This window comes from Pseudoxanthomonas sp. UTMC 1351 (assembly GCF_040948865.1).
GTDB lineage: Bacteria > Pseudomonadota > Gammaproteobacteria > Xanthomonadales > Xanthomonadaceae > Pseudoxanthomonas_A.
Genome location: NZ_JAVGJT010000004.1, coordinates 1 through 57,671, shown reverse-complemented (window position 1 = coordinate 57,671; position 57,671 = coordinate 1). Strand labels below are relative to the sequence as shown.

Here is a 57,671-nt window from a genome sequence, read left to right as displayed (position 1 = left end):
CCAGCGGGTAAGCGAACTCAACGGGGTAGCGACATACAGCCCGTAGTCGAAAGAAACGTGGACGCCGGCGGGAGTTTCGACGGGCAGATCCAATGCAACCAACTGCCGGCGATCCGTGGGTTCAAGTTCGATCTGGTAGTCCCACCGAAGATCGCCCGTGGTAATCGCCTCGGCCGGAAGATTGCGCATCCAAAGCGGCTGGGTCCAGGTGCGTCCATCGAAATCCCACAACACCGGTCCGCGCCAGTACATTTCTTCGCTCTTCGGTGAGGCGCCGAAAAATTGCGCCCGTAGGGCCGGCGAGTCGTCCGCCATCAAGTCCAGCCATCCGCCCGGGCTCATGCTGTCGCTCAGGCCGGGCCGGCTCAATGCACGCTCGGGAACCCCCCATAGCGGCGATGAGAAGCGCGGAAACAGCCAGAAAGCCGCCAGCATCAGCGGTAGACCGATCACTACCAATTTTCCGACTTGCTCCAGCCTGCGCAGCGGAGACGAGGAAGCGGACAGTACGAACGCTTCGACATCGGCCAGCCGCTGCAGGGTCACCAGGCCCGCCAAGGCACCCAGCAGCGCCAGCACCATCATCAGCGGCCCCTGGTCCAACAGGAAAGCGGCGAATGGCGCGAACATGGCAAAACCCAACAGGCTGCGCGAGTCGCGCAGGCTGAAGGTCTCGGCCGGCTTGATCGCCAGCATCGCCGCCAGCATCGCGCACCCAGTATCGCGGCCGAAGCGCAGTCCCATCACCGACAGCACCGCGGCCAACATGGCCAGCGCCATCAATATGCGCAGCGCCGCCGGTATCGGCTTGCGCCACGACGCAGCGGCGACTGCCAGCGCGGCGGCACCAATTCCTGTTGCCAACGAGGCAGGCAATTGCAGCAGCAGCGCCAACAGGCACAGTCCAGTAGTCGCCAGCGTCCATAGCCGGCTGCCGGTGTCTATCGCCGGGAGAGAAAGATCAGCGGCTTTCGGCATATGGCAACAAAGCGAGTGCGCGCAGACAGAGATGGCGGTGGGCCGTGCCTTGGGCCGGGCCGAGCGTAGGCTGGCCGGGTAGCGTCAGTCGATAGCGGCGGCCTTCGCGCTCGGCCAGATCGACCCAGCGCGCCAGGCGCCGGATGCGCTGTTCGTACGGCACATCGGACAAGCTGCTCCATTCCAGTGCGACTTCTATGCCCAGCGGCTGTTCGTATTCGCGTACCAGCAGGCTATTGCGGCGCGCGGAGGGTTTCCACGCGATGGCCCGTCGCGGGTCGCCGGCCCGATAGGCACGCAGGTGATGGACATCGTCGCCCGCAGGATGCAGCCGCGTCTGCAACCCCTCGCCCTTGCCACTGGGTAGTGGCGGTCCGTGCAATTCCGGTGCTGGATACACCAGCATGGGTGAGGCGGGCCATACCCATGACCAGGCATGCGCCAATCCCAGCGGTTGAGTGGTGGACATGCGGATGCGGCCCAGATCCAACCAACCGCGGTGCTCGGTCGGCAAGGTCAGCATGGCGACGACAGGCTCATTGGCGAACGGCGGCGCGAAGGTCGTTGCCTTCAGTGCTTCCAATCGCAGCCCGCGGCGGAGGCGGCCATCTTGCGCGGACAAGGCGATGTGCAACGACAGTGATGAGCCCGCGGCGACGGGTTCAGCAGACACCGCTTCGATGCGTAGCCCGGACAACTGCAGGTGCGCGGCGATAAGGCTGGCCAAGGCAGTGGCGCCCAGCAGCAAGGCCAGCAGCAGTGCGGGATTGTTGTTGTAGTTCAGCGCACCAAGGGCCATGGTGAACAGCAGCGCCGCGAAGAACAAACCGAATTTGGTCGGCAGCACATAGACCCTTCGCCGGTCCAATCGCACGGGCAGCGCTTCGGCATGACGGGGACGCGCCAGCAGGACGACATGGCTGGCCAATCGTTCGCGCAAGCTGGCGAGCATTGTCGAAACTATCCTCTATGCCGAATGGAGCGACCCGAACGCAGCAACGTTGCCTCAGTCCACCGGAACCGCATGCAAGATGGCTTTGGCCAGCGCTGGCGCCGATGAGGCTTCTGCTTCGGCTACCAGCCGGTGCGCAGCCACGGCGGAGAACAGCGCCTGCACGTCCTCGGGCAGCACGTGGTTGCGGCCCAGCAACAGCGCATAGGCGCGCGCCGCCCGTAGCAATGCGATGCCGGCACGCGGCGACAAGCCTACGCGCGTGCCTGGGTGCTGGCGGCTGCGCACCAGCAAAGCCTGCACATAACTGATCAGCGCATCGCTGGCGCGTACTTCACCGACAGCGTGCCGTAAGGCCAACACATCGTCGGACGAAAGTATCGGCACGGCCTGGGCGATAAGCGTGCGGCGATCGCTGCCGGCCAGCAACGCGCGCTCGGATTCGGCGTTCGGATAACCCAATGCCAATCGCAGCAGGAAGCGATCCAATTGCGAATCCGGCAGGGGATACGTGCCGGAGAGATCGACAGGATTCTGCGTGGCGATTACGAAGAACGGATCAGGCAGCGCATGGGTGGTGCCGTCCAGTGTGACCTGATGTTCGGCCATGGCTTCCAGCAGCGCGCTTTGCGTGCGCGGCGGCGCGCGGTTGATTTCGTCGGCCAGCAAGACGTTGGTGAATACCGGGCCGGGATGGAACTGGAACTCACGCGATTGCGCGTCGTATACGGAGACGCCAAGCACATCCGCCGGCAGCAGGTCGGAGGTGAACTGCACGCGCTGGAATCCTAGTCCCAGCGTGGCCGCCATGGCGTGGGCGAGGGTGGTCTTGCCAAGGCCGGGCAGATCTTCGATCAGCAGATGCCCATCGGACAGCAGCGCCACGAAGGCAAGCCTGACTTCGTGCGCCTTGCCCAGCACCAATGAATTGACCTGTTGTTGCGCGCGCTTCAGTGCGTCCGTCAAGGCTTCGGATAGCATAGGACGAGGGCTTGGAATAGCGGACATCGCGCGTTCGGTCCTTAATTGTGATTCTCCAGGGAAGTGTAGCGGGATGCAGGACGAACGACGCGCAAAACAAGTTTTCCTGGCGCTGTGGGCCGTGACGACTGTGATCAAGGTCGTGATTGCCGCGCGCCTGCCACTGTTTGTGGACGAGGCGTTCTACTGGCAGGAAGGCAGGCACCTGGCCGCGGCGTATTCCGATCTGCCGGGCCTGACGGCATGGATGACCCGGCTGGGTACGGAGATCGGTGGCCAGCATGTGTTGGCCTTGCGGGCTCCTTTCCTGTTGCTTGCCGCGCTAATGCCCTGGCTGGTCGTGCACATCGCCACGCGCTGGTTTGGCGCCGCGGCCGGCTGGCGTGCCGGCAGCATCCTGGTGTTGATGCCGTTGTCGGGCACGCTGGGGCTGATGGCGTTGCCGGATGTGCCGATGGCCTTCGCCACTGTCCTGTGCCTGGATGCGGGCGCACGGTTGTTGCGAGAGGTGGATGCGACTTCTGCGGCGGAGCTGGCACTGGGTTTGGCGATAGGCGCGTTGAGCCATTACCGTTTCCTTGGCGTGATCGGCGTGGGTCTCATCGCGTTGTTGATGTTGCCGGAAGGGCGGCGCCTGTTGCGCGATGCGCGCGTGTGGGTCGCGTTGGCAGTCGGGATTGCGGCGTGGGTTCCTCTGATCGTGTGGAATCTGGAATACGCCGACGCGGGCCTGCGGTTCCAGTTGCTTGATCGCCATCCGTGGTCGTTCCAACCGGTCGGTGGCTGGTTCGTGCTGATTCAAGCGGCCATGGTGACGCCACTGCTGTTCTTCGCCCTGTTGCAGCTGAGCGTGCGCGCGTTTCGTAAAAATGCCGGGATGCCGGCGCAGTGGCGTTACTTCGGCATGCTGGGTGGCGTGTCCACGTTGGGCTTTTTCCTGCTGGGCTTTTTCGCCGACGTGGAACGGGTGAGCTTCCATTGGACGCTGCCGGGTTACCTGGCGCTTATCGTGGCGGTGCCCACGGTATTAGGCGAATGGCCGCGAGTGCTGCGTTGGCTCGCCTGGGGATTGGCGGCGGTCGGTACGACACTGATGCTGGGCTATTACCTGGTGGTGTCGGTACCCGCGTGGCGGGAGGAGTTCGCCGCGGAAAAGTTCTATCCCGCCAATTTTGCGGGCTGGGGCGTACTGGCGCAGGCGGTACGCGCGGAGCGCATCAGACTTCCAGCGGGAACGGGGCTGCTGGCGGACAACTTCAAAGTTGGCGCGGAACTGGGTTTCGCGCTGGGCGATCCCAATATTCCGGTGCTGGACCACCCGCTCAACCGCAAGCACGGGCGTGCGCCGCAGTTGCGCTTGTGGGAACTGGAAAGCGATGGTGGTCGCAGCGGGCCGGTATTGCTGGTCGTGGCGGCTAGCGAAGTTCCATATAAAGACCTGTTGAAGCACTACCACTCGCTGTGCGAGCGGGTCGGGCCCTTGCCCGCGCCTCGGGTGGTCAGCGTCGATCACGGCCGCCAGCGTTTTTTGCTTTTCGCCTTGGGCAAGGAAAAGCAAAAAGGCCCTTGCACGGCGCCTGCGATGGCGTGGTTCGACGTACCTGTAAGCGGCGCGAAGATAGGAAAAGCTTTCACCGCATCCGGGTGGGCATTCAAGGACGGAGTCGGCCTGAAGCGCGTGGAGGTGCTGCTCGACGGCAAGGCCGTTGCGGAGGCCGCGTACGGGCTGCCCAGTCCCGGGACAGCAAGCTTTTGGCGCATTTCAACGGATCCCAACCATCCCAGCGTGGGATTCTCCGCACGGATCGATGCCAGCGCTCTCGCGCCTGGCCGCCACTGGCTGGGTCTGCGGCTACACGGCCTGGATGGCAGTGTAGAGCCGTGGGAAGAGCAGCCGGTCGAGATAGGCGCCAAATGAAAGCCTGTCTGGCGCTTTTCAATTCATCGGCAGCTCATAAAAAAGAGGCCATTGCGCTTTTCGTAGAGCCAAGCTTGCTCGGCTGAGTGTCTCCGGGCAGGAAAAGCAGCGGAGCAAGCCCCGCTCTACGACAAGCGCCTTCAAACGGCCATTCGCTATCGCCTGTCCGTTGCGACGGTCTTATTGCTACGGCAACTCGAAGCCCGCGTCGCGGAGCATGCCGGCGAGAGCAATCAGCGGCAGGCCGACCAAGGCGGTGGGATCACGGGACTCGATGGCCTCGAACAAGACGATGCCCAGCCCTTCCGCCTTGAAGCTGCCGGCGCAGTCGAATGGCTGTTCGGCATCCACGTAGCGTTCGATCTCCGCCTGCGTCAGTGCACGGAACCGCACGGTGGTGGTGTCCAGCGTTTCGAGTGCCTGGTCGCCACGGAGCAGGCAGACGGCAGTGCGGAACTGCACCTGGCGGCCGGACATGGCGGTGAGCTGGGCGATGGCACCAGCCCGGTGGCCGGGCTTGCCCAGCGGCTGGCCATCGAGCTCGGCCGCCTGATCCGCGCCGATCACCCAGCTTCCCGGGTGCTGCGAGGCGATCGCCTCGGCCTTGGCTCGGGCCAGGCGTTGCGTCAGAATGGCGGTTGATTCGCCCGGCAGTGCGGTTTCATTCACATCCGGACGCGCGATATGGAAAGGCAGGCGCAGGCGCTCCAGCAGTTCGCGGCGGTAGCGGGAGGTGGAGGCGAGCAGAAGCGGCATGGAGTGGGCCTGACAGGGCGGGGAAGTCTGCCGGGATTGGGGTCCTGCAGGCAATCCCATCTTTCGTGGTTCTCCAGGTTTGACAGCTCGGCTCGCAGTCCTTAACATTCAGCGGCTTATGTCCGCGAATACGCCCGAGATGTTGGACGCTTGGCGCATGGTCGCGGCACGGCGCAGTTTTGAAGGTCGCCTGCCGTTGTCTGCCATGACGCGCCTGCGAGACCTTCTGGTCGATACCGAGGGCGAAGCGCGTTTCCAGATCGAATTCGATCACGATTCGCTGCAAGTGCCTTACGTGGAGCTGCGGATCGATGCCGAGTTGCCGCTGACCTGTCAGCGCAGCCTGCAGCGTTTCCTGCTTCCCGTCAGTATCGTGCAACGACTGGGCTTGGTGCGTGACGAAGCCGATGAGGCTGCGTTGCCGCCGGAATACGAGGCGTTGCTGGTGCCGGAGGACGGCATGCTGCGCCTGGCGGAGCTGGTGGAGGACGAACTGGTCCTTTCCGTGCCCGTGGTACCGATGTCGCCCGGCTCTGAAGCGGTGGAACGCGAATGGCCGGCGCAGGAAGAAGAATTAGCCAAGGCCAGCCCGTTCGCGGCGCTGTCCTCGCTGAAGAAGAACTAGCCGCTCAGGCGGTCTGGCAAGACGAACCGCAAGGTTCATTACAAGTTTAGAGCTGGAGCAATCCCATGGCTGTGCAGAAATCCCGTGTCACCCCGTCCCGCCGTGGTCAGCGTCGTTCGCATGACGCACTGACCGCCAAGCAGCTGTCCACCGATCCCACCAGCGGTGAGATCCATCTGCGTCACCACGTCACTGCCGATGGTTACTACCGTGGCAAGAAGGTGATCGCCACCAAGACCTCGACGGTTGAAGAAGATTGATTCGCGCGGCGCGCCTTCCGGTGTGCCAGCAACGATCAACCATGATGTTCAGGGCCCCGTAGCGGGCCCACAACGGGGGCGTGCATGAGCGAGCCGGGTTCCAAGGGGCGCATTTTTGCGCGTATCGCTGGCACTGGCAGTTATCTGCCGGAAAAAGTGCTGACCAACGAGGATCTCGCCAAGCTGGTCGATACCAGCGACGAGTGGATCCAGTCCCGTACCGGTATCCGTGAACGCCACATCGCTGCCGCCGGCGAAACCGCCGGCGACCTGGGCTACAACGCCGCCGTGCGCGCGCTGGAAGCCGCGGGCGTGGACGCTTCCGAAATCGACATGATCGTGGTCGGCACCACTACGCCCGACCTGATCTTTCCGTCCACCGCCTGTTTGATCCAGGCGCGCCTGGGCGCTAACGGCTGCGCGGCGATGGACGTCAACGCGGCGTGTTCCGGCTTCCTCTACGCGCTCAGCGTGGCGGATAAATTCATTCGCTGCGGCGACGTCAAGACCGTACTGGTTATCGGCACTGAAACGCTGAGCCGTATCGTCGACTGGACCGAACGCACCACTTGTGTGCTGTTCGGCGATGGCGCGGGCGCCGTCGTACTGAAAGCCGATACCGAGACGGGCATCCTCAGCACTCATCTGCATGCCGATGGCAGCAAGAAGGAATTGCTGTGGAATCCTGTCGGTGTTTCGGCCGGTTTCAAGCCGGACGAACCCAACAGTGGCGCGCGCATCAACATGAAGGGCAATGACGTGTTCAAGTACGCCGTCAAGGCGCTGGACTCGGTTGTCGACGAAACCTTGGAAGCCAACGGCCTGGACAAGCACGACCTGGATTGGCTGATTCCGCACCAAGCCAATCTGCGCATCATCGAAGCCACGGCCAAACGCCTGGACATGTCGATGGACAACGTCATCGTCACCGTGGACCGCCACGGCAATACATCATCCGGCTCGGTGCCGCTGGCGTTGGACGAGGCCGTTCGCTCTGGCCGTGTGCAACGCGGCCAATTGTTGCTGCTGGAAGCCTTTGGCGGCGGCTTCACCTGGGGCTCCGCGCTGGTCCGCTACTGATCCAGACCGGTACCAAGATCGCGGCGAGACGCCGCTCCTACGTCTCGTCGTTGCTCGGCATAGTCGCCATGATTCGATCGAGCTAAACGGAACGTGTTTTGTTCCAATGCAATGAGGCGCCTTTAGTGCCTGAACCGGCTATCGAAACATTGCATGTGTTACGTCGCATGCGAAGCTCCTCACGCGCTCTCCACACCCGATCTGCATACGCCGCAGTACAGACAATCTCACTCATTCGCCCGTATCATCCACGCTCGTTTTTTTGCCGGACAACCGAGTGACCGAACCGTCCTCCACTTCGTCGCAACTGGCCTTCGTTTTCCCGGGGCAAGGTTCCCAGTCGTTGGGAATGTTGGCTGAATTGGCCGAGCTGCATCCGGGTATCCGCGATACGTTCGCCGAAGCTTCCGACGGCGCCGGTGTCGACTTGTGGGCACTGTCGCAAGGCGGCCCGGAAGAGATGCTCAACCGCACCGAATACACGCAGCCGGCGTTGTTGGCAGCGGGCATCGCGGTGTGGCGTTTGTGGATGTCACGGCACGAAGTGCATCCCGTCATGCTGGCCGGGCATAGCCTGGGCGAATACACCGCACTGGTGGCTGCCGGAGCGTTGTCGCTGCGCGAAGGCGCGCATCTGGTTCGTCTGCGCGGTCAACTGATGCAGGAAGCTGCGCCGGAAGGCGTGGGCGCCATGGCCGCGGTCCTGGGCGCGGAAGATGCGCTGGTGACCGAAGTGTGCGCGGAGGCATCGGGTGATCGAGTCGTGGTGCCCGCGAACTACAACTCGCCGGGACAGATCGTGATTGGCGGCGATACCGAAGCGGTGGACCGCGCAATCGCCCTATTGAATGCGCGCGGTGTACGCAAAGTGGTGAAGCTGGCGGTGAGCGTGCCATCGCACACGCCTTTGATGCGCGAAGCCGCCAATCGCCTTACCGAAGTCATGGCAGGCCTGGATTGGCGTGCGCCGGCGCTGCCCGTGGTGCAAAACGTCGATGCGCAGGTGCATGAAGGCGTGGAGGCCATTCGCGATGCACTGGTGCGTCAGCTATACCTGCCGGTGCGCTGGACTGAGTGTGTGCACGCATTGGTGGCGAACGGAGCGACTCGTGTGGCCGAGTGCGGTCCGGGTAAAGTGCTGACCGGCTTGGTCAAGCGCATCGACAAATCCCTGGACGCGCGTCCGTTGGCCACGCCTGGCGACTTCGAAGCCGCAATGAGCGATTGGATACACTGAGCGCCGCGCTCGATTGCGATAGCAACTGAAAAGGAACCCCGAATGACTCAACCATTGACTGGCCTGCTACTACAGGGCGAAGTCGCGCTCGTAACCGGTGCCAGCCGCGGCATCGGCGCCGCCATCGCCGACCTGCTTGCCGCCCAAGGCGCCACCGTCATCGGTACCGCGACGAGCGATAGCGGCGCACAAGCGATCAGCGAAAGAATGTCGGCCGCTGGCGGTCATGGCCGAACCTTGAACGTCACTGACGCCTCGGCAGTGGAAGCGCTGATCGACTCCATCGGCAAGGAGTTCGGGCCGATCTCAATCCTGGTCAACAACGCTGGCATTACGCGCGACAACCTGTTGATGCGGATGAAGGACGAAGACTGGCAGGCCATTCTGGATACCAACCTGACCAGCGTTTACCGCACATCCAAGGCGGTGATGCGCGGCATGATGAAGGCGCGCAAAGGACGCATCATCAATATTGCTTCGGTCGTCGGCGTCACTGGCAATGCCGGGCAAGCCAACTATGCGGCGGCGAAGGCCGGCATCATCGCGTTCTCCAAGTCGCTGGCGAAGGAAATCGGCAGCCGCGGCGTGACGGTCAACGTGGTCGCGCCGGGCTTCATCGCCACCGACATGACCAAGGACCTGCCGGAAGACTCGAAGAAGGCGCTCGTCGAGCAAATCGCACTGGGCCGCCTGGGCGATCCGGCGGACATCGCACACGCCGTGGCATTCCTTGCCAGTCCCGCCGCCAGCTATATCACCGGCGAGACCCTGCATGTGAACGGCGGCATGTACATGCCATGATCACGGATGATGGCGTAAGTAATTGATTCACCGGCGGTTGCGGGCACCTGCCCGTAGCCCCATCTTTCCACTAAACTATTCCCCGTTTACCCAATCTCCGTCTGGAGCGATATCCAATGAGCAGCATCGAAGAACGCGTCAAGAAAATCGTCGTCGAACAACTTGGCGTCAAAGAAGAAGAAGTCACCACCAGTGCATCGTTCGTCGATGACCTCGGCGCGGATTCGCTCGACACCGTCGAGCTGGTGATGGCGCTGGAAGAAGAGTTCGAGTGCGAAATTCCGGACGAAGAGGCCGAAAAGATCACTTCGGTGCAGCAGGCCATCGACTACGTCAAGGCTCACGTCAAGGCGTAAGTTTTGTAGTCCTGCAGAATCGTGTCGGGGCCGCGTATGCGGCCCCGCGCGTATTTGGCGCACATCCGCCCGCGTAGGGCGCAAGAGAGTCTGAGGAGTTTGCTATGAGCCAGCGTCGCGTCGTCGTTACCGGTATGGGTCTGGTGTCGCCCTTGGGCAACGACCTGGCCACCAGTTGGGATGGCATCGTCAATGGACGGTCGGGCATCGGCCCGGTCACCTCCTTCGATGCGTCCGCCTTTACCACGCAGATCGCCGGCGAGATTCGCGATTTCGATCCTGCCACTTTCGTGTCGCCCAAAGACGCGAAGAAAATGGATCCGTTCATCCACTACGGCATCGCGGCTTCCTTCATGGCGCTGGATGATTCCGGGCTGGAAATTACCGAGGCCAATGCCGAGCGCATCGGCGCCATCATCGGCTCGGGTATAGGCGGCATCCACGGCATCGAAGAACAAACCATCAAATTGCACGAAGGCGGCCCGCGCAAGGTGTCGCCGTTCTACGTGCCCAGCACCATCATCAACATGCTGCCGGGCCAGTTGTCCATCCTGAAGGGCATCAAAGGCCCCAGCTTCTCGGTGGTATCGGCGTGCGCCACTTCCAATCATTCCATCGGCGTTGCCATGCGCGCCATCCAGTACGGCGATGCCGATGTGATGATCGCCGGCGGCGCGGAACTGGGTTCTTCGCCGACCTCGATGGCTGGCTTCTGTTCGATGAAGGCCATGTCCACCCGCAACGATGCGCCGACCAAGGCCTCGCGTCCGTGGGACAAGGACCGTGACGGCTTCGTGCTGGGCGACGGCGCCGGCATCCTGGTGCTGGAGGAATACGAACATGCCAAAGCCCGCGGGGCCCGCATCTATGCGGAACTTGCCGGCTTCGGTTCCAGTTCGGATGCACACCACATGACCGCTCCCAGCGAGAACGGTGAAGGCCCCGCGCGCTGCCTGACTTCCGCGTTGAAGGATGCCGGGCTGAACCCGGAGCAGGTGGAATACCTCAATGCGCACGGTACCTCTACGCCGCTGGGCGATTTGGCCGAAACCTTGGCGATGAAACGAGCCCTGGGCGACCACGCCTACAAGATCATGGTCAGCTCCACCAAATCGATGACCGGACACCTGCTGGGAGCGGCCGGCGGCGCGGAAGCCATTTTCTCGGTGTTGGCGATCCATCACGGCATCATCCCGCCGACCATCAACCTGGATGAACCGGGTGAAGGCTGCGATCTGGATTACGTGCCGAATGTGGCGCGCGAGAAAAAGATCGATGTCGCCGTCTCGAATGGCTTTGGTTTCGGCGGCACCAACGGCACGCTGGTGTTCAAGCGCATATAGGGCGGTAAAGAGGTAAGTCGCCCGCTGCGCGGGCTGTGAAGGGTGAAGTGGTGAAGCGGAGTAGATAAGCCACATCCCCGCTTGGCGAACAGCATCGCCGCCGACTTGACCCTTCACAGCCTGCGCAGCGGGCGACTTCACCCTTTGCGTGCATCCATGATCCAAACCCAAGCCCTGCCATCAAACACCGATCTCCTGGCCCTGCACCGGCTGGCACCCGATCGCTATCCGGTATTGCTGGAATCGGTGGCCTCCGGCACGGCGCAAGGACGCTGGGATCTGCTGCTGACGACCGATGGCAGCGGTCTGCGGCTGCACGCCGATGGCATTACTCGTGATCTGCAGGATCAAGCGCAGGACGGCGATTTCCTTGCCGTGCTCGACCGGCATTGGCAGGCACAACGCATACCGCGCGAAGAGCCGCGCTGGCCCTTCCGTGGCGGCTGGGCGTTGCTGCTGGACTATGAATTGGCGCAACAGGTCGAGCCCGTATTGAAGCTGCCGATGGCAGACCGACCGCAACCCATCGCGTTGGCATTGCGTTGTCCGGCAGCGATTCTGCACGACCGCAGCACCGGCGATTGCGTGGCCATTGCCGAGACCGGCTACGACGAAATGCTGGAATGCATCGCCGCGGACCTCTCCGTAGTCGAGCAGTTGCCAGCGCTAGGAGACTGGCGCGTGCCGGCATCGGTGAAAGAAGACGATCCGCAACGCTTCACCGATGGCGTCACGCGGATTCTGGAATACCTGGCGGCCGGCGATATCTTCCAAGTCAATCTTTCGCGTGCCTGGCGCGCGCAGTTCAACGACACGCTGGATCCGGCCGCTCTGTACGCACGATTACGGGAGGCCAATCCAGCGCCTTTCGCAGGCCTGTTCGCTGGATCGGGCTGGGCGGTGGTCAGCTCGTCACCGGAGCGTCTGGTCTCTATCCGCGGCGACGTGGTCGAAACCCGGCCGATCGCTGGCACCCGGCCGCGCTTTCCGGGCGACGATGATGCCGCGCGCATCCGCGAACTGGTCGGCCATCCCAAGGAACGCGCCGAACACGTGATGCTCATCGACCTGGAGCGCAACGACCTGGGCCGTGTATGTGTGCCCGGCAGCGTGGAAGTGGACGAACTGATGACGGTGGAAAGTTACGCCCACGTCCATCACATCGTGAGCAACGTACGCGGGCGTCTGCGGCCGGACGCGACACCGGGCGAGGTGATCCGCGCGACGTTCCCCGGCGGCACCATCACTGGCTGTCCCAAAGTACGGTGCATGCAGATCATCGCCGAGCTTGAGAACGAACCGCGTGGTGCCTACACCGGTGCATTTGGCTGGCTTAACCGCGACGGCGACCTGGACTTGAACATCCTGATCCGCAGCGCCGAAGTGGCCGCCAGCCCGGCCGGGCAAGGCAGCCAGATGGTATTCCGTACCGGCGCCGGCATCGTGGCCGATTCGATCCCCGATAAAGAACTCGAGGAAACCCGCGCCAAGGCGCGCGGCCTGTTGCGGGCGCTGGCCCCATAGGAGCGCCCCACCGGCGCCACCGCCTACAGCCTGAGACAGCGAGCAGGTATCCTGCACGGCCAGTACCGTCCCGCCGAGGAAATCGTGGCTTCAGGTTGCAAGAGCGGTTGCCGCATCATTGTCATTGCCTTCGCTTTACTGCTGGTCGCTGCCATCGGCGCCGGCGTTTGGCTGTGGCGCGACTACCACGGCTTCGCCGACCAGCCGCTGGAAGGCGTGCAAAGCGGCGAGTCGGTAGAGATCGTCAGCGGCGATTCGTTTCCCGCGGTGCTGCGCAAGCTGCGGGAAAAAGGGATCACCCAGGGCCGCAATCTGGATTGGCAGATTCTCGCGCGAGAACTGGACGCCGCCGGCAAGCTGAAGGTGGGCGAGTACGCGCTGGAACCGGGCACCACGCCACGAGATCTGCTGATACGCATGCGCGATGGCAGGATCATCCAGTACCGCTTCACCATCGTGGAAGGCTGGAACATCCGCCAGCTGCGCGCAGCGCTCAGAGCCGCCACGCCGCTGCAGCACAAGACCACCGATCTGGACGACGCGGCGCTGATGAAAGCCCTGGGCCACGAAGGCCGGCACCCGGAAGGCCGCTTTTTGCCGGAAACCTACGTGTATTCCCGCCGCGACAGCGATCTGAACCTGCTCCAGCGCGCATACGCCGCAATGGAGAAAGCGCTGGCCGCGGCCTGGGCCGCGCGCGACCCGGAGGTGCCGCTCGCTTCGGCGGAAGAAGCCTTGGTGCTGGCGTCGGTCATCGAGAAGGAAACCGGCGTCGCCTCGGAACGCCCACAGATCGCCGGCGTGTTCGCGCGGCGCCTGAAGATCGGCATGCCGCTACAGACCGACCCGACCGTGATCTACGGCATTGGCAGCAGCTACGACGGCAACATCCGCCGGCATCATCTGACCACCGACACGCCCTACAACACCTACACCCGCAAGGGACTGCCGCCTACGCCCATCGCGATGCCCGGCGTGGCCGCGCTGAACGCAGCCGTGAACCCGGAGGATGGCGATGCGCTGTTCTTCGTAGCCGTGGGCGACGGCAGCGGACGGCACATCTTCTCGGCCACGCTGGCCGAACACAACGCCGCCGTCGCACGGTACCTGGTGACACGCCGGCAGACGCTGGACAAGGCGGCGTCGCAATGACCGAAGCACTGTTGAGCCATCCCCGTTTCATCACCCTGGAAGGCGGTGAAGGTGCCGGCAAGACCAGCGCCATTACCGCCATCCGCGAGTTGCTCTCCGCACGCGCGCAAGAAGTCGTACTGACCCGCGAGCCCGGCGGCACGCCGCTGGCAGAACGCATTCGCGAGTTGCTGCTGAATCCGCAAGACGAGACGCTGGTGCCGGAAGCCGAGCTGCTGCTGGTGTTTGCCGCCCGCGCTCAGCATGTCCGGCAAGTGGTGCGTCCGGCATTGCAGCGTGGCGCCTTCGTGGTCAGCGACCGCTTCACCGATTCCAGCTACGCCTATCAAGGCGAGGGGCGTGGGTTGGATGCCGACTGGATTGCCGCGCTGGAACGGCGCGCGGTCGGGCTGAAGCCCGGCCTGACGCTGCTGCTGGACCTGGACGTACGCGAAGGCCGCGCCCGCACCGCCGGCCGGGATCTGTGGCCGGACCGGATCGAGAGCGAGCAGGACGATTTCTTTGAGCGCGTGCGGGCCGGTTTCCGCAGGCGAGCATCCGCCGAACCACAGCGCTTCCGGGTCATCGATGCCAGCCAATCGCCGGCGCAGGTCGCGACGGCGGTTACCGCGGCATTGGCGGACTGGTTGGACGATAACGCGTGAGTGGTCCGCTCAGCCCTTGGCAGCAACGCCTCTACACGCATGCCGCCGCTTCGCTGGACGGCGGCCGGATGGGGCATGGCCTGCTGATTTGCGGTCCCGCCGGTCTGGGTAAACGGGCCGTGGCGGAACGACTGGCGCGGCGCATCCTCAGCCAGCAGCGTGGAGAGGACGGTGAGCCGCGACCCAACGACCGCAGCAGTCAGTTGATCGATGCCGGTACGCACCCCGATCTGCACGTGGTGTCGTTTGGCCCCACCAAGGACGGCAGCAAGCTGCGCACCGAGATCGTCATCGACCAGATCCGCGAGCTATCCCAGAAGCTGTCGCTGACGCCACAGTACGGCTCGGCGCAGGTCGCCATCATCGACCCGGCCGACGCCATCAACCGTTCAGCATGCAATGCCTTGCTGAAGACTTTGGAAGAACCCGCGCCGGGTCGCTATCTGTGGCTAATCAGCGCGCAACCCGCGCGCTTACCGGCGACGATCCGCAGCCGTTGCCAACGGCTGGAATTCCGCCTGCCGCCACGCGAGGAGTCGCTGGCCTGGCTGCAAGGGCAGGGCCATTCAGAAAAATCAGCTGTCGAGGCCCTGGACGCCGCGCGCGGCCACCCTGGGCTGGCCGATGAATGGCTGCGCGAAGACGGGCTGGCCTTGCGCAAGGCCGTGGCCGACGATCTGGCCAAGCTGGAAAAAGGCCAGATTGGCGTAGTGGAAACAGCGCAGCGGTGGGCCAACGACGAACTGGCCGACGCGCGCCTGCGCCACGCCGCCGACCTGGTGCTGGCGCAAGCCGCCACGGCAGGCTTGACCGACGCCGCGCGATTGAACAAGCTGGCCGCCTGGTTCGATGCCGCCAACCGTACCCGCGATCTGCTGCGGACCACCGTACGCGGCGATCTGGCCATGGTGGACTTGTTGTTGGCCTGGGCCGGTGGGGACCGCGCACGTGCCGCCAATACGGCCCGTAACTGACAGGAGAATGGGGCCATGAACGCAACAGCCGGAGCAAGCGGTCGCCAGGGCATCTTGTCGCTGGCGGTCAAAGACAAGACCGCGCTTTACAACGCCTACATGCCGTACATGAAGAACGGCGGCATCTTCGTGCCCACGCCCAAGCGCTATTTCCTGGGCGACGAGGTCTTCCTGCTGCTGACGCTGCCGGACTCCAGCGAGCGCCTGCCGGTCGCGGGCAAAGTGGTGTGGGTAACACCGGTCGGCGCCCAAGGAAACCGCGTCGCAGGCATCGGTGTGCAATTCGCCGATACCAGTGAAGGCGAAGCCGTGAAGAACAAGATCGAGACCCTGCTGGCCGGCACTCTGAACGCCGACAAGCCCACGCACACAATGTAGATCCCGCAATCGCTCTCTGTAGCAGCGATGTGAGTCGCGAAGTTGATGTTTCCCATCGCGATTCCCATTCATTTTGCTCCGGCCAGTCGGCACGGCTCGCGTAGGGTGTTCCAACGCCTGCGGGGTCAAGTCCCCGCGACTCTTCCAGACTCCGTCAAAAGCAGCGGAGCGAACTCCGCTCTACATGAGTTTGCAGCTGAGCCACCGGCCTCTGGAGTCCGTTCGAGTGTAAAATATCGCGTTTTAACCCAGAAGAATGGCGAAAGCTCCTCCACGGACGCCCGTCTCGAGCCCGGTGTTCATTCGCCTGCTTGCTCGCCTCACAGACGTTGACGTACCTCAATCCCATCATGTGCTGTCCGATCGACTAAGCCAGTGGATCGACTGGACGCGTGCCGTCGCCCTGTCCAGAGCACTCGATGGCACGGTGGCTGCGGCGGCCGTCGATGCACCCGGCAGCTTCGACAGTGCGATGGAGGACGAAGTTGTTCGTGGGCGAGTCTCGTTGACGAATGCCATTACCGGCGATCGGGAATTGTCTTCAGCGGAGCGCCGCGGGAATGAACCCGACCGTGTGGAGGAAAGTAGCGCGAATACCGTAGCCGACTACGCGTTCTTTCAGCAGCGATATCTCGCCATGCAACGAGCCATGTTGGCGGCTACCGGCCGGCTGCGGGGCCGTCTTCGCGACATGCTCGTCCAGAAGTCGGCCGACATGGCCCGGCTCGCGGAAGTGGATGCCGTCATGGAGCTGGCGCTGAGCCCGCGCGAGCAGACGTTGTTGGCTGCCGTGCCAAAGTTGCTCGGGGAACACTTCGAGCGTTTGCAGCAGGCCGAGCAAGCATCATTGGCCGATGCATCCCTGTCCGAACGCGCCCCGGCGGTGATGCCGGGTGAATGGCTGCGCGTGTTTCGCCAGGACATGCAGAGCGTATTGCTCGCCGAACTGGATGTTCGTTTTCAACCGATCGAAGGCCTGCTCGCAGCGCTTCGCACTCCATAACTGGACGTCATGTTTAAAAATATTCTTGGTTTCGTTGTATTTCTCGTCGGCTTGATCGCGGTGTGCTGGATCGGTGCGGGCTACCTTGGTTCGAACCCGCTCGCGGCAACCGTCACCGTGGTGATCGGCATCTGCTACTTGGCAGGTGCGCTTGAACTGTATCGCTATCGGCAGGCGACCTCCACGCTGGCGAAAGCCGTTGAGGATGCCGCCTTGGCGCAATCCGACTTGCGCGACTGGCTTGCACGCTTGCATCCCAGCGTGCGCAACGCGGTGCGACTGCGCATCGAAGGTGATCGCGTCGCCTTGCCCGCTCCAGGGTTGACGCCGTACTTGGTCGGTTTGTTGGTGTTGCTGGGTATGCTGGGCACACTCCTGGGCATGATGGCGACCCTCAGTGGTACCGGGTTGGCACTGGAAAGCGCGACGGACCTGGAAGCCATTCGCGGTTCCCTCGCCTCGCCGGTCAAAGGGCTGGCATTCGCGTTTGGTACCTCGATCGCTGGCGTCGCCACATCGGCGATGCTCGGACTGCTTTCCGCCCTATGCAGGCGCGAAAGACTCCAGGCCGTACAGCGGCTGGACGTGGAGATTGCCACCCGTCTGCACACCTACTCGCGGGCGTACCAGCGTGAGGAGGCGTTCAAACTCCAGCAGCGGCAGACGGAGCTGATGCCGGTATTGATCGACCGGCTACAAGCAATGATGGCGACCATCGAGCAACAGACCGCTGCTACGAGCGAACGGCTATTGGTCAGCCAAGAGGATTTCCATACTAAGACGGAAGCCACTTACATGCGGCTCGCTTCCTCGGTGGAGCAGTCGTTGAAGGCTGGCGTTGCCGAAAACGCCCAGGCCTTCAGTACGGCACTGCAACCGGTCATCGAAGCCACAATGGCGGGCGTTGCGCGCGAAGCGGCTTTGATGCATGACGCTGTCACGCATGCCGTGCAGCGACAGCTGGAAGGATTGTCGGCGGGCTTTGAGAAGACATCCATCGCGGCGGCCGATACTTGGAAAGCAGCATTGGCAGAGCAGCGGAGATCGAACGAAGCGCTGACCCAGGATATGCGTCAATCGTTGGAGCATTTCGCCGACACCTTCGACCAGCGCTCGGCCGGTCTGCTGGAAGCCATTTCGGTGCGTTTTGAGGCTGCGACAAGTGGCGCAGCGGACGCATGGAACAATGTGCTGTCGCAGCAAGAGGCGGCCAACGAGAACTTGACCCTTCGCAATCAGCAGGCGCTGGCCGCGACTGCGGCGACCTTCGAAGAGCAAGCGACATCATTAGTCGGCGTTATGCGGCAGTCGCACGCGGACTTGCAGATTCTGCTGGAATCACGGGATCAGCAGCGACTCGCAACGTGGACGGAAACCCTCGGGTCGATGACCGCTGTGTTGAACAGGAATTGGGAGCAACTTGGCGAGGCCGTAGCGAGTCGCCAGCAGGAAATCTGCGACACGCTCGCGCGGACCGCGAACGACATTTCCGCGCAGGCGCAGGCACACGCCAGCGAAACAATCGGCGAGATATCCCGCCTCGCGCAAGTCGCTTCGGAAGCCCCCAAGGCTGCGGCCGAAGTCGTCGCTGAGATACGTCAGAAGCTCTCCGACAGCATGTCGCGCGACACCGCCATGTTGGAGGAACGCAGCCGCTTGCTGGAAACGTTGGAAATCCTCCTGGTTACCGTGAATCAGGCGTCCGCCGAACAACGCGCCGCCATTGACGCGCTGGTCACTACCTCGGCGGATCTGATGGATCGTGTCGGTTCCCGATTCGCGGACCACATCGAAGGTGAAACCGGCAAGCTCGAGGCCGTGGCCGCGCAAGTCACCGGCAGTGCCGTCGAAGTCGCAAGCCTGGGCGAAGCATTCGGTATGTCCGTACAACTGTTCGGTCAATCGACCGACGCACTGACGGAACGCTTGCAGCACATCTCAACCGCGCTGGACACCTCGCTCGCGCGCAGCGATGAACAGCTGGCGTACTACGTGGCGCAGGCCAGGGAAGTCATCGACCTGAGCATGCTGTCGCAAAAGCAGATCATTGAGGAACTGCGTCAGCTCGCCGACCGGCGGGCGCCTGTCGAAGTCGAAACGGCATGAGTGACGAAATCGAGTTCGAAGCGGATTCGGCGGCGCCGGTCTGGACCGCCTTCGGCGACCTGATGTCGGTGCTGCTGGGCGTGTTCGTGCTGATCCTGGTAGGTGTCATTGGCGTCCAGCTGCAACTCTCGAGCCGGCTGGACGAAGAGGTCAAGCAGCGGCAGATCGAAGCGCAACGCCGTAAAACATTGGAGCAAGCACTGGCGGTGCCGTTGGCGGCGGGCCGCGTGACACTGGTCAATGGCCGCATCGGTATTCGCGGTAGCGTGCTGTTCGCTTTGAACTCGGATCAGCTGCAACCCGAAGGACGGGACGTGTTGAAGAGCCTGGCCGGTCCGCTTTCCGAATACTTGAAATCGCGCGATGAAGTTCTGATGGTGAGTGGATTTACCGATGACCGGCCGGTCTTGGATGGCAATCGCCGGTTTGCCGACAACTGGGAATTGTCAGCCGAGCGCGCGTTGACCGTAACTCGCACGCTGATTGCTGAAGGCGTCCCCGCCTCGTCGGTGTTTGCAGCGGCGTTCGGTTCCGAACAGCCGGTGAGTTCCAACGCGGACAACGAAGGACGGGCCAGGAACAGACGCGTGGAGATCGCACCCATCCCGAAGCCGCAGAAGGCGCAGCAAGGCTCATGAGCGGTGACGGTGATAGCCGCGGTAAAAGCGCCCGAGAGGTGCTCGACGCGTGGCGCGAGCAACAGGCCGATCGCTTGGACCCCGTGCGCTTTCGCTTTATCGAGGTACTGGAATCACGTGCGCAGGGCCATGGCGGCGAGGTGCGGCGCATTCTGGACGAGAAGCTGTCCAAGCTGCTCACGTCCTACGCCGGCGCTCTCAAGAAGAAGCCATCCAGCGGTGGAAACGTCGATGACGCAAAGCAACCGCGCGAGGCGACGAGCGGTGCGCTGGGAGATTTACTGAAACATATCGGCGGCCATAGAGCCCCCATGGCGGTGGACAGCGGTGCTGCCGCTACGGAGAGTGCGGAGGGCGGTGCGAATGATCCCGGTCCCTCTTTTTCTACAGAACTTCCCGCACTCCTTGAGTTCAGAAAAATCTGGTCCAAGGTGCGTACTGATGGTCAGCTGAAGCAGTCGCTGGAGCAAGTTCCAACGAATGCCGGCCCGCTCAACTCGGGCGTTCTCGTACACCGCTCAATCATCCTGATGCGTGAGTTGTCGCCGGAATATCTCCAGCACTTCGTCTCGTACGCCGATACCTTGTCATGGATGGAGCAGATGCAAGGTGATGGCGTACTGGCAACCGATGTGTCCCGAGCCGCGGGTAGCAGCAAACAGGTCCGCAACAAGCCTCGCAAGCGCCGCACCTGAGCGCCGTTGCCAGGCACTAATCCGCTGGGATAGGTCCGATTTTTTACCGAATATTTCCCTGTGGGAGTGGTGCTGGCATGCCGGCACCGGTAAGTCGCGACATTGATGCGTCCGGTCGCGACCCATTTCGCTCCAACAGGAATTCATTCCGAAGGGGGTTCAAGGAACGAAATGCGACCGCCCCGGGACATCGTCCAGGCCGACCTGTAATCTAGGTTCAAGTCTTTCCCGGAAGCACATATGCCGAAGATCGGTCGAAGAAATCTCTTCAAGGCGCTCGCTGCAGGCGTGGTCGCCTCGCCGCTGCCGATACTGTCAGCAACAGCGGGTCAAGCCAGCAGCGCGGCAAGCCCACGCTGGGGCAAGGGAATAGAAGGGCAGCGCACTGCTGATCTGGGTGATGGAACTTTCCTCAATCCCATCATTGCCGGGGACCATCCTGATCCCACGATCCTCAAGGATGGCGACGACTACTACATGACGTTTTCGTCGTTCTATTCTTATCCGGGCCTGGTGATCTGGCATTCGACCGACTTGGTCAATTGGGCGCCGATCGGTCCTGCGCTTCGGAAGGAATTGGGCGTGATCTGGGCCGTCGATCTCTGCAAGCACGATGGCCGCTACTTCATTTACCTTCCGGCCAACCCCGACGACAAAGAGTGGTCGATCTACGCGATCTGGGCCGATGACATCCGAGGACCGTGGAGCGAGCCGATCGATCTCGGCATTTCCGGCTGCATAGATCCCGGTCATGTGGTCGGAGAAGATGGAAAGCGATATCTCTTCGTCAACGGCATCCGAAAAATCAGGCTCACCGACGACGGCCTCGCAAAAGATGGAACGCTTGAGCACGCCTACAGTCCCTGGCGCTATCCCGATGACTGGATCGTCGAGAATTTCGCCCCCGAAGGACCGAAGCTGCTCCGGCACGGCGACTGGTTCTATCTGATCACCGCGGTAGGTGGCACCGCGGGACCGGTCACCGGTCACATGGTCATCGCTGCCCGCTCGAAGTCGGTGCAGGGTCCATGGGAACACTGCCCGCACAATCCACTGGTGCGCACGGTTTCCGAGTCTGAGCCATGGTGGTCGCGGGGGCATGCGTCCCTGGTGGAGGGGCCGGCTGGCGACTGGTGGATGGTCTACCACGCTTACGAGAACGGATTCAGGACGCTGGGACGCCAGACGGTGATGGAGCCCATCGAGTGGACGACAGACGGCTGGTTTCGCGCGTTGGGTGGCGATCTGTCCAAGCCGATTCGCAAGCCGGCCAAGGGAACGCCCAGTCCCGCTGGGTTTGCGCTATCGGATAATTTTTCAACCGACAAGTTCGGCATCCAATGGTGTTTCCACGATCCCAAGCCAGACGAAATGACGCGCGTCGAGCGCGCCGCAAAGGGACTGCTGCTGAAAGCGACCGGAACCTCGCCAGTGGATAGCGCGCCGCTGGCCTGCATCGTGCCCGACCGCGCTTATCAGGCAGAGCTGACGTTGCAGCTTTCCGGCGAGTCCGAAGCCGGCCTGCTGCTGTTCTACAACCACAAGGCATTCGTGGGTGTCGGCTTCACGCCGGATACCATCAAGACTTATCAGTACGCGGAAGAGCAGGTATGGGCACGATTGCCACACAGCAGTCGGCGCGTGTGCGTGAGGCTGACCAACGACCGCAACGTCATCACCTATGAGTATTCGTACGACGACGGACGCTCATGGAAACTGCACCCCACCCGCATGGAAGTGTCCGGTGTTCACCACAACGTCTTCGGCGGCTTCCTCAGCCTCAAGATAGGCATCTACAGCGCCGGGAAGGGAGAGGTTCTGCTTAGCGACTTTAACTATCGCGGGATGGACCGATCTGCAAATTTGTAATGACGCTGTTCGATCTGCGCACGCCGTAAAGTTGCACGCAGAGGCGACCAACGCGAATGCCATGTAGGAGCACCGTCCTGGGCGCGAGCTTTTCGCTTTTTATCGCGACCTGACAGGAAGAGCTCGCAGCGGGACGCCGCTCCGCGCCCCGATAACCCCTCAGTGCGTGCGATCAAGAACGCGCCGCAGCGCGTCCGGATGGTGAACAGCAGGCTCCAATTGCTCTTCGCTTCTACGCGACCTGAGGGGAAGAGCTCGCGGCGGGACGCCGCTCCGCGCTCCGATAACCCTTCAGTGCGTGCGATCAAGAGCGCGCCGCAGCGCGTCCGGATGGTGAACAGCAGGCTCCAATTGCTCTTCGCTTCTACTGCGACCTGAGGGGGAAGAGCTCGCGGCGGGACGCCGCTCCTACAACAGCTACGCAACGTCCACGCATGAACGTTCGATGGACCGCAGGTAGGAACGCCGTCCCCGGCGCGAGCTTTTCGCTTTCTACTTCCCTGGTTAAGCGTACTCGGCGTTAGTCCGTCGATTCCCGCAACACAGGCGAATCCCAGCCCGGCCGTGGCGCGAAGCGATCGCCATAACGTCCCTGCAGGGCTTTCAGTTTGCCTAGCAGCGTGTCGGCGCCAGCGCTCTTGATGTATTCGATGGGACCGCCGCGGAATGGGGCGAAGCCGGTGCCGAAGATCACACCGGCATCCAACAGATCTGCATCGCTGACTACGCCATCGTGCAGGCAGGTCACCGCTTCGTTGAGCAGCGGCAGGATCAGGCGGTCTTCGAGGTCGCTGGGTGCTTGGTAGTCCTTCGGCACTTCGGGCTTTACCGGTTTGCCGTTGTCCCACTTGTACAAGCCCTGGCCATCCTTCTTGCCGCGCTTGCCCGGTTCCACGTTGCCAAGCGCGGCAGGCACGGTGAGGCCCAGGAACGGAGCGAGCTCCTGGCCTACGCCAGCGGCCACATCCAAGCCGACGGTGTCTATCAGTTCGATCGGTCCCATCGGCATGCCGAACTTCACCGCGGCCTTGTCGATGACCGCGCCAGGAACACCTTCGGCATACACCGTCGCCGCTTCCAGCATGTACGGGAACAGCACGCGATTGACCAGGAAGCCGGGTGTGCCGGCTACCGGAACCGGCAGCTTGTCGATGGCCTTGCAGAACGCAGCCAAACGTTTTTCCGTTTCCGCAGCCATCGCGTCGTGGCGAATGATTTCCACCAACGGCATCTGTGCCACCGGATTGAAGTAATGGAGGCCGGCGAACTGTGCCGGGCGCTGGATGTGTTCGCGCAGTTCGGTCAGCGGAATCGACGAGGTGTTGGTGGTCAGCAGCGCATCGGCTTTCAAGCGCGGCTCGATGGTTTGGTAGAGCTCGCGCTTGGCGTCGGGATTCTCGATGATCGCTTCGATCACCAGATCGGCATCCGGCACGCCTTCGCCGTTCAAATCGCTCTTCAGTCGCGCGGCGACGGCCGGGCGCTTGGCGTCATCCTTCACGCGTTTTGCGAACAACTCGCCCGCGCGCGACATCGCGCCGTCGATGAAACGCTGTTCGCGGTCCTGCAGCGTCACGTTGAAACCCTTGTACGCGGACCACGCCGCGATGTCGCCGCCCATCACGCCGGCGCCGACGACATGCACGTGCTGTATTCCGTGGTCCTTGCCGCCCAAGCCTTTCAAACGCTCGGTCAGGAAGAAGATGCGAATCAGATTACGTGCGGTAGGCGAGCCGGCCAGCTTGACCACCGCCTTGCGCTCCGCGTCCAATCGCGCCTGGATGCTCTTGCCGCCTGTCCTTTGCCACGTGCCGATCAGCGCATAAGGCGCGGGATAGTGTTCCTTGCGTGCCTTGCGCGCGACCTGCTTGGTCATCTGCGGCGCCAGGATCTGGCGTGCGATCCAGGTATTGCTGATCCAACCCAGGAAGCGCTGATTGACGGGACGTGTGGTGCCGGATTGCGCCAGCGACACGGCGGCGTCGATCAAGACGGCCGGTTCGGCCACTTTGTCCACCAAGCCCATCGCCTTGGCTGCGGACGCGGATACCGTGCGTCCCGTCAGCATCAGGTCCATCGCCGCGGGTGCGCCGATCAGCTTCGGCAAGCGCGCGCTGCCGCCCCAACCGGGAAAAATGCCCAGCTTCACTTCCGGCAGGCCGATGCGGGTGGACGCATCGTTGGAAGCCACGCGATAGCGACAGGCCAGCGAGATTTCGGTACCGCCACCCATGCAGAAACCGTGGATGGCCGCGACCGTGGGGCAGGGTAGTTCGGACAGTTTCTGGAATACGGTCTGGCCACGCCGGATCGCATCGTTGACCGTGCCACGGCGGTCGAACTCCTGGAACTCCTTCAAGTCCGCGCCGGCAATGAAGCCGCTGGACTTGGCCGAACAGATCACCACGCCTTTGGGCGGATCGATCGCCAGGCGTTCGACCACGTCCCCCAGTTCGATCAGCACATCCTGTGAGAACGCGTTGACGCTGGCGCCTTGGCGGTCGAAGCTCAGGATGACGATGCCGTCGCTGCGCAGCTCGGTCTGCCAGTGACTGAATCGCAGCCCATCGAAGTTTGCGGCCATGTAGGCACCATCCGTTCACGTATGGATAAGGCCGCTATCATCCCGAGGTTGTTTAACCCGCGTCAAATCCACATATCGCTGACAGGGTATGACCGGCGGCAGGGGTGATGTTCCTGTTTGGCAGGTTAAATTCTTGATATCACGGCGGTTTCGGATTGCCGCTGAACTTTTTTCCGCTTGTGCGGTCACAGTGCCCGGCTAATGGCCGAGCTGACAGGAGTGCGGCCCGGCATGGCCGAAGTAGATTCAACCCAGGAGTTGGACCTCGAGCTGGTCAAGCGCGTGCAGCGCGGCGACAGCACCGCCTTCGATCTATTGGTACGGAAGTATCAGCATCGGGTGGTGGCGCTGATCGGACGCTACATCCATGACTGGAGCGAGTGCCAGGACGTAGCCCAGGAAACCTTCCTGCGCGCATACCGCGCGTTGGGAAATTTCCGCGGCGACGCCCAGTTCTATACGTGGCTACATCGGATCGCAGTGAATACCGCCAAAAACCATCTCGTTGCCAACAACCGCCGACCGCCGACCGATGATGTCGACGCATCCGATGCCGAGCAATACGACTCCGGCACCCGGTTGCGCGACACGGATACGCCGGAACGCGAACTGATGCGCCAGGAACTGGAGCGCACGGTGATGAAGGCGGTGGAAGCGCTGCCCGAGGAATTACGTACCGCCATCACCCTGCGCGAGGTGGACGGGATGAGCTATGAAGAGATCGCGCAGAAGATGGACTGCCCCATCGGTACGGTGCGTTCGCGCATCTTCCGTGCGCGCGAAGCCATCGACGCCGAACTGCGACCCTTGCTTGATACCGATAGCGCCACCCGTGAGCGTACCCGCCAATGACTGCCAGTTTTGATCTTTCGTCACAGAATTCCGAACCTGACAAGTTCGACACTCATTATCGCTTGCAGTTGTCGTCGATGATGGATGGCGAGTTGTCCCTGGATGAGGCGCGCTTTCTGCTGCGCCGCTTGCGCCACGACGAAGAATTGAACGGCTGCTGGGAACGCTGGCAGCTGTGCGGCGATATCTTGCGCGGGCAAGCGCAAGCGCCGGCCCCCGCCGGTTTCGCTCAGCGCGTCGCTCTGGCCATCGCCGCCGAAACGCAGCAATCCGCAGCCAACCGGGATTCGGCATCGCGTCGTCCGCGGGGTTCGCTGGCCCGCTGGGGCGGCGGAGCGCTGGCAGCATCGGTCGCGTTGGTTGCCTTGTTCATGGCCCGCCAGCAGGGCCCGCAGGACAATAGTCGAACAGAACCACCGGCCGTCGCGGCGCAAACGCCGACCGATGCCAGCCGCGGCATCGCCGTAGATGGTTCCAAACCCGACGCCAAACCTGAGTCCGGCATAGGCGCTGACGTCATGGCGTCGGCGGCAACCGGAGCAGTGGCGGTCGCCAGTGTGCCGCGCCGGCAGGATAGTGCTGCCCGCCGCAGCGCTACGCGCACCCAGCAGGCTGGACGCAATGCGACGCGCGCCACCCGCGAGCCTCAACGCGCGGTGGCTTCCGCCATGCCATCCAGCCTGCCGGCCATCGCCGCGCCTTCGCCAGCGTTGGTGCCGCCTGTCAGCAACCCTTTCTCCAAGGCGCCTGTCGCCAGCCAGCCTGTTGCCAGTATGTCCTCGCCGCAGGCGCGGCCATGGCCACGGGCGGTGCTGCAGCCGTATCCCTCGGCTACCGGTGCGCTCACCGTTGGCCTGCCCAGCGATTCTGCGCAGCAGACTTTCTATCCGTTCGAGCCGCGCCTGCCGGCTATTCCTCCGGTGGCGCCACCAGAGTCCGCGCCGCAGAACTGATAGCGCTCTGCGGCGGATAGCGGTGGCCATTCCTCCCGTGGTCGTCGCTATCCGCATCTCTCTCACATCACGTCTTCGAGGTTCGTATTTCGATGATTTTCAGCGCACGTTTTCCCTTATTGGCCTTGCTGATGCTGACTACGCCGTTGGCGGCATGCGCCCAGCAGAATGAAACCGCCGCTACCGCGGCCAGCGCCGCCCCAGCAGCGATACCTGCCGCTGCCCAGTCCAGCGCACCGCAGCTAGTCACCGGATTGCCGGATTTCACCGGTCTGGTGGAACAGGTCGGTCCGGGCGTGGTGAACGTGGAAGCCACTGCTGGCCGGCGTCAGATCGCATCGCAAGGCACGGACGAAGAAGAAGCCATTCCCGAGATTTTTCGACGCATGCTGCCGCCGGGTTTCCAGATCCCCCGCGGGCCGGGTCCCGGTCCGGACCGGCGCGGTCTGTCGATGGGTTCGGGCTTCGTGATTTCGGCTGATGGCTATGTGCTGACCAATCACCACGTGATCGATGGCGCAGACGAAGTAAAGGTAAAACTGTCGGACCGCCGCGAATACACCGCCAAGGTGGTCGGCAGCGACCAGCAATACGACGTTGCCCTGTTGAAGATCGACGCCAAGAATCTGCCGGTGTTGCGCCTGGGCAATTCGGCGTCATTGAAGCCAGGCCAATGGGTGGTCGCCATCGGTTCGCCGCTGGGCCTGGATCACTCGGTCACCGCCGGTATCGTCAGCGCAACCGGCCGCAGTGCCTCGGCGGAACAACGCTATGTTCCCTTCATCCAGACTGACGTGGCGATCAATCAGGGCAATTCCGGTGGCCCCTTGCTCAACACGCGCGGCGAAGTAGTAGGCATCAATTCGCAGATATTCTCGATGTCCGGCGGCTACATGGGCATCAGCTTCGCGATTCCCATCGATCTGGCGATGAACGCGGTGGATCAGTTGAAGAAGACCGGCCGCGTCAGCCGTGGCCAGTTGGGCGTGATCGTGCAGCCGATCACCAGTGCCGAGGCCAAGGGGTTGGGCCTGCCCGATTCCCGCGGCGCGCTGATCACCCAGGTCCTGGAAGGCAGTCCTGCTGATAAGGCAGGTATCGAAGTGGGCGACGTGATTACCGCCTTCAACGATTCGCCGATCAATCAATCCAGCGATCTGCCGCCATTGGTCGGTTCCCTGACGCCAGGTACCAAAGCCAAGGTCAAGTTGATTCGCGAAGGCAAGCCGCGCGAGGAGACCGTGGTGCTGACAGAACTGGAAGAAGACCAGGCCGCCGCTTCACCGGTTGCGCCGGTTCCAGGGGATGTCCCGTCGCCTTCGGGCACCAATCCGCTGGGCCTCGTGGGACAGGAGCTGGACGCCGCCACTCGCAAGCAGCTCGGTCTGAGGGCGGGCGAGGGCGTGCTGATCGCCCGCGTGAACGGTGCGGCCGCACGTGAGGCGGGCCTGGAGGCTGGCACGGTGGTGCTGCAGGTAGGCCGCGCGCCCGTTGGCAGCCCAGCCGAGTTGAACCGCGAGCTGGCGAGCCTCAAGCCCGGCGACACCGTGATGCTGCTGGTCCGGGACCGTCGCGAAGGCACGCGCTTCCGTGCCGTTACCGTGGATGACGGACAGAAATAACGCCAATCGACGGTAAGTCTCTTCTCCTTGCCTCACACCAACGCCCCGCGCCTAACCACGCGGGGCGTTTGGTTTTGATCAGAACCATCAAGGAGGACCCCGCGCCGTGCGATAATGCCGTGTTTTCCTGACGACGGCCGTGGCCGCCGCCCCACATGTCCTCTGATTCCATGCGGTTCATCCGCAACTTCTCCATCATCGCCCATGTCGATCACGGCAAGTCCACCTTGGCCGATCGCATCATCCAGCTTTGCGGCGGCCTCGAGGCCCGCGAGATGGAGGCGCAGGTGCTCGACTCCAATCCCATCGAGCGTGAGCGCGGCATCACCATCAAGGCTCAGTCCGTATCGTTGCCCTACAAGGCAAAGGACGGTCATACCTACCAGCTGAACTTCATCGACACCCCGGGCCATGTGGACTTCAGCTATGAAGTCTCGCGCTCGTTGGCGGCGTGCGAAGGCGCGTTGCTGGTGGTGGACGCCGCGCAGGGCGTTGAAGCGCAATCAGTGGCCAACTGCTACACGGCGGTCGAGCAGGGCCTGGAAGTGGTGCCGGTGCTGAACAAGATCGACCTGCCCACGGCTGACATCGCACGCGCCAAGGCCGAGATCGAAGCCGTTATCGGCATCGACGCCGAGGACGCCGTCGCCGTCAGCGCCAAGACCGGCCTCAACGTGCCGGACGTGCTGGAAGCGATCGTCCATCGCATTCCGCCGCCAGTGCCGCGTGACACCGACAAGCTGCAAGCGTTGATCATCGACTCCTGGTTCGACAATTACCTGGGTGTGGTGTCGCTGGTGCGCGTGATGCAGGGCGAGATCGGTCCCGGCAGCAAGATCCTGGTGATGTCCACTGGCCGCACCCATCTGGTCGACAAAGTGGGCGTGTTCACACCCAAGCGCAAGGAGCTGAAGAAGCTTGGCGCGGGCGAAGTGGGTTGGATCAATGCCAGCATCAAGGACGTGCACGGGGCGCCGGTCGGCGACACGCTGACCCTGGCGAGCGATCCGGCATCCAAGCCGCTGCCGGGTTTCCAGGAAATGCAGCCGCGCGTGTTCGCCGGGTTGTTCCCGGTCGACGCCGATGACTATCCTGACCTGCGCGAGGCACTGGAGAAGCTGCGCCTGAATGACGCCGCGCTGCGCTTCGAGCCGGAAAGCTCCGAGGCAATGGGCTTTGGCTTCCGCTGCGGCTTCCTGGGCATGCTGCACATGGAAATCGTGCAGGAGCGCCTGGAGCGGGAATACGACCTCAATCTGATCTCCACCGCGCCGACGGTGGTGTATGAAGTCCTGAAGACCGATGGCACTGTGATGCCGTTGGACAATCCGGCCAAATTGCCGCAAAGCAATCTGATCGAGGAAGTCCGTGAGCCCATCATCCGCGCCAACATCCTCACGCCGCCTGATTACGTGGGCAACGTGATCACCTTGTGCGAGGAAAAGCGCGGCAGCCAGATCGGTATCAACTACATGGGCAGCCAGGTGCAGATCAGCTACGAGCTGCCGATGGCCGAGGTGGTGCTGGATTTCTTCGACAAGCTCAAGTCGGTGAGCCGCGGCTACGCTTCGCTGGACTATCACTTCCTGCGTTTCCAGGCCGGTCCATTCGTCCGCGTCGACACGCTGATCAATGGCGACAAGGTCGATGCGCTGTCGCTTATCGTGCACCGCGCCCAGGCTGACCGCCGCGGCCGCGACCTGTGCGAAAAGATGCGCGAACTGATCCCCCGGCAGATGTTCGACGTGGCCATCCAGGCCGCCGTCGGCTCGCAGGTCATCGCCCGCAGCACGGTCAAGGCCATGCGCAAGAACGTGCTGGCCAAATGTTATGGTGGCGACATCAGCCGCAAAAAGAAGCTCCTCGAGAAACAGAAAGAGGGCAAGAAGCGGATGAAGCAGGTGGGCCGCGTGGAGATTCCGCAGGAAGCCTTCCTGGCGGTGTTGCAGATGGACAACAAGTAGTGAAGCGGGGAACAGGGAACGGGGAACCGGGAATGTAGGATCTGGGCGTGTTTGCTCTCCTTCTCGTTGACCTTCATTCCCTGTTCCCCGTTCCCCGTTCCCGTACTTAGGAAAACGTATGGTTTGGTTCGAAACAATCCTCGTCGTGTTGACCCTGTTGACCGGCGTCATCTGGCTGTTGGACAAGCTGTTCTTCGCCAAGCGCCGCGCCGCACGCAGCGACTTGCTGGACGAAGAGCCGGTATTGGTGGACTACTCGCGCGCCTTTTTCCCGGTGCTGGCGGTGGTGCTGATACTGCGCAGCTTCATTGCCGAGCCGTACAAGATTCCCTCCAGTTCGATGATGCCCAACCTGTTGATCGGTGACTTCATCCTGGTCAACAAGTTCGCCTACGGTCTGCGCCTGCCGATCAACAACCAGAAATTCCTGGCGATCGGCGAGCCCGCGCGCGGCGACGTGGTGGTGTTCAAGCCGCCGCACGATCCGGAGAACAATTGGATCAAGCGGGTAGTTGGCTTGCCGGGCGACAAGGTCGGATTCCATGGCGACATGGTTTACCTGAACGGCCAGCCGCTGAAGTACGAAAAAATTGGGGATTACGTTGGCGCGGGCCGCGGTAGCGACATGACCGGCGCCACGTTGCTTCGCGAAGAACTGCCCGGCCGCACTCATACGGTGCTTGAATGGCTGGGCAATCCGCCTCCCGGAGGCGGCGAGGGCGACTGGGTAGTGCCGCCGGGTCACTATTTTGTGATGGGCGACAATCGCGACAACAGCCTGGACGGCCGCTTCTGGGAATACCATTTCCTTCCGGAAGAGAACCTGCGGGGCAAGGCCTTCCTGATCTGGCTGAACTGCGAAGGCTGGGTCTGCAAGAATGGTTTCGATCCGTCACGGATCGGCAACGGTATTCAATGATCACGGGGCACAGCACGGGGGAATGGCAATGAATCGCAAGCAAAGCGGCATTACGTTGATCGGCTTTCTGGTGGTGTTGGCAGTAGTGGGCTTCGCCGCCTTTATCGGCATGAAATTGTTCCCGATGTACCAGGAGTACTATTCGGTCCGGACCGCAATGAAGGGCTTGGCTGGCGAGCCGGGCGTGGCCGACATGGATCCGTCGAAGATCCAGGACCTGTTCTTCCGCCGCTTGTACATCAACTACTCCGAAAGCGTGAAGCCGGCGAACGTCAAGTTCGAACGCACCGACGGCGGCTGGAAAATGCGCGTCAACTATGAAGTACGCCGCGAACTGGTCGGCAACCTGGACGTGGTGGGCAGGTTCGATACCACGGAGAATCTGACCCGCCAGGGTTCGGTGGACTAAGGTTGGTTGATCGCATCGGTCATGGTTTTACGGATCAGGGTCTGCTAGCACAGGCCCTGACTCACCGCAGTGCCGGCGCTCCGCACAACGAGCGCCTGGAATTTCTGGGCGACGGCATCGTCAACCTGTTGGTGGCCGAGGTGCTGTTCCAGCGCTGGCCCAAGGCAGACGAAGGCGCCCTGACGCGGGCCCGGGCCGAACTGGTCCGTGAGGCGTCGCTGGCCACCATCGCCCGCCAGCTCGATCTGGGCGCGCGTCTTACGATGGGTCCGGGAGAAATGAAGTCTGGTGGCCATCGCCGGGATTCCATCCTGGCGGACGCACTGGAGGCCATCGTGGCAGCCATCTATCTGGACGCGGGCTTTGAAGCCTGCCGCAATGTGGTGCTGCCGTGGTTCGAGGAAGCACTGGCGGCATTGCCAGTCGGCAAACCCGAAAAAGACCCCAAGACGCGTTTGCAGGAGTGGCTGCAGGCGCGGCAAAAGCCGCTGCCGCTCTATGAGCTGGTGGCCGAATCGGGCGACGACCACGCCAAATCATTCCTGGTTCGCTGCAGCACGCAGGAACCGCCATTGATTGCGGAAGGCGAGGGCACTTCCCGGCGTAATGCCGAACAGGCCGCCGCCGCCGCATTGATCGAACAGTTGGACATATTGAAAGCGAGTGAAGCCAAGTGAGTGCAACCCCCCATCGCAGCGGCAGCGTTGCGGTCATTGGACGCCCCAACGTGGGCAAGTCCACGCTGACCAATGCGCTGGTCGGCGCCAAGGTCAGCATTGTGTCCAGCCGGCCGCAGACCACGCGCCATCGCTTGTTGGGCATCGCCACGTTCGCCGCCACGGATAAAACCCCGGCCGGACAGATCGCACTGGTGGATACGCCGGGGCTGCACAAGCAGCAGGGCAAGTTTTCCGCTTCGGCCATGAGCCGGGTGATGAACCGCGCGGCGCGCGGTGCGCTGGAAGGTGTGGATGTCGGATTGCTGGTGATCGAAGCCGGCCGCTGGGACGAAGAGGACACGCTGGCGTTCAACGTGCTGAGCGATGCGGGCGTTCCGGTGGTGCTGGTGGTCAACAAGATCGATCGCATGAAGGACAAGACCGCGCTCCTGCCATTTTTGGCGCAAGTCGGCGAAGGCCGCAATTTCGCCGCCGTGCATCTGGTGTCGGCACTGAAACGCAATGGTCTGGATACGCTGGTCAAGGATCTGCTGGCGCTACTGCCGGAAGCCCCGCCGATGTTCGGCGAAGATGAGATCACCGACCGCAGCGAACGCTTCCTGGCCGGCGAGTTGGTGCGCGAACAGTTGATGCGCCAACTCGGCGCCGAACTTCCTTATGCCACGACGGTGGAAATCGAACGCTTCGCGGAAGATGGTGAAATGCTGCGCATCGGCGCGGTGATCTGGGTGGAACGCGAAAGCCAGAAGGCCATCGTCATCGGAAAAGGCGGCGCGCGCCTGAAGGAAATCGGCAGCAAGTCTAGGTTGCAGATGGAGCGGCTGTTCGGCCGCAAGGTCTTCCTGGAAACCTGGGTGCGCGTGCGCGAAGGTTGGTCGGACGACGAGACCGCGTTGAAGGCGTTTGGGTACGAGTGAGACAAGGCGGGGAACAGAGAACGGGGAACAGGGAACAGGGAACAGGGAACAGGGAACAGGGAATGCATTTCCTCCTCGTCGGATGAGTCCCCACCCCAGACAATGGTCTTCATTCCCAGCTTGCCGTTCCCGCTCCTGATTCCCCAAAAGCGATAGTCCTCGCTTGTCGCTCAGCCCGGCAGGATTGCAGCTCGTGTTGTCTGATGAGCTCACGCTCTGCGGACAACAGTTAACCTTCATTCCCTGTTCCCTGTTCCCTGTTCCCTGTTCCCGGTTCCCCGTCCCCCGTTCCCCGCCCCCCCCTTCCCAATGCGCATCCTCAACGAACCCGCTTTCGTCCTGCATACCCGTCCTTGGCGGGAGACCAGCTTGCAGGTGGAAGTGCTGGCCGAGCAGCATGGGCGAATCGGGCTGATTGCGCGTGGCGTGCATGGTCCGAAGAAGCATCTTTTACGCGCGGCTTTGCAGCCGTTGCAGTACATCCGCTTGGACGCCGAGCCTCGGGGCGAACTGGCGCGGCTGATCTCTGCCGAAGCGTTGGATGCCGCTCCTCGCCTGACCGGCGACGCGATGCTTGCGGCGTTTTACATCAACGAGCTGGTGCTGCGATTGGCGCCACGCAACGATCCGCTTCCCGAGCTTTATCAGGCGTATGCCGATACGCGTGCCCACCTGGGTAGCGAGGTTTCACTAGCATGGACATTACGCCGTTTTGAGCGCGATTTGCTGGACGCTTTAGGCTCCGGTTTTTCCTACGATGTGGACGGCGACGGAATCGAAATCGATCCGGCGGCGCGCTACCGGCTGGACCCGGAGCACGGGCCGCGCCGGCTTTTCAGTGACCGCGGCCACGACGAACGCAGCTCCGCCGCCACCGGCCGCGCGCTGTTGGCGATGGCCAGCGATCAGATGCCCAACGCAGAAGACTTGGCTAGCCTGCGTTTGGCGTTTCGCAGTGTGCTATCGCATCACCTCGGCGTACGCGGCCTCAAATCCTGGGAAATGCTGGGCGACCTCAGCCGCCTGAAGCCGCGGTAGCCGAGCGGGTAGGAGCGCCGTCCCGGCGCGAGCTTCTCCGAACGCAATGATGGAAAGCTCCTTTGTTTTGCCGGTCGCGACTCACGTCGCTCCTACAAGGTTCGATCGCTCTTACGAGGCAAACTCACGGACGTAGCGCATCAACCGCCTGGGTAAATCGCTCCAGCGCGGCAACCGAGGACGGGTCCTGCTGCAGCCTCGCAACAGCCTTCGCCAGTTGTGCCGCGCCAACGAAGCCACAGCTCGCACGAAGCTTGTGCAAGGCCGCTCGCAGGCGCTCATCATCGGCGGCCTGGAAACTCGACAGCACAGCTTGTTTCGCTGCGGGCAGTTCGTCCATAAACAGCTTGCGCAACATCACGACGTGCTCTTGTTTGCCATTGAGTGCAACGAGCGCCGCATGGTCGTCCCAATCAGGAGCGGCCGTTTCGATGGCGTAGGAGGCACGCGTTTCCGCAAGTGCGGACGGCTTTATCCAGCGCCGTACTGAAGCCTGTAGCTGCGCGGCGGTCACCGGCTTGATCAGCACTTCGGCAAAACCGGCATGCAGTAGCCGGGTGCGCAACTCTGCAGAGTGGTCGGCGGTATGGGCAATCGCGGGTACATCAGGAGCGCTTGCCTGCAGCTGCTGCAACAATTCGGCGCCATCGCCATCGGGCAGATTGGCGTCGATCAGCCACAGGTCGAAGCGTGAGCTTTGGCGTAACGCCTCCGCGCAGGAAGCGGCTATGGCGACGTCGGCAGGCAAGGTTTCCAGGGCGGCACCCAGGAAGCTGCGACTGACGGCATCGTCTTCCACCAATAACAAGCGGGGCTTCATTCCATTGCGCTCTGACATCGTTATGCTGCCTTGCATGTCCCGCTGCATCTTACCGCTGCTGCTCCTGGTTTGCTTGGCTGGTGCCGGGCCGACAAACGCACGGACGCTGATCGCCAAGATCGCCGCGGTCGATACCGCCGTGGCAGCGTTGGAAGGCGTGGAAGTGCGGTTGGAGTGGCCGGCCGACGCCGATGCCGGCCAGTTGAGTGTCCGCGCACGGCACATGGCCGCCGTGGACTTGGGCTATCGGTTCGAGCAAGTGAGCTGGCGGTGTCCGCTGCGACGCAACGGAACCGACGGCTGGCGCTGCGATGGAGAAGTCCGGTCCGGGCGCAACAAGCCAATGCGCCTATCGCTGGATCTGGCGGCCGCGACGACTGACGCAGTGCTATCCAACAGCAACGGATCCAAATTCGCCCTGCATCGCAATGCCGCCGCACCGGATATCACCCAACTGGACCTGACCCAAGTTCCAGTGGCCTGGGCGCAGGCGTTGGTGAGCCAAATGTGGGAAGTGGCGAACCTGAAATCCGGCTCTCTGGATGGCCGCCTGGCGATACGCGCGCCAGAAACAGGACCGCTGCGCGTCGAAGGGCCGTTGACGGTTTCGGGGCTGGGCCTGGACACTCCCGATGGCACCATTGCCGCAGAAGGCCTGGGTGGTCGTTTCACCGTCGATTACCGGCGCTTTCCACAAGCCTCGCTGATTGCAGTCGATGGCGAATTGCAAGGCGGTGAAATCCTGGTGGGCAACGCCTATTTCGCACTGCCCGCTACGCCAGTCGCGCTCTCCGTAGCCGCGAGCCAGCAGGGCAGCGAGGGGTGGCGGCTACCGCAGATACTTTGGGACGATGGTGATGCGCTGCGAATGGAAGGCAGTTTGGCGTTTTCTCCAGAGCTGTCCTTGACCGATGCCGACCTGCGACTGCGTAGCCCGGACATCGCACCGCTGCGGGCGCGTTATCTGTCCGGCTGGCTAGGGTTGTTTGGTTTGAGCGAGCTGCAAATGAGCGGCGCGCTGTCCGCGCATACGCAGATCGAAGGCGGGCAATTGCTTGTTGCCGAGGCCGAGCTTGCCGGCATATCGCTGCGCGATGCGCAGGATCGCTTTCGGTTCGAAGGTCTGAGCGGAGCCCCTAAGTATTCGGCTGGCGCGCCGGTTGAAAGTGAATTGAGCTGGCACGGTGGTGATTTGCTCGGGCTGCCGTTCGGCGCCGCCACGTTCCCATTGCGCAGCAGTGAGGGTGCGATCGGTTTCCGTCGCGAGGTCGCCGTGCCCGTGCTGGGTGGCCAGCTGCGTTTCGACGATCTCACTTTGCATCCGCCCGCCGGCGAGCGCGGCATGGCGTTCGACTTCGGCCTGAGCCTGGACAGGCTCGACATCGGCCGCTTGGCGCAGGCGCTGGATTGGCCGCCGTTCAAAGGCGAATTGAGCGGGCGCATACCACGGGTGCGCTACGCCGATGACCGCCTGGATTTCGACGGCGCACTGACCGCGCATATTTTCGGCGGTACGGTGCGGGTATCGGGTTTGGCGATGGAGCGCCCTTTCGGAACCGCACCGACGCTTTCAGCCGACATCGCAATCGATGATCTGGACTTGGAGTCGCTGACCGGCGTATTCGGTTTCGGCGAAATCACCGGCGCACTGGACGGGCACATCAACGATCTGCGGCTGGTCGACTGGAGCGCGGAAACGTTCGACGCGGATTTGCACAGCGACCCGTCTTGGAAGGGCAGGCAACGTATCAGCCAGCGCGCGGTGCAGGATCTGTCCAGCGTGGGCGGCGGCGATGGCCTGGGCAGCAGCTTGCAAGCGCAGGCGCTGAAGCTGTTCGACGATTTTGGCTACCGCCGTATCGGCATCCGTTGCCGGCTGGCGCGGGAGGTATGCGCGATGGATGGGCTTCGTTCAGCCGGTGAGGGCTTTATTATCGTCGAAGGCTCAGGGGTGCCGCGCCTGAGCGTGGTAGGTTTCAACCATCAGGTCGACTGGCCCACGTTGGTGGATCGGTTGATCGCGGTGACCCAGGGCGAAAGCAAACCCGTTTTCGAATAACCATCAGGAGAATGTTATGCATCGTTGGCTGGGTACCACTGTGGCGACGGCCCTGCTGCTGACCGCTTGCGTCACCATCAACGTGTATTTTCCGGCCGCCGAGGCCAAGGAAGCGGCGAAGGAATTCGTTGAAAAAGTTATCGGCGATGAAGTGCCCGCGGCACATCCGGCGCCCGAACCTTCCCGTCCCGGCGGCGGCAGTGCGTCACTGATGCCTCAGCGCGATGTGGGTTTCGACTGGCTGGCATTGGTGGGCATCAGCAGCGCGTACGCTCAAGAGCGCGCCGACATCAACATCAAAACGCCCGCCATTCAGGCCATCCAGAGCCGTATGGCCGAGCGCTTTCGCGGCCAGTTGCAGGTGGGATTCGATGCCGGTGCGCTGGGCTTGACCCGAGACGGCATGATTGAAGTGCGCGACGCCGCCAAGCTGGCACTGAAAGATCGCGTTGCCATCACCCAGGCGGTCGCCGACGACAACCGCGACCGGCGCGCGGTCTATAAGGAAATCGCGGTAGCCAACGGACATCCCGAATGGGAGGACCAGATCCGCTCCACCTTCGCCCAGCAATGGATCGCCAGCGCTCGTAGCGGTTGGTGGTATCAAGATGCGGGTGGAGGTTGGAAGCAGAAGTGAGGTTGAAGTAACAGCGGGAACAGGGAACGGGGAACAGGGAATGACGCTCCCCTGGCGCTGAGGCTGCTCGAACCGCCGATGACCAGAGATGCGCGGCATCAGGCTGGATGCACGGGGCTTCGCTTCTTTTTCCGAAGGTTCTGAGCACGTCAGCGACCGGAACAGACCATTCCCCGTTCCCGGTTCCCCATTCCCCGCTCCACCCCCATGCGACAATACGCGCCCGCAGTCAGCACGCAGCCTTCGCCACGTGGCACGTTCCCGTTCTCCCCGTATCGACAAAACGCCGTTTGAAGCCGACATCCTTGACCTGAGCCACGATGGTCGCGGGGTAGCCCGCCGGGCAGGCAAATCCCCTGAAGAAAGCGGAAAGGCCGTGTTCATCACCGGTGCCTTGCCAGGCGAGCGGGTGGTGGCCGAGCAAACCGCGAAGAATCGCCATTTCGATGAAGCCAGGACCATCGAGGTGCTGAGCGCGTCACCGCACCGTGTCGAGCCGCGCTGTGTCCATTTCGGAACCTGCGGCGGCTGCGTGTTGCAGCATATGGACGAGTCGCAGCAGATCATCGCCAAGCAGCGCGTCTTGCTGGAAAACCTGGAACGGATCGGCCATGTGACGCCGCAAGCGGTGTTGGCTCCGCTGACGGACGCCAGTTGGGGCTACCGGCGCAAGGGTCGGTTCTCGGTGCGCCGCGTCAACAAGAAAGACAAGACCCTGGTTGGTTTTCGCGAACAAGACCCGCGTTTCGTCGCTGACCTGTCCGAGTGCCATACGGTCATCCCGCAGATCGGCAGCAAGATTGGCGCATTGGCGCAGCTGGTCGAAAGCCTGGACGCACGGGCAGACATTCCGCAAATTGAATTCATCGCCGGCGACAGCACGTCCGGTGACAGCACGCCTGGCTACAGCGGCATCGCGTTGATCTTCCGCCATCTGCAGCCACTCTCAGAACACGATCTGGCCGCGTTGACGGCCTTCGGCCAAGCCCATGATTTCGGCATCTTCCTGCAGCCGGGCGGTTTGGAGAGCGTGCATGCATTGTGGCCGCAAGACCCCAAGCTGGTGTTCGCGCTGCCGCAATGGAATATCGAACTCGCCTTCCGTCCGCTCGATTTCATCCAAGTCAATGCGGGGCTCAATCAGAAGATGATCGCGCGCACGTTCGAGTTGCTGGACCCGCAACCGCAGGACCGCGTGCTGGATCTCTTCTGCGGCCTGGGCAATTTCACGCTGCCGATGGCGCGGTTGGTGGGTGAGGTGGTGGGTGTGGAAGGTGAAGCAGGCTTGGTAGCGCGTGCACGCGAAAACGCCGCGCGCAATGATCTGACCAATGCCCAGTTCCATGCGGCCGATCTGACCCAGGATCAGCGCGGCACACCGTGGATGCGGCCAAGCCCTTCGAAAGCCGGGTTCAACAAGCTACTGCTGGATCCGCCGCGTTCCGGCGCCATCGACGTACTGCAGCAGCTGCCGCTGAAACAATTCGAACGTATCGTCTACGTCAGCTGCCACCCCGGCTCACTGGCACGCGATGCCGGCTATCTGGTGAATGAGCACGGCTATACATTGAAGTCCGCCGGCGTGATGGACATGTTCCCGCATACCGCGCATGTGGAGTCGATTGCTCTCTTTGAGAGATAAAAGCGGGAACAGGGAACAGGGAATGCGAGATTCTCTGCAACCCACCTCCGCTTTCGACTAGACATCCCGTAGCATCCAAAACCAATACGCACGCGACCAAGCTTCATTCCCTGTTCCCCATTCCCTGTTCCCGGCTTTTCTCCATGCTCCCTTGAGAGATAAAAGCGGGAACAGGGAACAGGGAACGGGGAATGCGAGATTCTCTGCAACCTACCTCCGCTTTCGACTAGACATCCCGTAGCATCCAAAATCAATACGCACGCGACCAAGCTTCATTCCCTGTTCCCCATTCCCCGTTTCCGGCTTTTTCTCCATGCCCCTAGAAATCGAACGCAAATTCCTGGTCATCGGCGACGGTTGGCGCGAGGCCGCGGATGAAGTCGTTCCGATGGCGCAGGGCTACATCAACGACATGGCAGCCATGGACAACGGCAAACAGAAGGCGTCGGTGCGCGTGCGCATTCAGGGCAGCGAGGCATTCCTCAACCTGAAGTCCCGCGAATCCGGCCATACCCGTCAGGAGTTCGACTATCCGATCCCGGTGGCCGATGCGCGTGCGCTGCTGGCATTGTGCGTGGGCGGGGTGATCGACAAGCGCCGTCATCATGTCCGTCATGAAGGCCACCTGTGGGAAGTGGATGAGTTCCTGGGCGACAACGCCGGTCTGGTGGTCGCCGAAATCGAGCTGGGCGATGCCAATGAAGCCTTCGTGAAACCGGCGTGGATCGGCAAACAGGTCACCGACAGCTCGCGCTATTACAATCTGGCCCTGGCGTCGCGTCCGTACTCCGCCTGGACGGATGAAGAACGCGACGCCTTCGATATCTCCTAACCAGGTCTTACACATGCTCGTCATCGGCATCTCCGGCACCGAACTCACCCCGCAGGAACGCGACTGGCTGCAGCACGACACCGTCGCTGGGGTCATCCTGTTCGGCCGTAACTTCGCATCGCGTAGTCAAGTGACGGAACTGTCTGCCGCGATCCGCGCCGCCGCACCGCGCCCGCAGCTGATCTGCGTGGACCAGGAAGGCGGCCGCGTGCAGCGCTTTCGTGACGGCTACAGCGCGTTGCCCTCATTGGAGGGTTTCGGAAAGCTCTACGCGACGGATCCGCAGGCTGCGCTGAAGCAGGCTGAAGAGCATGCCTGGTTGATGGCCAGCGAAGTGAAGGCGAGCGGGGTGGATCTGAGTTTCGCCCCCGTCGTGGACCTGGCGCGCGGCAACCGGGCGATCGGCGACCGTGCCTTCGATGCCGATCCGCAGGTAGTAGCGGAGTTCACCCGCGCCTATGTACGTGGCATGCACAGCGTTGGCATGGCCGCCACGTTGAAACATTTTCCCGGCCACGGAACCGTGCTGGAAGATACTCACTTCGACGACGCGGTGGATCCTCGTACGCTGGACGTGCTGCGCAATGAAGATTTGGTGCCGTTCGTCGCGGGTATCGAAGGCGGCGCCGATGCGGTCATGATGGCGCACGTGACCTATCCGGCGGTCGCACCCGAGCCGGCGGGTTATTCGCCACGTTGGATCCAGGAGATCCTGCGGCAGGAAATGGGTTTCCGCGGCGTGGTGTTCTCCGACGACATCGGCATGGCCGCGGCGCTTTCCGCGGGCGGTGTGAAGGCGCGTATCGACGATCACCTGGATGCCGGCTGCGATGTGGTGCTGGTATGCGCACCGAAGCTGGTGGAGGAATCATTGAAGGCGGTGGAAGGCCGCTCTTTCAATACGGCCGCGTTACTGGGGCTGATAGGTCGCGGTGCGCTGGGGTGGGATGGTCTACTGGCGGATGAGCGCTATGGCGAGACACAGTCGCGCTTGACTGGCAGTACGCGAGGAGCCGCTTGATGGCCACTTTGGGAAATCGACGTCCGTTGCTGGCCGATGCGCTGGCTAATTCCGAGTTGGTCGTGGAGCGTGCGGCGCTGGAAGCCGCGATCGCCGCGATGGCCGAACCGATCGCGCGCGACTACGCAGGCGAAGTGCCGGTCTATCTGACCATCATGCATGGCGCGTTGCCTTTCTCGGGCTTGCTGGCTTTGGAGCTGGGTGAGCTCGGTCTCGATCTGGAGTTCGATTATTTGCATGCCACCCGCTACCGCGGCGAAACCAGCGGCGGCGAGCTGGTGTGGAAGCATCGTCCTGCCACCGCTCTTTACGGTCGCCGCGTCCTGCTGGTGGATGACATCCTGGACGAAGGACACACCTTGTTGGCGGTACGCGAATGGTGCCTGGAACAAGGTGCTACCGACGTGCGGATAGCAGCGATGACGGTCAAGCAGCACGATCGCTGCGTGCCCGGAATCTGCGCCGACTATGTGGGCCTGCCCGTGCCGGACCGCTACGTGTTCGGATTCGGCATGGACTATCACGAACAAGGCCGCAATCTCCCCGGCATCTACGCGCTGAAGGATTGATATGAGCCATCGGATCGCATTGGCCGTCATCGGCGGCACCGGCGTGTACAAGCTGGCGAACCTGGAAGATGTGGAAACGCGGCAGGTCGATACGCGCTTCGGCAAACCCTCCGGCCCCGTTCGCATCGGTCACTTGCTGGGGCAACGCATCGCTTTCATGGCTCGGCATGGCGAAGGGCATTCGGTACCGCCCCACCAGGTGAACTACCGTGCCAACCTGGCCGCGCTGAAAGAAGTCGGCGCCACTCGCGTGCTGGCGCTCAACACCGTGGGCGGCATCACCGAGCGGTTCGGTCCGCGGGTCCTGGCTTGTCCGGATCAGTTGATCGACTACACCTGGGGTCGCGTTTCGACCATATGGGATGCTGCATCGGATGGAAGCGGACATGGCGAGGTCTTGCATGTGGATTTCGGCGACCCCTACACGCCATTGCTGCGCCACAAAGTCATCGCTGCGGCTCACGTCACCGGCGTCAAGCTGGTGGAGAGTGGTTGCTACGGCGCCACCCAAGGTCCGCGACTGGAAACCAAAGCCGAGATCGCACGCATGCGTCGCGATGGTTGCGATCTGGTGGGCATGACCGGAATGCCAGAGGCTGGCTTGGCGCGTGAGCTCGGTCTGGACTACGCCTGCCTGGCCATCGTCGCCAACTGGGCGGCCGGTTGCGGTACCGGCGAAGAGATCACGCTGGCCGAAGTGCTGTCGAATGTGGAAGCGGCGTCGGCCGGGTTGCCGGAGCTGATCGGCGAACTTGCACGCGGGTGATTGTCAACTCGCTCCGAGGTTTGCATACTCGGCTCGTGCGACGACTTGTCACACAATCCACCCGCATCTAGAAATAAGGAAATGCAAGCGTTATGCCGACCGGTACCGTGAAATGGTTCAACGATGCCAAGGGCTTCGGATTCATCCAGCCAGCAGATGGCACTCCCGATGTCTTCGTGCACCACTCCGCTATTAATTCCAAGGGCTTTCGTAGCCTGCAAGAAGGCCAAAGCGTTAAATACGAGGTGACGCAGGGCCCCAAAGGCGCCCAGGCGAGCAACGTAGAGCCGACCGCCTGACCAGAACAGTATTGCTTCCTTCAAACCCCGCCGCGGCGGGGTTTTTTTTTGACGATGCTTCTCTTCGGGCGTTGTGCGCCGCCGCATAAATGCTTGCGCAGATTGACCTCGTCGGCAGGTAAATGCATTTACTTAAATCAGCTATCTGCCGCCTATTAACCCGCCACCGGTTTGTTGGTAAATGCATGAAGCGAATCGATACGGTATGCAGCAGCAACCCATGAATATCGCCGTCATCGGCTATGGCACCGCAGGCCAAGCCGCCGCGATCCTGCTATCTCGCGATGGGCACCGGGTAGAAGTGTTCGAACGGGCGCACGAACTAGGCCCGGTGGGTGCTGGTTTCCTGTTACAGCCGACCGGTCTGCAAGTGCTATGGGAACTTGGCGTGCTGGATCAGGCGCTAGCGCATGGACGGGTAGTGCGGCGCCTGTATGGCGAGACGCCCTGCGGACGTGCCGTGATGGACATGCGCTACGCGCAGCTTGGTACGGACATGTTCGGATTGGGAATGCAGCGCGGCGCGTTGTTCACGCTGTTGGCCCAAGCATGGCCGGACGTGGAACAGGTGCACCGCGGCACCCGGATCATCGGCGTCGATGACGACACCCGCCACCTCCAGGACGACGAAGGCCGCTGGCATGGTCCCTTTGATCTGATCGTTGCTGCCGATGGTGCTGGTTCTTCGCTGCGCCAGCACACACGCGGCGTCAGACAGAATGTGCCGTATCCATGGGGAGCGCTGTGGTGTCTGGTACCGCAGGGCGATTGGAACTGGCCCGATGAACTTCGCCAGCGGTACGTGGCGGCGCGCAAGATGATTGGCTTGTTACCCGTAGGAACACGGCCCGGCGACGACACGCCGCGGCTGAGTTTTTTCTGGAGCTTGCCGGTCTGCGATTTCGACCGATGGCAGAAAAGCGGTTTGCAGCCGTGGCTGGACGAGATCGCAACGCTGTGGCCGCAGGCGCATCGGCGCCTGGAAGACATCGCCGATACCGCTTGCCTGGCGCGCGCCAGTTACCGCGACGCCACCATGCATCGCTGGCATCGCGATCGGTTGGTGTTGGTAGGCGATGCCGCTCATGCCATGAGCCCGCAGCTGGGGCAAGGCGTGAACATGGCCTTGATGGACGCGATGGCATTGCGCGATGCATTGCGTGCGCAAACGCAGGTCGATGCCGCGTTGGTGCAGTACCAATGGCAACGGCAGAAGCACGTGTCCATCTATCAGTTCTGGAGCCGCTGGCTTACCCCGCTATTCCAATCCGAGCGAGATGTGATCGCGACGATGCGAGACATCGGCTTCCTCCCACTGGGTCGTCTTCCGGGCGGACGCGGACACATGCTGCGCGTACTCAGCGGCACTCAGCACGGGTTTTTCGGCAGCCTGAAGCTGAAACCGGAATTCTTGAAAGCACTAAGCGCTTTCAACGCTTTATAGGAGCATCCTCTGACCGGTAGGAGCGCTGTCTCGGCGCGAGCTCTTTCCATCAGATCACGATAAAGGCAAAAGCTCGCGCCGGGGACAGCGTTCCTACATGGTGGTTCGTTGTTTGGAAGAGTGGCCGGTCCAGTTGCCACCACAATCAAACGCTTCTGAGATGCGGATTAGGCCAGGAAAGCACCCATTGTTTCTCATCCGTTCTAATCTGCGTTGATCCGGGTCAAAGGATTATTGGCTTACAGCGCGCCGTCGCCGAGAATGCGCGACAATCGGTCCATGCGTTGGAGGATGCGATGAATCCATTACCGCCATTCGAAACCCACGCGGTGGAAAACCAGCCACCACCGTTCGAACCTCGAAACTTGTGGGCCGATGATATCGCCTTGCGCGAAGCCGTTGCCCGCGAAGGCGCCAGCGCTTTCGCAGATTCACTGAAGCGCTACGCCGTACTGGCAGGTGATGAGTTGTATCGCATCGGTTTCGAGGCCAACCGCGACAAGCCGCGCCTGAAGACACATGACCGATATGGTCACCGGATCGATATGGTCGAATTCCATCCGGCCTACCACCGACTGATGCAGGCGGCGAAAGAAAACGGGGTCGCCGGTTTGTCCTGGCATCAGCAACATCCTGGCAGCCAGGTCGCGCGCGCGGCGCTGAGTTATCTGCATCACCAAGTCGAATCCGGTACCAGTTGCCCTCTGACGATGACTCACGCGGCGGTGCCGGTGCTCCGGCGGGAACCGGCTCTGCGCGAGTGGGCGGACAAGGCCGCCGCCCCGGTGTACGACCCGCGCGATATTCCGGTCACGGAAAAAGCCGGCATCACCCTGGGCATGGGCATGACCGAGAAGCAGGGTGGCTCCGACGTGCGCAGCAACACTACGGTGGCCACGCCCTTGGCGGGCGAGGGCGAATATGCGCTGGTCGGACATAAATGGTTCTTTTCCGCACCGATGTCGGACGGCTTTCTGGTGCTGGCGCAGGCGCCTGGCGGACTCACCTGCTTCCTGTTGCCGCGCCGCATGGCCAACGGCGACAAGAACGCGTTTCGCGTCATGCGGCTGAAGGACAAGCTGGGCGACTGGTCAAACGCATCCAGCGAGGTGGAATTCTGCGGAGCGTGGGCGCGCCGCATCGGTGACGAAGGACGCGGCGTGGCGACCATCATCGAAATGGTGATGTATACGCGGCTGGATTGCATGCTGGGCTCGGCAGCGGAGATGCGCATGGCGTTGGCACAGGCGGTGCACCATACGCGCCATCGCCACAGTTTCGGAAAGCCGCTGATAGAGCATGCGTTGATGGCCAACGTGCTGGCCGATTTGTCGCTGGAGTCCGAAGCCGCACTGGCGTTTTCGCTGCGGGTGGCGCGCGCGGTGGAGGCTTCCGCCGGCAACCCGCGCGAAGCTGCCTTCGCCCGCATCGCTACCGCTATCGGCAAATACTGGATATGCAAACGAACGCCGGCCTTCATCAATGAAGCGCAGGAGTGTCTGGGCGGTGCGGGTTATGTGGAAGAGTCCATGTTGCCGCGGCTGTATCGGCAAGCGCCGCTCAATTCCATCTGGGAAGGCAGCGGCAACATCCAATGCCTGGATGTACTGCGCGCGCTATCGCGCGAACCGGAAACAGGTGCGGCCGTGTTGGCGGAGTTGGCGGCGGCGCGCGGAAACGATGCGATATTCGATAGCTGGCTGGAGCGGTTGCAGGCGGAACTAGCACCCGGCCATATCAAGGAGGCGACTGCGCGCGCGCTGACGGAGCGATTAGCGCTGGGCCTACAGGCCGCTGTATTGCTTAGAGCGCAAAGCCCGGCAGCGGAACTCTTCATCCGCAGCCGCCTGGGTGGCGAACATGGGTTGGCATTCGGTACGTTGTCGGCAGGCGGTGACATTGCCGGCCTGATTGCGCGTGCATTGCCGCTGTAATCCTGATTCCTGCGAGTTGGCTGTTGCGGCGATGGTAGGAGCGCCGTCCTCGGCGCGAGCTTTTGCCTTTATTCGATGCGTGCCCGGAAGGATTTCGCAGCCGGACGCGGCTTCTACAACAGCGAACCACCTGTAGGAGCGCCGTCCCGGCGCGAGCTTTTGCTTCTATCGTGATCTGACAGGAAGAGCTCGCGGCGGGACGCCGCTCTATAAGAGCAAAGGCCGCTTCTACAAAAGCGAATGGCCATGACCCAGTAGGAGCGCCGTCCCGGCGCGAGCTTTTGCTTCTATCGTGATCTGACAGGAAGAGCTCGCGGCGGGACGCCGCTCCGCGCCCCGGTAGCTCCTCGGCACGCGCGATCAAGAACGCGCCGCAGCGCGTCCAGATGGCGAGCAGTGGGCTTCAATAGCTCTTCGCTTGACAGGAAGAGCTCGCGGCGGGACGCCGCTCCGCGCCCCGGCAACTCCTCGGCACGCGCGACCAAGAACGCGCCGAAGCGCGTCCAGATGGCGAGCAGCGGGCTTCAATAGCTCCTCGCTTCTATCGTGATCTGACTGGGAGAGCTCGCGGCGGGACGCCGCTCCTACAAAAGCAAGGCCGCCCTACAACAGCGAGGGAGCTACGCCTGCGCGGCAGTTCCTTGCATCGCAATCGTCCGTGAGCCGGTGATGATCATCCGCACCATGTCCGACAGCTGATCAATCAGTTCGGCGTCCTTCTCCGTGGGCAAATCCATCGCCGTGGCGCCCACGGCGAAGACCAGCCGAGTGATGGCTTTGGATACCAGCGCCGGTTGATGCAGTTTGGCATTGTCGCGTTGCGCCAGGCGGACCAGATCCACGCGCAGTTCTTCTTCGAAGAAATTCAGTTCGCGATCCACCGCCTGCTTGAACGCATCCGAGCCCACCGTGCCTTCCCGCAACAGCACATGCAGCAGCTTGTCGTCGGCGCGCAGTTGCTCGATGAAGGCTTCGATCGAGCCACGCACGATGCTGCGGTCGCTGCTGGCTGCGCGGTGGCGCGCCTCGCCGATGATCTTGCGCAACGAGCGTCCGGCCAGATCGATCAGCGCCACCGCCAGCTCGTCCATGTCGCGGAACTGGCGATAGAAGCTATTCGGCGCTATTCCCGCCTCGCGCGCCACCTCGCGCAGGCTGAGCGTGGAAACGCTGCGGTGCGGACCTATCAGCTTCAAAGCCGCCGCCAACAGGTCTTCCCGCGAGATCGACGCTTTGCGGCCCGGGCCGTGATCTTCGTGCAGGGTGGGAAACGGGGGTGACGTCACGGGATTAGCTGAACCGAAGGCAGGGATGATGGCATCATAGCCGCAGAATTAATATACACGTGTATACACAAATGTATTCACATGGGTATAGTACGCCCCATGAATGCTCAAGTTCGCCCCATACGCCGTGGAACCAGCCCGTTCAGGCGATTGCTTCGCCCGCTGATCAAGCCCGATGTCTTTGATTTCTGGGCTTCGTGCGTGAACCCCCATTGGACCTGGGAACGCCCGCTGGCCAAGCTGGTCGCGCGCGAACCAGCATCGCGCGATGCCGTGACACTGCTGTTCAAGCCGAACGCGCACTGGGCGGGTTTCCAGCCCGGCCAGCACGTGAATCTGGGCGTTGACGTCGACGGCGCGCGCCTGACCCGCAGCTACAGCCTGACGGAACCGACGCGGACGGATGGGTTGCTCGCCATTACCGTTAAGGCCATCGAAGGTGGCCGGGTCAGCGAACATCTATGCCGCGGCGCGAAGCTGGGCGACATTTTCGAGCTGGGCGCAGCTTTCGGCGAAATGACGCTGCCCTCCCGTCCGCAAGGCGCCTGGCTATTCCTGGCCGCCGGCAGCGGCATCACGCCGCTGATGGCGCTGATCCGTCAGCTGGCCGGGCAGGGCATGCCGGTCGATCTAACCCTGGTGTATTGGGCACGGCAGCGCGATGAGTTCTGTTTCCTCGATGAACTGCGCGCGCTTGCCGCAGCCCAGCCGCGCTTTCGCCTGCGGTTGATGCTGACTCGCGAGCCCGCGCTACGGGCTGATGAAGGCGAAGGCCGCATCGATGCGGAGTTGATTTCCACGCTGGACCTGCGTGTCGCCCATCAGCAAGTGCTGGCTTGCGGCCCTGGCGGTTTTGTCGATACCGCGCGCGCATTGCTCGGCGAACACGCTAAGTCATTCCAGGCCGAAGCCTTCACTCCGCCGCCGATCACCATCGACGATACCGGCGATGTCGAAGTGCATCTGCGCCGCAGCGGTCGCCGGTTGCGCTTGCCCCGCGGCCAATCGCTACTGACCGCTTTGGAGGCCGAAGGCCTGAAGCCTGCCTCTGGCTGCCGCATGGGTATCTGCAACACCTGCGCCTGCGGGAAATTCTCTGGTAGCGCACGTCAGCTGCACACCGGCGAGCTGATGCACGAAGCCACACCGGCGTTGAAGCTGTGTATCCATAGCGCCGCCACCGACCTCGAACTCGATCTCTGATGACCCGCTCCCAATCAGTCCATTCCAAGATGAATACTTCTCGCAATCGTGCCCTCAGCGCCTCAGAACTGGACCGCTTCGGCGAAGAGCTCGACGCACTGCGCGTGCGGACGGTTGCCACGCTGGGCGCGCGTGATGCTCGTTACATCCGCAACGTTGTCAAGGCGGTCCGCTACACAGGGCTCGCCGGCCGCATTCTGTTGTTCGCCGGCGCGGTGCTGGGCGGCTTGGCGTTGACAGGCGCGGCATTTGCTCCGTTCTTCCTACCAGTGTGCATCTTGGGCACGGTGCTGTTGGGGCTATCGAAGATCCTGGAGAACATGGAGCTGGGCCACAACGTCATCCATGGCCAATACGATTGGATGGGCGATGCCCATCTGAATGGTCAGACCTACGAATGGGACATCGTGGCGACCAGCGAGAACTGGCGCAAGACCCACAATTTCCGCCACCACACCTACACCAACGTGCGGGGCATGGATGACGACATCGGCTACGGCCTGTTGCGCGTCTTCCCGGAACAGCGTTGGAAGCCGTTCTACATGGCGCAACCGGTCATCGCGGTGTTCTTCGCGCTGCTGTTCCAGTGGGGCGTGGCCATCCAGGATCTCAAGCTCGGACGTTGGTGGCACGGCAAGATGAGTGGCGCACAGCTGCGGCGGAATTTTCGTCCCGTCGGCAGAAAAATGGCGCGGCAGCTGATCAAGGACTATCTGGTGTTTCCGTTGATGGCTGGCCCGTTCTTCCTGCCGATACTGCTGGGCAATATGGTCGCCAACGGCATGCGCAATGTATGGACCTTCGTCATCATCTTCTGCGGCCACTTCACCTTGGATGCGGAAACCTTCCCCAAGGAAAGCATCAAGAATGAATCGCGCGGCCATTGGTACCTGCGCCAGCTACGCGGCTCTTCCAACATCGGCGGCGGCCCGGTCATCGATGTTCTGTCGGGCAACTTGAGCCATCAGATCGAGCACCATTTTTACCCGGATATTCCTGCCAACCGCTACGCAGAGTTGGCCCCGGAAGTGCGCGACATCTGCGCCCGCTATGGTCAGCACTACAACACCGGCTCGCTGCCCAAGCAGTTTGGCGAAGTCATCTGGCGGATAGTGCGCCACGCCTTCCCCAGCCGCCCGCGTGCTGCCGTGCCGTTGATGCAGCCGGGTTGAATCGCGGATCGTGGAAACACGGATCGTAGGAGCGCCGTCCTCGGCGCGAGCTTTTGCTTTTTCGCGATCTCACAGGAGGAGCTAGCGGCGGGACGCCGCTCCGCGCCCCGATAGCCCCTCGGCACGCGCGATCAAGAACGCGCCGCAGCGCGCCCGGGTGGTGAACGGCGGGCTTCAATCGCTTTTCGCGACCTGATGGAAAGAGTTTGCGGCGGGACGCCGCTCCTACAAGGCAAAGGCCGCTCCTACAAAAGCGAATGGTCATGACCCTGTAGGAGCGCCGTCTCGGCGCGAGCTTTTGCTTTTATCGCGATCTCACAGGAAGAGCTCGCGGCGGGACGCCGCTCCTACAAGGGCAAAGGCCGCTCCTACAAAAGCAATCCGCCCCTTCAATCCAAAAACTGCAGTCGCGCCAGTTCCGCATACAGGCCGTCCTGCGCCAGCAACTCTTCGTGCGTGCCCTGGGCGACGATGCGGCCGCGGTCCATCACGACGATACGGTCGGCCTTTAATACAGTCGCCAGGCGGTGGGCGATGACCAGTGTGGTGCGGCCTTCCATCAGGCGTTCCAGCGCGTGCTGCACGGCGCGTTCGCTTTGTGCATCCAGTGCGCTGGTGGCTTCATCCAGCAACAGGATCGGCGCGTTCTTCAACAGGGCGCGGGCAATGGCGATGCGTTGTTGCTGGCCGCCGGACAGGCGCGCGCCGCGTTCGCCGAGTTGGCTGTCGAAGCCTTCCGGCAATTCGCGAATGAAATCGTCGGCTTCGGCCGCCTCGGTCGCAGCGATCAACTCCGCTTCGGTCGCATCGAGCTTGCCGTAGCGGATATTGTCGGCAGCGCTGGCGGCAAAAATGGTCGGTTGCTGCGGCACCAACGCAATCTGTTCGCGCAGTTCGGCGGGGTCTAATTCACGCAGGTCGATGCCATCGACACGGATCGCGCCGGACTGCGCATCGTGGAACCGCAGCAACATCGAGAACACCGTGCTCTTGCCGGCGCCGGATGGTCCCACCAGCGCCACCGTCTCACCCGGGTGCACCGTCAGGTCGAATCCGTCCAATGCAGGCAGGTCCGGCCGGGACGGGTAGTGGAAGATCACGTTGTCGAAACGAATTTCGCCGTGCACCGCAGGCAGCGGTTTTGGCCGCGCGGGAACGGCGATATCGGAAGATTCCTGCAGCAGCTCCGCAATACGGCCCATGCCGCCAGCGGCACGTTGCAGTTCGTTCCAGACTTCTGCCAACGCACCCACTGAGCCACCGCCGATCAGCGCGTACAGCACGAACTGCGCCAGCGTACCGGCTGTCATATTGCCTTCGACCACGTCATGAGCGCCCGACCACAGCACCAATACGATTGCACCGAATATGAGGGTGATGGCAGCAGCGGTCACCCAAGCCTGCGCCCGGATACGCTTGCGCGCGGTTTCCACCGCAACCGCTACGGCGGCGCTGAAGCGGCCGCTTTCATAAGGCTCGCGCGCGTGCGCCTGCACGGTGCGCACCGCGCCCAGGGTCTCGCTTGCCAACGTGTTCGCGTCGGCCACCCGATCCTGACTGGCACGCGAAGCTTTTTCCAGGCGTCGTGCGCCCAACACAATCGGCAATACCGCCAATGGGATGCCGAACACCGCAAAGGCCGCCAGCTGCGGACTGGTAACAAACAGCATCGCCATGCTGCCGATGACGGTCACGCTACTGCGCAACGCGACCGACATGCTGGTGGCCACGACATTGCGCAGCAACTCGGTGTCGGCGGACAAACGCGAAACCAGTTCGCCGCTGCGGCTGCGATCATGGAATTCGGCGCCCAAACCGATCAGGTGGCTGTACAGCTGCTGCCGCAGGTCGGCGACGACTTTCTCGCCCAGCAGGGAAACAAAGTAGAAGCGCGCAGCGCTCGCCAGCGCCAGCACCACGGCCGCCAGGAACAGCAGCACGAAGGACTGGTTGATATTCGCCCCGCCGTCGCTGAAGCCATGGTCGATCATTTGCCGGAACGCCGCTGGCAAGCTGAGGGTCGCCGCCGAAGCGACAGCCAATGCGCTGAGCCAGGCCACGAACAGTCCTGTGTGCATACGGATGAACGGCCACAAGGCGCGGAGACTGCCGAGCTTGGGCTTGGGTTTGGCTGCGCTGGGTTTGGACTCGGCGGGAGCAGTCTCTCTTGCGTCGGCGGCAGGGGAGTTCATCAGTTATCCGGTGGAGGCGTTTGTGGGAGCGGCTTCAGTTCCAGCGGATCGCGATGAACCATCGCCTGAACTGAAGCCGCTCCCACAAGTGCCCTATGGACGATTCACTCTTTAGGTGCCGCTTCCGGCGCATCGATAAACCGTACCCGGTTACGTGTGGCGTCGCGGAGGTGGCTTTTCAAGGCGTCCACGCAAGTCTCGGGCATCTGCAATCGGAGTTGCGCCCCTGATTCGCCGAAGCTTTCGCCCAGTTTTTCCGCGTGATGAAGGCCCAAGGCGTCGTGCACATGGCCCAGATCCTCGAACAGGCAGGCTATCTCCAGTTCGCGCATGGCGATCAACGGCCGGCGTTCCGCCAGGCGCAGGCATTCCGCCGCCGCGCCGCCGTACGCACGCACCAGGCCGCCGGCGCCCAACTTGATGCCGCCGAACCAGCGCGTAACGACGACGACCACTTGGTCATAGCCTTGTCCTTCGATGGCGGCCAGGATCGGGCGTCCGGCTGTGCCGGCAGGTTCACCATCGTCGCTGGAGCGATATTCGCCCCCGATCCGGTATGCCCAGCAGTTGTGGGTAGCGGCCTGGTCGGCGACCTGCGACAGGAATGCCAGTGCTGCTTCCGGTGCCGTGACGGGTGCGGCGTGCACGATGAATCGGCTGTGCTTGACCTCTAGAACTCGTGAGGTGGACACGATCAGGGTGTCGCTCATTCTTCCCCGAGCAGCGGGCGCAGGTCTTCCGGCACGCGTTGGAACGGATGCGCGTCGACGAACATCCGCAGGCTGGCGCTCGCATTGCCGCTGTCGCCCAGATCACGCCGCAGGCGGATGCGGTCCAGCCATTCCGCTGATGCCAGCTTGGCGTCTTCGGCGACCGGCAACTGCAGATCGGTGCGCCTCAGTGTGGCGCGTGCCGAGCTGGTTTCTTCGATGCTGTCTTGCGCAGCGGCGCTGGCGGCGGTTGGCGGTGACTCCTGCCGCCGGCGCTGTTCGCTCTCCCGCAGCAACAGACGATTGCTGGTGGCTTCATCGCGCGCGCGTTTGGCCTGTGCCGCTTGCTCGGCCTGCACGGCGGCTCGTTCTGCGTCATGCGAGGCCTGCAGGGTTGGCGCGGATTCTGCCGGGGCGCCGGCGCGGGCATCTTCGGCGGGCGCAGGTGGGGCCGGTGGTGGAGGCGGCGAGTAACGATCGGTCTCGCGGGTGGTTGATTTGGGCGTGGGTACCCGAGCGAGCTTTCTAACAGGTGCGGGAGCACGCGCTGCCGTGTCCGACGCGGCTGGCTTTTGTAGCTGCCGTGGACTGGCGGGCGCGGCGATCTCTGGATCTTGCGTTATCGGGAACGCTTCGGGCGCCGGAGAAAGTGGCGCGGCATCCGCGGTCTGCTCGGCTACGCCGGTGGCTGGGGCTTCCGCAGGCGCCTGTATGGCGGGCTCAGGAGCGGCAGCTGCAGTGGGAACTTCGCTCGCGATGGGCGCTTCCTCTAGCGGCCGCAGCTGCCAGGCCACACCCACGGCCAGCAGTACCGATGCCGCCAAGCCCAGCGCCACCGGCCAACGGGGTTTTCGCTCGCGGCGGTTGGTTTCGGCCAATTCCGCATGCGCCGCTGCCATGATCCGGGAATCCAGCGCCGGCGCAGGTTCGCCATGCGGGCCGAGGCGCGACAGCTGGGCGGCCAACTCGCGTTCTTCCGGTGTCAGTGGTTCTTGTCGCCTGATCATTCGCTCAATCTCGCACGCAGCTTGTCCATCGCGTAACGCAGCCGCGATTTGACGGTTTCCCGACCCACGCCGGTGATCTCGCCGATTTCCTCCAAGGTCAATTCCTGTTCCAGCCGCAGGTGCAGCACCTCGCGCTGATCGTCCGGTAGTTCCGCCATGGCCAGTTGCAACCGGCGTCGCTGCTCGAATTCCGACAGCTGACGCTCCGGTGTGTCCGGGTCCTGCACCCGGGCGGTCCGGTCCTCGGCATCGTCGGGAGCCGGCGGCCGGTGCTTGAGCGCACGCCAATGATCATTGAGCCTATTGTGGGCGATGCGGAACAACCACGTGGTGAACGCGGCCTCCGGCTTCCAGCCACGCCGCGCCGCGATGACCCGTTGCCAAACGTCCTGGAAGAACTCATCGGCCAGCGCTGGATCGCGCGATTGGCGGAGCAAAAACCGGTACAGCGGGCCCCGGTGGCGGGCATAAAGCTGTTCGAAGGCATTGGCGTCGCCGGCCGCATAGGCCAGCATCAGCGATTCGTCGGCGGGTTCGGCAAGATCGTTCACCGGCGTCAGGGTAAGCGGTTCCCGCGCGCGCGGGAAGCCGGAGCGGCTGTCCGGATGTGTCCGCTTCGGACGGCCGGGTGCGTTCAGCGGAGAAGCGGCGGCGAAATCCGTAGGTGCGGCAGGCATGAGCATAGGACTAATAAACGGCCAGCCCATCCGAGCGGGGTTTCGGATCGATGATTCTCCCTGAGAGCCGTAATAGCCTGGATAGCGGTATGCTCGCCGTTGGGGAAATCCCGTTGTTATCTATGCCGCCACATCGCCTTCTTTGGGACCAGGAATGCCCAGCCGACCCGTAAGCGCCGACATCTCTCGTGTCGACACTCCGTCATCGCCGATTGACCGGGTCGTCCAGATCCTGTGCGGCATGCTGCCGGATGGCGCGGCCTTGGGCGTGTCCTGGCGCGACTGGGCGCTGGGTTCGGGCGCGGCCTTGTCTTCCAACGCGCTGCCTGTGCTGCGCCGACGGGCCGAACAAGCGCTATCAGATGCTCCTTCCCAGGACCTCGACGAGCCCGATGTACACGTGCATGCCTGGGGCAACGCCGACGGCAATGCGCGGATGGCGATTGCCTGGTCGGTGCCACAGCCATTGAGCTCTGCGGAAGAGGAATCCTGGCTGCTAGTGGCCAGAACCTTGCTGGTGACAACCCAGGATGCGGCGCGCGCGCAGGCACGCGTGGTGTCGCTGGAAAAATCCAAGCGCCTGCAGCAGGCGCTGTACGAAATCGCCGATCTCGCCAGCGCCGATCTGGAGATGCCGGAGATGCTTCGGCGTATCCATACGGTCGTCGGCTCGCTGATGTACGCGGAAAACTGTTACATCGTGCTGTACGACGACCAGCGGCGCACAGTGCGTTTCCTGTATTTCGCCGACCAGCGCGACCCCTACGTGGCCGAGCCGGGGCGCGAATTTAGCGAAGAGGAAATGGTCAACAGCATGACCTTCGCGCTGTTGCGCCACGGGCAACCGCTGCGTGGGCCGTCATCGGTCATCCGGCAGAAGCTGGGCGTCATGCGCGACCCCTCACACGGGCCTGACAGTCTCGACTGGTTGGGCGTTCCGATGCGCCGCGATGACCGCATCTGCGGTGCCATCGTGGTGCAGAGCTACGATGCCCCAGCCAGCTATGCCGACGAAGATCGCGCCTTGCTGGGCTATGTGGCGCAGCACATTCTTACCGCGCTGGATCGCAAGCACGCGCACGTGGATCTGGAGCGGCGCGTCGAAGCACGCACGCACGAACTGCAGCGCGCCAACCGCGAACTGCAAGCGGAAATCATCGAGCGCAAGCGCGCGGAAAAGCTGCAAGGGGCGTTGTTCCGCATCACCGATCTGGCGATCACCTCGGAAAACCTTGAGCGCTTCTACGCCGATGTGCATGCGGTGGTGGATGAGCTGATCAATGCGCGCAACTTCTATATCGCGCTGGTGTCGGACGTGGGCGATACCTTGCAGTTTCCGTATTCCATCGATGAACGCGACCCCATACGCCAGTCCCGGCGCCTGACCAACGGGCTGACCGAATATGTCATTGCCAGCGGCAAGCCATTACTGGCCGACCGCGAGGTGATCCGCAAGCTGGCCGAGCAGGGCAGTCTGCAGCAGCATGGACCGCCGGCGTACAGCTGGTTGGGCGTGCCGCTGTTCCGCGGCGAGGACGTGGTGGGTGCGGTCGTGGTGCAGAGCTATTCGCCCGATGTGGCGTTCACTGCGCACGATCAGAGCCTGTTGATGTTCGTCGCGCATCACATCGGCAACGGACTGGATCGCCAGCGTGCGCAGGAGCGGCTGCGCGCCGCCCACGCGGAACTGGAACGGCGCGTGGAGGAGCGTACCCGTGAGTTGGCCGATGCCAACAATCAACTGCTGGCGCAAATCGCCGAGCGCCTGCGTGCGGAGCAGCGGCTTACTTATCAGGCCACGCATGATGCGCTGACCGGGCTGCCCAACCGGCCACACCTGCTGGATCGCCTGTCCGCCGCCATAGAACGCGCGCGCCACGGCGATGGCCAGGCCTTCGCGGTGCTGTTCCTGGACCTGGACCGGTTCAAGCTGGTCAACGACAGCATCGGCCACGCGGCCGGCGACGAACTGCTGATCGAGGTGTCACGCCGCATCAGCCTGACCATGCGCGCCAACGACGTGGTTTCGCGCCTGGGGGGCGACGAATTCGCCATCCTCGTGGAATATGCCGACGGAGAGGAGAGCGTCCGCGACCTGTCACAGCGGTTGTTGTCAGTGCTGGGGCGGCCGATGTGGGTGGCCGGACGCGAATTGTTCCCCTCCGCCAGCCTAGGCATCGCGGTCTGGCATCCACGTTATCGCAACGGCGAAGAACTCCTGCGCGACGCCGATGCGGCGATGTATCGCGCGAAGGAGCAGGGGCGCGATCGCTGCGCCATGTTCGACGAGGCCATGCGTGAAGCGGCGATGCAAAGCCTGGATCTGGAAGCGGACCTTCGCCGCGCCATCAACAACCACGATTTCATGCCTTACTACCAACCGATCACGCGCCTGGAAGACGGCGAGGTGATTGGCTACGAGGCGTTGCTGCGCTGGCAGCACGAACGACGGGGGCTGTTATTGCCGGCGGAATTCATCAGCCTGGGCGAAGGCAGCGGCTTGATCGAACAAGTCGACTGGCTGCTGTACGAACAGGTGGTGCAGCAGATCGCGCGCGGCGGCGAAGGCTACATATCGGTCAACGTTTCGCCACGCCATTTCCGTTCACCGGACTTTGCCGACCGCCTGCTGGCGATGTTCGACAGCGCCGGCGCGGATCCCTCGCGACTGCGCCTGGAGATCACCGAAGTGGCGCTGCTGGACGATGCACCACGCACGCTGCGCATCCTGCGCACGCTGCGTCAGCACGGCATCCTGGCGCAGCTGGACGATTTCGGCACCGGCTTCTCGGCATTGTCTTACCTGCACCGTTTCCCGATTTCGGTGCTCAAGATCGATCGCAGCTTCATCGCCGGCATCGGCAGCGAAGGCCGCCCGGAAAGCCTGGCGTTGGTGCGCGCCATCCTGGCGCTCGCCAGTACGCTGGGCATCGATGCCATCGCCGAAGGCGTGGAAACCGAATGCCAGCGGCAGGCTTTACTGGACCTGGGCTGCTGTTTTGGTCAAGGCTATCTGTTCGGCCGCCCCGCACCGCAGATGGGTGGCGTGGCGACGGTGTAGAGGCTGACGTACGGCCCGCCTTGTGGGAGCGACGTGAGTCGCGACCGGAAAGCCAAAATGACTAGTGCATCTCGATCATGCGCCCCATTGAGAGCACTGGGTTCTGCGGATTTCCGGTCGCGACTCACGTCG

The 57,671-nt window shown here is 62.7% G+C and carries 51 protein-coding genes (1 of these 51 running past the window's edge); 40 read left to right on the top strand and 11 right to left on the bottom strand.

Translation table 11 applies throughout. The features are described 5' to 3' along the window. The 3 genes in view from AB6O04_RS02160 to AB6O04_RS02150 are tightly spaced (at most 54 nt apart) and all read right to left on the bottom strand, a layout consistent with a single transcriptional unit that may run on beyond the window. Positions 1-978, bottom strand: partial view of a transglutaminaseTgpA domain-containing protein gene (locus AB6O04_RS02160; protein ID WP_368562010.1) — the 5' portion only. The gene continues 966 nt to the left of window position 1, outside the view; 978 of the gene's 1,944 nt are visible here — the first part of the coding sequence; the start codon lies at positions 976-978; its stop codon lies beyond the left edge, outside the window. Next, a complete protein-coding gene (locus AB6O04_RS02155) occupies positions 962-1,930 on the bottom strand; it encodes a DUF58 domain-containing protein (RefSeq protein WP_368562008.1) in 969 nt (322 codons plus the stop codon). Before AB6O04_RS02155 ends, AB6O04_RS02160 begins: the two co-directional genes overlap by 17 nt. A 54-nt stretch (positions 1,931-1,984) precedes the next feature. Next, positions 1,985-2,911, bottom strand: a complete 927-nt coding sequence (locus AB6O04_RS02150; RefSeq protein ID WP_368562006.1) for an AAA family ATPase — start codon at positions 2,909-2,911, stop codon at positions 1,985-1,987. 73 nt (positions 2,912-2,984) lie between these two features. Here AB6O04_RS02150 and AB6O04_RS02145 point away from each other — a divergent pair, with 73 nt between their 5' ends. Next, a complete protein-coding gene (locus AB6O04_RS02145) occupies positions 2,985-4,829 on the top strand; it encodes an ArnT family glycosyltransferase (protein WP_368562004.1) in 1,845 nt (614 codons plus the stop codon). A 186-nt stretch (positions 4,830-5,015) separates the two neighbouring features. Here AB6O04_RS02145 and AB6O04_RS02140 read toward each other — a convergent pair whose 3' ends face one another. Further along, positions 5,016-5,585, bottom strand: coding sequence for a nucleoside triphosphate pyrophosphatase (locus AB6O04_RS02140; protein WP_368562002.1), 570 nt, complete (start codon positions 5,583-5,585; stop codon positions 5,016-5,018). A 118-nt stretch (positions 5,586-5,703) separates the two neighbouring features. On the opposite strand from AB6O04_RS02140, the gene AB6O04_RS02135 reads away from it, so the two are divergent. From AB6O04_RS02135 to AB6O04_RS02055, 17 genes are all read left to right on the top strand, one after another. Then, positions 5,704-6,210: a YceD family protein gene (locus AB6O04_RS02135; protein ID WP_368561999.1), complete on the top strand. Its 507-nt coding sequence runs from the start codon at positions 5,704-5,706 to the stop codon at positions 6,208-6,210. 65 nt (positions 6,211-6,275) lie between these two features. Beyond that, the gene (rpmF, locus tag AB6O04_RS02130; RefSeq protein WP_337342785.1) at positions 6,276-6,470 is read left to right on the top strand and encodes a 50S ribosomal protein L32; all 195 of its coding nucleotides are present in this window, start codon (positions 6,276-6,278) and stop codon (positions 6,468-6,470) included. Positions 6,471-6,554: 84 nt separating this feature from the next. Then, entirely contained in the window at positions 6,555-7,550 is a 996-nt protein-coding gene (locus AB6O04_RS02125) for a beta-ketoacyl-ACP synthase III (protein ID WP_368561997.1), read from the top strand. Positions 7,551-7,857: 307 nt separating this feature from the next. Next, positions 7,858-8,787 (top strand): ACP S-malonyltransferase, encoded by a 930-nt coding sequence (gene fabD, locus AB6O04_RS02120; RefSeq protein ID WP_368562213.1) that lies wholly within the window; start codon positions 7,858-7,860, stop codon positions 8,785-8,787. Between the two features lie 42 nt (positions 8,788-8,829). After that, on the top strand, positions 8,830-9,588 hold the full coding sequence (gene fabG / locus AB6O04_RS02115) for a 3-oxoacyl-ACP reductase FabG (RefSeq protein ID WP_368561995.1): 759 nt from the start codon (positions 8,830-8,832) through the stop codon (positions 9,586-9,588). A gap of 116 nt (positions 9,589-9,704) precedes the next feature. Further along, positions 9,705-9,944: an acyl carrier protein gene (gene acpP, locus AB6O04_RS02110; RefSeq protein WP_014161144.1), complete on the top strand. Its 240-nt coding sequence runs from the start codon at positions 9,705-9,707 to the stop codon at positions 9,942-9,944. 104 nt (positions 9,945-10,048) lie between these two features. Beyond that, positions 10,049-11,287: a beta-ketoacyl-ACP synthase II gene (gene fabF / locus AB6O04_RS02105; protein WP_368561993.1), complete on the top strand. Its 1,239-nt coding sequence runs from the start codon at positions 10,049-10,051 to the stop codon at positions 11,285-11,287. A 156-nt stretch (positions 11,288-11,443) separates the two neighbouring features. After that, entirely contained in the window at positions 11,444-12,811 is a 1,368-nt protein-coding gene (locus AB6O04_RS02100; RefSeq protein WP_368561990.1) for an aminodeoxychorismate synthase component I, read from the top strand. A gap of 84 nt (positions 12,812-12,895) precedes the next feature. Continuing rightward, positions 12,896-13,963 (top strand): endolytic transglycosylase MltG, encoded by a 1,068-nt coding sequence (gene mltG / locus AB6O04_RS02095; RefSeq protein ID WP_368561988.1) that lies wholly within the window; start codon positions 12,896-12,898, stop codon positions 13,961-13,963. After that, positions 13,960-14,607 (top strand): dTMP kinase, encoded by a 648-nt coding sequence (gene tmk / locus AB6O04_RS02090; RefSeq protein ID WP_368561986.1) that lies wholly within the window; start codon positions 13,960-13,962, stop codon positions 14,605-14,607. Before mltG ends, tmk begins: the two co-directional genes overlap by 4 nt. Beyond that, positions 14,604-15,581, top strand: coding sequence for a DNA polymerase III subunit delta' (locus AB6O04_RS02085; RefSeq protein ID WP_368561984.1), 978 nt, complete (start codon positions 14,604-14,606; stop codon positions 15,579-15,581). Before tmk ends, AB6O04_RS02085 begins: the two co-directional genes overlap by 4 nt. 15 nt (positions 15,582-15,596) lie before the next feature. After that, a complete protein-coding gene (locus AB6O04_RS02080) occupies positions 15,597-15,959 on the top strand; it encodes a PilZ domain-containing protein (RefSeq protein WP_337342777.1) in 363 nt (120 codons plus the stop codon). A 256-nt stretch (positions 15,960-16,215) separates the two neighbouring features. Beyond that, positions 16,216-16,962, top strand: coding sequence for a DUF3348 domain-containing protein (locus AB6O04_RS02075; protein WP_368561982.1), 747 nt, complete (start codon positions 16,216-16,218; stop codon positions 16,960-16,962). A gap of 9 nt (positions 16,963-16,971) precedes the next feature. Next, positions 16,972-19,068 (top strand): DUF802 domain-containing protein, encoded by a 2,097-nt coding sequence (locus tag AB6O04_RS02070; RefSeq protein WP_368561980.1) that lies wholly within the window; start codon positions 16,972-16,974, stop codon positions 19,066-19,068. Next, entirely contained in the window at positions 19,065-19,706 is a 642-nt protein-coding gene (locus AB6O04_RS02065) for an OmpA family protein (protein WP_368561978.1), read from the top strand. Before AB6O04_RS02070 ends, AB6O04_RS02065 begins: the two co-directional genes overlap by 4 nt. Continuing rightward, positions 19,703-20,401, top strand: a complete 699-nt coding sequence (locus AB6O04_RS02060) for a DUF2894 domain-containing protein (RefSeq protein ID WP_368561977.1) — start codon at positions 19,703-19,705, stop codon at positions 20,399-20,401. The genes AB6O04_RS02065 and AB6O04_RS02060 overlap by 4 nt, the downstream gene beginning before the upstream one ends. Before the next feature lie 240 nt (positions 20,402-20,641). Then, positions 20,642-22,270 carry a family 43 glycosylhydrolase gene (locus AB6O04_RS02055; RefSeq protein WP_368561975.1) on the top strand — a complete coding sequence of 543 codons (1,629 nt, stop codon included), beginning with the start codon at positions 20,642-20,644 and terminating at the stop codon, positions 22,268-22,270. 520 nt (positions 22,271-22,790) lie between these two features. Here AB6O04_RS02055 and AB6O04_RS02050 read toward each other — a convergent pair. After that, on the bottom strand, positions 22,791-24,854 hold the full coding sequence (locus AB6O04_RS02050) for a 3-hydroxyacyl-CoA dehydrogenase NAD-binding domain-containing protein (RefSeq protein ID WP_368561973.1): 2,064 nt from the start codon (positions 24,852-24,854) through the stop codon (positions 22,791-22,793). 231 nt (positions 24,855-25,085) lie between these two features. On the opposite strand from AB6O04_RS02050, the gene rpoE reads away from it, so the two are divergent. The 9 genes from rpoE (at position 25,086) to recO (ending at position 34,208) form a co-directional block, all read left to right on the top strand. After that, on the top strand, positions 25,086-25,706 hold the full coding sequence (gene rpoE, locus AB6O04_RS02045) for an RNA polymerase sigma factor RpoE (protein WP_368561971.1): 621 nt from the start codon (positions 25,086-25,088) through the stop codon (positions 25,704-25,706). After that, entirely contained in the window at positions 25,703-26,659 is a 957-nt protein-coding gene (locus tag AB6O04_RS02040) for an RseA family anti-sigma factor (protein WP_368561970.1), read from the top strand. The genes rpoE and AB6O04_RS02040 overlap by 4 nt, the downstream gene beginning before the upstream one ends. A 92-nt stretch (positions 26,660-26,751) precedes the next feature. After that, positions 26,752-28,281, top strand: a complete 1,530-nt coding sequence (locus tag AB6O04_RS02035; RefSeq protein ID WP_368561969.1) for a DegQ family serine endoprotease — start codon at positions 26,752-26,754, stop codon at positions 28,279-28,281. 170 nt (positions 28,282-28,451) lie between these two features. Beyond that, positions 28,452-30,245 carry a translation elongation factor 4 gene (lepA, locus tag AB6O04_RS02030; RefSeq protein WP_368562212.1) on the top strand — a complete coding sequence of 598 codons (1,794 nt, stop codon included), beginning with the start codon at positions 28,452-28,454 and terminating at the stop codon, positions 30,243-30,245. Between the two features lie 118 nt (positions 30,246-30,363). Next, complete coding sequence (gene lepB / locus AB6O04_RS02025; protein ID WP_368561968.1) at positions 30,364-31,164, top strand: signal peptidase I; 801 nt, start codon at positions 30,364-30,366, stop codon at positions 31,162-31,164. A gap of 28 nt (positions 31,165-31,192) precedes the next feature. After that, the gene (locus AB6O04_RS02020) at positions 31,193-31,573 is read left to right on the top strand and encodes a DUF4845 domain-containing protein (protein ID WP_368561967.1); all 381 of its coding nucleotides are present in this window, start codon (positions 31,193-31,195) and stop codon (positions 31,571-31,573) included. 2 nt (positions 31,574-31,575) lie between these two features. Then, positions 31,576-32,250: a ribonuclease III gene (rnc, locus tag AB6O04_RS02015; RefSeq protein ID WP_368561965.1), complete on the top strand. Its 675-nt coding sequence runs from the start codon at positions 31,576-31,578 to the stop codon at positions 32,248-32,250. After that, positions 32,247-33,170: a GTPase Era gene (gene era, locus AB6O04_RS02010; protein WP_368561964.1), complete on the top strand. Its 924-nt coding sequence runs from the start codon at positions 32,247-32,249 to the stop codon at positions 33,168-33,170. Before rnc ends, era begins: the two co-directional genes overlap by 4 nt. A gap of 309 nt (positions 33,171-33,479) precedes the next feature. Beyond that, complete coding sequence (recO, locus tag AB6O04_RS02005; RefSeq protein WP_368561962.1) at positions 33,480-34,208, top strand: DNA repair protein RecO; 729 nt, start codon at positions 33,480-33,482, stop codon at positions 34,206-34,208. A gap of 124 nt (positions 34,209-34,332) precedes the next feature. Here the strand turns inward: recO and AB6O04_RS02000 are convergent, their stop codons facing one another. Then, positions 34,333-35,028 (bottom strand): response regulator, encoded by a 696-nt coding sequence (locus AB6O04_RS02000; protein WP_368561961.1) that lies wholly within the window; start codon positions 35,026-35,028, stop codon positions 34,333-34,335. A 34-nt stretch (positions 35,029-35,062) separates the two neighbouring features. Here AB6O04_RS02000 and AB6O04_RS01995 point away from each other — a divergent pair, with 34 nt between their 5' ends. The 10 genes from AB6O04_RS01995 (at position 35,063) to AB6O04_RS01950 (ending at position 46,231) form a co-directional block, all read left to right on the top strand. After that, positions 35,063-37,087 carry a hypothetical protein gene (locus AB6O04_RS01995; RefSeq protein WP_368561960.1) on the top strand — a complete coding sequence of 675 codons (2,025 nt, stop codon included), beginning with the start codon at positions 35,063-35,065 and terminating at the stop codon, positions 37,085-37,087. Between the two features lie 16 nt (positions 37,088-37,103). Further along, entirely contained in the window at positions 37,104-37,724 is a 621-nt protein-coding gene (locus AB6O04_RS01990) for a YdbL family protein (RefSeq protein WP_368561959.1), read from the top strand. Between the two features lie 250 nt (positions 37,725-37,974). Continuing rightward, entirely contained in the window at positions 37,975-39,366 is a 1,392-nt protein-coding gene (gene rlmD / locus AB6O04_RS01985) for a 23S rRNA (uracil(1939)-C(5))-methyltransferase RlmD (protein WP_368561958.1), read from the top strand. Between the two features lie 313 nt (positions 39,367-39,679). After that, a complete protein-coding gene (locus AB6O04_RS01980; RefSeq protein WP_368561956.1) occupies positions 39,680-40,198 on the top strand; it encodes a CYTH domain-containing protein in 519 nt (172 codons plus the stop codon). A gap of 13 nt (positions 40,199-40,211) precedes the next feature. Continuing rightward, on the top strand, positions 40,212-41,219 hold the full coding sequence (gene nagZ / locus AB6O04_RS01975; protein ID WP_368561955.1) for a beta-N-acetylhexosaminidase: 1,008 nt from the start codon (positions 40,212-40,214) through the stop codon (positions 41,217-41,219). Next, the gene (locus tag AB6O04_RS01970; RefSeq protein WP_368561954.1) at positions 41,219-41,788 is read left to right on the top strand and encodes a hypoxanthine-guanine phosphoribosyltransferase; all 570 of its coding nucleotides are present in this window, start codon (positions 41,219-41,221) and stop codon (positions 41,786-41,788) included. Before nagZ ends, AB6O04_RS01970 begins: the two co-directional genes overlap by 1 nt. Position 41,789: 1 nt before the next feature. Then, on the top strand, positions 41,790-42,554 hold the full coding sequence (locus AB6O04_RS01965; protein WP_368561953.1) for an S-methyl-5'-thioinosine phosphorylase: 765 nt from the start codon (positions 41,790-41,792) through the stop codon (positions 42,552-42,554). Positions 42,555-42,646: 92 nt separating this feature from the next. Continuing rightward, on the top strand, positions 42,647-42,853 hold the full coding sequence (locus AB6O04_RS01960; RefSeq protein WP_368561952.1) for a cold-shock protein: 207 nt from the start codon (positions 42,647-42,649) through the stop codon (positions 42,851-42,853). A 220-nt stretch (positions 42,854-43,073) separates the two neighbouring features. Next, positions 43,074-44,297 (top strand): FAD-dependent oxidoreductase, encoded by a 1,224-nt coding sequence (locus AB6O04_RS01955; protein WP_368561951.1) that lies wholly within the window; start codon positions 43,074-43,076, stop codon positions 44,295-44,297. Between the two features lie 296 nt (positions 44,298-44,593). Continuing rightward, positions 44,594-46,231, top strand: coding sequence for an acyl-CoA dehydrogenase family protein (locus AB6O04_RS01950; RefSeq protein WP_368561950.1), 1,638 nt, complete (start codon positions 44,594-44,596; stop codon positions 46,229-46,231). 620 nt (positions 46,232-46,851) lie between these two features. On the opposite strand, the gene fabR is transcribed toward AB6O04_RS01950, so the two are convergent. Then, the gene (gene fabR / locus AB6O04_RS01945; RefSeq protein WP_368562211.1) at positions 46,852-47,493 is read right to left on the bottom strand and encodes an HTH-type transcriptional repressor FabR; all 642 of its coding nucleotides are present in this window, start codon (positions 47,491-47,493) and stop codon (positions 46,852-46,854) included. Between the two features lie 123 nt (positions 47,494-47,616). Here fabR and AB6O04_RS01940 point away from each other — a divergent pair, with 123 nt between their 5' ends. Both AB6O04_RS01940 and AB6O04_RS01935 read left to right on the top strand, forming a co-directional pair. Further along, positions 47,617-48,720 carry a ferredoxin reductase gene (locus tag AB6O04_RS01940; RefSeq protein ID WP_368561948.1) on the top strand — a complete coding sequence of 368 codons (1,104 nt, stop codon included), beginning with the start codon at positions 47,617-47,619 and terminating at the stop codon, positions 48,718-48,720. Between the two features lie 29 nt (positions 48,721-48,749). Then, positions 48,750-49,892 (top strand): fatty acid desaturase, encoded by a 1,143-nt coding sequence (locus tag AB6O04_RS01935; RefSeq protein ID WP_368561947.1) that lies wholly within the window; start codon positions 48,750-48,752, stop codon positions 49,890-49,892. Between the two features lie 389 nt (positions 49,893-50,281). Here AB6O04_RS01935 and AB6O04_RS01930 read toward each other — a convergent pair whose 3' ends face one another. The 4 genes from AB6O04_RS01930 to AB6O04_RS01915 all read right to left on the bottom strand — a co-directional run bounded on the left by AB6O04_RS01930 (position 50,282) and on the right by AB6O04_RS01915 (position 54,352). After that, positions 50,282-52,084: an ABC transporter transmembrane domain-containing protein gene (locus tag AB6O04_RS01930; protein ID WP_368561946.1), complete on the bottom strand. Its 1,803-nt coding sequence runs from the start codon at positions 52,082-52,084 to the stop codon at positions 50,282-50,284. Between the two features lie 104 nt (positions 52,085-52,188). Continuing rightward, a complete protein-coding gene (locus AB6O04_RS01925; RefSeq protein WP_368561945.1) occupies positions 52,189-52,794 on the bottom strand; it encodes a YigZ family protein in 606 nt (201 codons plus the stop codon). Then, positions 52,791-53,801, bottom strand: a complete 1,011-nt coding sequence (locus AB6O04_RS01920) for a hypothetical protein (RefSeq protein ID WP_368561944.1) — start codon at positions 53,799-53,801, stop codon at positions 52,791-52,793. Before AB6O04_RS01920 ends, AB6O04_RS01925 begins: the two co-directional genes overlap by 4 nt. Next, positions 53,798-54,352 (bottom strand): RNA polymerase sigma factor, encoded by a 555-nt coding sequence (locus tag AB6O04_RS01915; protein WP_368562210.1) that lies wholly within the window; start codon positions 54,350-54,352, stop codon positions 53,798-53,800. The genes AB6O04_RS01920 and AB6O04_RS01915 overlap by 4 nt, the downstream gene beginning before the upstream one ends. A 367-nt stretch (positions 54,353-54,719) precedes the next feature. Here AB6O04_RS01915 and AB6O04_RS01910 point away from each other — a divergent pair, with 367 nt between their 5' ends. Continuing rightward, the gene (locus tag AB6O04_RS01910; RefSeq protein ID WP_368562209.1) at positions 54,720-57,539 is read left to right on the top strand and encodes an EAL domain-containing protein; all 2,820 of its coding nucleotides are present in this window, start codon (positions 54,720-54,722) and stop codon (positions 57,537-57,539) included. Positions 57,540-57,671 lie beyond the last annotated feature (132 nt).

Excerpts from the sequence above, each read along its gene's own strand:
- AB6O04_RS02125 (WP_368561997.1), top strand. The coding sequence starts at position 6,555 with ATGAGCGAGCCGGGTTCCAAGGGGCGCATTTTTGCGCGTATCGCTGGC.
- fabF (WP_368561993.1), top strand. The coding sequence starts at position 10,049 with ATGAGCCAGCGTCGCGTCGTCGTTACCGGTATGGGTCTGGTGTCGCCC.
- AB6O04_RS01980 (WP_368561956.1), top strand. The coding sequence starts at position 39,680 with ATGCCCCTAGAAATCGAACGCAAATTCCTGGTCATCGGCGACGGTTGG.
- AB6O04_RS02060 (WP_368561977.1), top strand. The coding sequence starts at position 19,703 with ATGAGCGGTGACGGTGATAGCCGCGGTAAAAGCGCCCGAGAGGTGCTC.
- AB6O04_RS01995 (WP_368561960.1), top strand. The coding sequence starts at position 35,063 with ATGTCCCGCTGCATCTTACCGCTGCTGCTCCTGGTTTGCTTGGCTGGT.
- acpP (WP_014161144.1), top strand. The coding sequence starts at position 9,705 with ATGAGCAGCATCGAAGAACGCGTCAAGAAAATCGTCGTCGAACAACTT.
- fabG (WP_368561995.1), top strand. The coding sequence starts at position 8,830 with ATGACTCAACCATTGACTGGCCTGCTACTACAGGGCGAAGTCGCGCTC.
- AB6O04_RS02100 (WP_368561990.1), top strand. The coding sequence starts at position 11,444 with ATGATCCAAACCCAAGCCCTGCCATCAAACACCGATCTCCTGGCCCTG.
- AB6O04_RS01920 (WP_368561944.1), bottom strand. The coding sequence starts at position 53,801 with ATGATCAGGCGACAAGAACCACTGACACCGGAAGAACGCGAGTTGGCC.
- AB6O04_RS02150 (WP_368562006.1), bottom strand. The coding sequence starts at position 2,911 with ATGCTATCCGAAGCCTTGACGGACGCACTGAAGCGCGCGCAACAACAG.
- AB6O04_RS02070 (WP_368561980.1), top strand. The coding sequence starts at position 16,972 with ATGTTTAAAAATATTCTTGGTTTCGTTGTATTTCTCGTCGGCTTGATC.
- nagZ (WP_368561955.1), top strand. The coding sequence starts at position 40,212 with ATGCTCGTCATCGGCATCTCCGGCACCGAACTCACCCCGCAGGAACGC.
- AB6O04_RS01990 (WP_368561959.1), top strand. The coding sequence starts at position 37,104 with ATGCATCGTTGGCTGGGTACCACTGTGGCGACGGCCCTGCTGCTGACC.
- AB6O04_RS01970 (WP_368561954.1), top strand. The coding sequence starts at position 41,219 with ATGGCCACTTTGGGAAATCGACGTCCGTTGCTGGCCGATGCGCTGGCT.
- AB6O04_RS01930 (WP_368561946.1), bottom strand. The coding sequence starts at position 52,084 with ATGAACTCCCCTGCCGCCGACGCAAGAGAGACTGCTCCCGCCGAGTCC.
- recO (WP_368561962.1), top strand. The coding sequence starts at position 33,480 with ATGCGCATCCTCAACGAACCCGCTTTCGTCCTGCATACCCGTCCTTGG.
- AB6O04_RS02055 (WP_368561975.1), top strand. The coding sequence starts at position 20,642 with ATGCCGAAGATCGGTCGAAGAAATCTCTTCAAGGCGCTCGCTGCAGGC.
- AB6O04_RS02035 (WP_368561969.1), top strand. The coding sequence starts at position 26,752 with ATGATTTTCAGCGCACGTTTTCCCTTATTGGCCTTGCTGATGCTGACT.
- AB6O04_RS02020 (WP_368561967.1), top strand. The coding sequence starts at position 31,193 with ATGAATCGCAAGCAAAGCGGCATTACGTTGATCGGCTTTCTGGTGGTG.
- rpoE (WP_368561971.1), top strand. The coding sequence starts at position 25,086 with ATGGCCGAAGTAGATTCAACCCAGGAGTTGGACCTCGAGCTGGTCAAG.
- AB6O04_RS02140 (WP_368562002.1), bottom strand. The coding sequence starts at position 5,585 with ATGCCGCTTCTGCTCGCCTCCACCTCCCGCTACCGCCGCGAACTGCTG.
- AB6O04_RS01940 (WP_368561948.1), top strand. The coding sequence starts at position 47,617 with ATGAATGCTCAAGTTCGCCCCATACGCCGTGGAACCAGCCCGTTCAGG.
- lepB (WP_368561968.1), top strand. The coding sequence starts at position 30,364 with ATGGTTTGGTTCGAAACAATCCTCGTCGTGTTGACCCTGTTGACCGGC.
- AB6O04_RS01955 (WP_368561951.1), top strand. The coding sequence starts at position 43,074 with ATGAATATCGCCGTCATCGGCTATGGCACCGCAGGCCAAGCCGCCGCG.
- lepA (WP_368562212.1), top strand. The coding sequence starts at position 28,452 with ATGCGGTTCATCCGCAACTTCTCCATCATCGCCCATGTCGATCACGGC.
- AB6O04_RS02000 (WP_368561961.1), bottom strand. The coding sequence starts at position 35,028 with ATGAAGCCCCGCTTGTTATTGGTGGAAGACGATGCCGTCAGTCGCAGC.
- AB6O04_RS02135 (WP_368561999.1), top strand. The coding sequence starts at position 5,704 with ATGTCCGCGAATACGCCCGAGATGTTGGACGCTTGGCGCATGGTCGCG.
- AB6O04_RS01910 (WP_368562209.1), top strand. The coding sequence starts at position 54,720 with ATGCTGCCGGATGGCGCGGCCTTGGGCGTGTCCTGGCGCGACTGGGCG.
- AB6O04_RS02040 (WP_368561970.1), top strand. The coding sequence starts at position 25,703 with ATGACTGCCAGTTTTGATCTTTCGTCACAGAATTCCGAACCTGACAAG.
- AB6O04_RS02080 (WP_337342777.1), top strand. The coding sequence starts at position 15,597 with ATGAACGCAACAGCCGGAGCAAGCGGTCGCCAGGGCATCTTGTCGCTG.
- AB6O04_RS02155 (WP_368562008.1), bottom strand. The coding sequence starts at position 1,930 with ATGCTCGCCAGCTTGCGCGAACGATTGGCCAGCCATGTCGTCCTGCTG.
- rpmF (WP_337342785.1), top strand. The coding sequence starts at position 6,276 with ATGGCTGTGCAGAAATCCCGTGTCACCCCGTCCCGCCGTGGTCAGCGT.
- AB6O04_RS01935 (WP_368561947.1), top strand. The coding sequence starts at position 48,750 with ATGAATACTTCTCGCAATCGTGCCCTCAGCGCCTCAGAACTGGACCGC.
- AB6O04_RS02065 (WP_368561978.1), top strand. The coding sequence starts at position 19,065 with ATGAGTGACGAAATCGAGTTCGAAGCGGATTCGGCGGCGCCGGTCTGG.
- AB6O04_RS01965 (WP_368561953.1), top strand. The coding sequence starts at position 41,790 with ATGAGCCATCGGATCGCATTGGCCGTCATCGGCGGCACCGGCGTGTAC.
- AB6O04_RS02145 (WP_368562004.1), top strand. The coding sequence starts at position 2,985 with ATGCAGGACGAACGACGCGCAAAACAAGTTTTCCTGGCGCTGTGGGCC.
- tmk (WP_368561986.1), top strand. The coding sequence starts at position 13,960 with ATGACCGAAGCACTGTTGAGCCATCCCCGTTTCATCACCCTGGAAGGC.
- AB6O04_RS02075 (WP_368561982.1), top strand. The coding sequence starts at position 16,216 with ATGGCGAAAGCTCCTCCACGGACGCCCGTCTCGAGCCCGGTGTTCATT.
- AB6O04_RS01950 (WP_368561950.1), top strand. The coding sequence starts at position 44,594 with ATGAATCCATTACCGCCATTCGAAACCCACGCGGTGGAAAACCAGCCA.
- AB6O04_RS01925 (WP_368561945.1), bottom strand. The coding sequence starts at position 52,794 with ATGAGCGACACCCTGATCGTGTCCACCTCACGAGTTCTAGAGGTCAAG.
- AB6O04_RS01960 (WP_368561952.1), top strand. The coding sequence starts at position 42,647 with ATGCCGACCGGTACCGTGAAATGGTTCAACGATGCCAAGGGCTTCGGA.
- AB6O04_RS02050 (WP_368561973.1), bottom strand. The coding sequence starts at position 24,854 with ATGGCCGCAAACTTCGATGGGCTGCGATTCAGTCACTGGCAGACCGAG.